This is a genomic window from Neorhizobium sp. SHOUNA12A (assembly GCF_023006505.1).
In the GTDB taxonomy this organism is placed as follows: domain Bacteria; phylum Pseudomonadota; class Alphaproteobacteria; order Rhizobiales; family Rhizobiaceae; genus Neorhizobium.
Genome location: NZ_JALBGV010000024.1, coordinates 1 through 54575, shown reverse-complemented (window position 1 = coordinate 54575; position 54575 = coordinate 1). Strand labels below are relative to the sequence as shown.

Annotated in this window: 58 protein-coding genes, 1 tRNA gene and 1 pseudogene (1 of these 60 running past the window's edge); 31 read left to right on the top strand and 29 right to left on the bottom strand. The window is 61.1% G+C overall.

The features are described from left to right. From MOV63_RS13400 to MOV63_RS13380, 5 genes are all read right to left on the bottom strand, one after another. Positions 1-1116 carry the 5' portion of a TolC family protein gene (locus MOV63_RS13400; protein WP_247034190.1) on the bottom strand. The gene continues 345 nt to the left of window position 1, outside the view, so the window shows 1116 of its 1461 coding nt (coding positions 1-1116); its start codon is at positions 1114-1116; its stop codon lies off the left edge, out of view. 5 nt (positions 1117-1121) lie between these two features. After that, a complete protein-coding gene (locus MOV63_RS13395; protein ID WP_247034171.1) occupies positions 1122-1340 on the bottom strand; it encodes a hypothetical protein in 219 nt (72 codons plus the stop codon). 88 nt (positions 1341-1428) lie between these two features. Further along, positions 1429-1815 (bottom strand): hypothetical protein, encoded by a 387-nt coding sequence (locus tag MOV63_RS13390; RefSeq protein ID WP_247034169.1) that lies wholly within the window; start codon positions 1813-1815, stop codon positions 1429-1431. A gap of 161 nt (positions 1816-1976) precedes the next feature. Then, the gene (locus MOV63_RS13385) at positions 1977-2225 is read right to left on the bottom strand and encodes a hypothetical protein (RefSeq protein ID WP_247034168.1); all 249 of its coding nucleotides are present in this window, start codon (positions 2223-2225) and stop codon (positions 1977-1979) included. Between the two features lie 140 nt (positions 2226-2365). After that, on the bottom strand, positions 2366-2638 hold the full coding sequence (locus MOV63_RS13380; protein WP_247034166.1) for a hypothetical protein: 273 nt from the start codon (positions 2636-2638) through the stop codon (positions 2366-2368). Positions 2639-2865: 227 nt separating this feature from the next. Here MOV63_RS13380 and MOV63_RS13375 point away from each other — a divergent pair, with 227 nt between their 5' ends. Together MOV63_RS13375 and MOV63_RS13370 are read left to right on the top strand one after the other, a co-directional pair. After that, positions 2866-3543 carry a response regulator transcription factor gene (locus MOV63_RS13375; protein WP_247034188.1) on the top strand — a complete coding sequence of 226 codons (678 nt, stop codon included), beginning with the start codon at positions 2866-2868 and terminating at the stop codon, positions 3541-3543. Positions 3544-3739: 196 nt separating this feature from the next. After that, positions 3740-4879 carry a HAMP domain-containing sensor histidine kinase gene (locus MOV63_RS13370; protein ID WP_247034164.1) on the top strand — a complete coding sequence of 380 codons (1140 nt, stop codon included), beginning with the start codon at positions 3740-3742 and terminating at the stop codon, positions 4877-4879. Positions 4880-4934: 55 nt separating this feature from the next. Here the strand turns inward: MOV63_RS13370 and MOV63_RS13365 are convergent, their stop codons facing one another. Beyond that, positions 4935-6836, bottom strand: a complete 1902-nt coding sequence (locus MOV63_RS13365) for a DUF4396 domain-containing protein (protein ID WP_247034163.1) — start codon at positions 6834-6836, stop codon at positions 4935-4937. A gap of 208 nt (positions 6837-7044) precedes the next feature. On the opposite strand from MOV63_RS13365, the gene MOV63_RS13360 reads away from it, so the two are divergent. The 6 genes from MOV63_RS13360 to MOV63_RS13335 all read left to right on the top strand — a co-directional run bounded on the left by MOV63_RS13360 (position 7045) and on the right by MOV63_RS13335 (position 13414). Continuing rightward, a complete protein-coding gene (locus MOV63_RS13360; RefSeq protein ID WP_247034162.1) occupies positions 7045-7938 on the top strand; it encodes an NAD(P)-dependent oxidoreductase in 894 nt (297 codons plus the stop codon). Between the two features lie 100 nt (positions 7939-8038). Beyond that, on the top strand, positions 8039-8833 hold the full coding sequence (locus MOV63_RS13355) for a thymidylate synthase (RefSeq protein WP_247034161.1): 795 nt from the start codon (positions 8039-8041) through the stop codon (positions 8831-8833). Then, positions 8830-9360, top strand: a complete 531-nt coding sequence (locus MOV63_RS13350; protein ID WP_247034160.1) for a dihydrofolate reductase — start codon at positions 8830-8832, stop codon at positions 9358-9360. The genes MOV63_RS13355 and MOV63_RS13350 overlap by 4 nt, the downstream gene beginning before the upstream one ends. A gap of 140 nt (positions 9361-9500) precedes the next feature. Then, positions 9501-10598 carry an FtsH protease activity modulator HflK gene (gene hflK / locus MOV63_RS13345; protein ID WP_038543442.1) on the top strand — a complete coding sequence of 366 codons (1098 nt, stop codon included), beginning with the start codon at positions 9501-9503 and terminating at the stop codon, positions 10596-10598. Continuing rightward, a complete protein-coding gene (gene hflC, locus MOV63_RS13340; RefSeq protein WP_038543440.1) occupies positions 10595-11545 on the top strand; it encodes a protease modulator HflC in 951 nt (316 codons plus the stop codon). Before hflK ends, hflC begins: the two co-directional genes overlap by 4 nt. Positions 11546-11767: 222 nt before the next feature. Next, entirely contained in the window at positions 11768-13414 is a 1647-nt protein-coding gene (locus MOV63_RS13335) for a Do family serine endopeptidase (RefSeq protein ID WP_247034159.1), read from the top strand. A gap of 17 nt (positions 13415-13431) precedes the next feature. Here MOV63_RS13335 and MOV63_RS13330 read toward each other — a convergent pair whose 3' ends face one another. From MOV63_RS13330 to serB, 4 genes are read right to left on the bottom strand one after another with little or no spacing between them, the layout of a single operon-like run. Next, positions 13432-14013 (bottom strand): GNAT family N-acetyltransferase, encoded by a 582-nt coding sequence (locus MOV63_RS13330; protein WP_247034158.1) that lies wholly within the window; start codon positions 14011-14013, stop codon positions 13432-13434. Positions 14014-14036: 23 nt separating this feature from the next. Continuing rightward, entirely contained in the window at positions 14037-14324 is a 288-nt protein-coding gene (locus MOV63_RS13325; protein ID WP_247034156.1) for a BrnA antitoxin family protein, read from the bottom strand. After that, positions 14305-14595 (bottom strand): BrnT family toxin, encoded by a 291-nt coding sequence (locus tag MOV63_RS13320; RefSeq protein ID WP_247034154.1) that lies wholly within the window; start codon positions 14593-14595, stop codon positions 14305-14307. The genes MOV63_RS13325 and MOV63_RS13320 overlap by 20 nt, the downstream gene beginning before the upstream one ends. A 50-nt stretch (positions 14596-14645) precedes the next feature. Then, positions 14646-15539 carry a phosphoserine phosphatase SerB gene (serB, locus tag MOV63_RS13315; RefSeq protein WP_247034152.1) on the bottom strand — a complete coding sequence of 298 codons (894 nt, stop codon included), beginning with the start codon at positions 15537-15539 and terminating at the stop codon, positions 14646-14648. Between serB and miaA the strand changes: the two genes are divergently transcribed. Beyond that, entirely contained in the window at positions 15540-16430 is an 891-nt protein-coding gene (gene miaA, locus MOV63_RS13310) for a tRNA (adenosine(37)-N6)-dimethylallyltransferase MiaA (RefSeq protein ID WP_247034150.1), read from the top strand. Between the two features lie 7 nt (positions 16431-16437). Here the strand turns inward: miaA and MOV63_RS13305 are convergent, their stop codons facing one another. Continuing rightward, positions 16438-18555, bottom strand: coding sequence for an ATP-binding protein (locus MOV63_RS13305; protein WP_247034148.1), 2118 nt, complete (start codon positions 18553-18555; stop codon positions 16438-16440). A gap of 420 nt (positions 18556-18975) precedes the next feature. Here MOV63_RS13305 and MOV63_RS13300 point away from each other — a divergent pair, with 420 nt between their 5' ends. Beyond that, the gene (locus tag MOV63_RS13300; RefSeq protein WP_258719185.1) at positions 18976-20763 is read left to right on the top strand and encodes an acetolactate synthase 3 large subunit; all 1788 of its coding nucleotides are present in this window, start codon (positions 18976-18978) and stop codon (positions 20761-20763) included. 50 nt (positions 20764-20813) lie between these two features. Beyond that, positions 20814-21386 (top strand): acetolactate synthase small subunit, encoded by a 573-nt coding sequence (gene ilvN / locus MOV63_RS13295; RefSeq protein WP_038543428.1) that lies wholly within the window; start codon positions 20814-20816, stop codon positions 21384-21386. Between the two features lie 73 nt (positions 21387-21459). On the opposite strand, the gene MOV63_RS13290 is transcribed toward ilvN, so the two are convergent. Further along, positions 21460-22302, bottom strand: coding sequence for an aldo/keto reductase (locus tag MOV63_RS13290; RefSeq protein WP_247034147.1), 843 nt, complete (start codon positions 22300-22302; stop codon positions 21460-21462). Positions 22303-22476: 174 nt separating this feature from the next. Between MOV63_RS13290 and MOV63_RS13285 the strand changes: the two genes are divergently transcribed. The 4 genes from MOV63_RS13285 to MOV63_RS13270 are packed head-to-tail and all read left to right on the top strand — an operon-like array spanning position 22477 to position 24745. After that, positions 22477-23070 carry a LysE family translocator gene (locus MOV63_RS13285; protein ID WP_247034146.1) on the top strand — a complete coding sequence of 198 codons (594 nt, stop codon included), beginning with the start codon at positions 22477-22479 and terminating at the stop codon, positions 23068-23070. A gap of 10 nt (positions 23071-23080) precedes the next feature. Further along, the gene (nthA, locus tag MOV63_RS13280; RefSeq protein ID WP_247034145.1) at positions 23081-23731 is read left to right on the top strand and encodes a nitrile hydratase subunit alpha; all 651 of its coding nucleotides are present in this window, start codon (positions 23081-23083) and stop codon (positions 23729-23731) included. Further along, positions 23728-24387, top strand: coding sequence for a nitrile hydratase subunit beta (nthB, locus tag MOV63_RS13275; protein ID WP_247034144.1), 660 nt, complete (start codon positions 23728-23730; stop codon positions 24385-24387). Before nthA ends, nthB begins: the two co-directional genes overlap by 4 nt. After that, complete coding sequence (locus MOV63_RS13270; RefSeq protein WP_247034143.1) at positions 24374-24745, top strand: nitrile hydratase accessory protein; 372 nt, start codon at positions 24374-24376, stop codon at positions 24743-24745. The genes nthB and MOV63_RS13270 overlap by 14 nt, the downstream gene beginning before the upstream one ends. Before the next feature lie 3 nt (positions 24746-24748). Here MOV63_RS13270 and MOV63_RS13265 read toward each other — a convergent pair whose 3' ends face one another. From MOV63_RS13265 to MOV63_RS13255, 3 genes are read right to left on the bottom strand one after another with little or no spacing between them, the layout of a single operon-like run. Beyond that, positions 24749-25534, bottom strand: coding sequence for an anti-sigma factor (locus MOV63_RS13265; RefSeq protein ID WP_247034142.1), 786 nt, complete (start codon positions 25532-25534; stop codon positions 24749-24751). Beyond that, complete coding sequence (locus MOV63_RS13260) at positions 25531-26091, bottom strand: RNA polymerase sigma factor (protein WP_247034141.1); 561 nt, start codon at positions 26089-26091, stop codon at positions 25531-25533. Before MOV63_RS13260 ends, MOV63_RS13265 begins: the two co-directional genes overlap by 4 nt. Next, positions 26075-26452: a hypothetical protein gene (locus MOV63_RS13255; RefSeq protein WP_247034140.1), complete on the bottom strand. Its 378-nt coding sequence runs from the start codon at positions 26450-26452 to the stop codon at positions 26075-26077. The genes MOV63_RS13260 and MOV63_RS13255 overlap by 17 nt, the downstream gene beginning before the upstream one ends. Positions 26453-26642: 190 nt before the next feature. Between MOV63_RS13255 and MOV63_RS13250 the strand changes: the two genes are divergently transcribed. Continuing rightward, positions 26643-27767, top strand: a complete 1125-nt coding sequence (locus MOV63_RS13250; protein ID WP_247034139.1) for an ATP-dependent RecD-like DNA helicase — start codon at positions 26643-26645, stop codon at positions 27765-27767. A 9-nt stretch (positions 27768-27776) separates the two neighbouring features. Here the strand turns inward: MOV63_RS13250 and MOV63_RS13245 are convergent, their stop codons facing one another. Beyond that, on the bottom strand, positions 27777-28466 hold the full coding sequence (locus MOV63_RS13245) for a MerR family transcriptional regulator (RefSeq protein WP_247034137.1): 690 nt from the start codon (positions 28464-28466) through the stop codon (positions 27777-27779). A gap of 340 nt (positions 28467-28806) precedes the next feature. On the opposite strand from MOV63_RS13245, the gene MOV63_RS13240 reads away from it, so the two are divergent. Further along, a complete protein-coding gene (locus MOV63_RS13240; protein WP_247034136.1) occupies positions 28807-29559 on the top strand; it encodes a pyridoxine 5'-phosphate synthase in 753 nt (250 codons plus the stop codon). On the opposite strand, the gene MOV63_RS13235 is transcribed toward MOV63_RS13240, so the two are convergent. The 3 genes from MOV63_RS13235 to MOV63_RS13225 all read right to left on the bottom strand — a co-directional run bounded on the left by MOV63_RS13235 (position 29556) and on the right by MOV63_RS13225 (position 32240). Beyond that, positions 29556-30500 carry a helix-turn-helix domain-containing GNAT family N-acetyltransferase gene (locus MOV63_RS13235; RefSeq protein ID WP_247034135.1) on the bottom strand — a complete coding sequence of 315 codons (945 nt, stop codon included), beginning with the start codon at positions 30498-30500 and terminating at the stop codon, positions 29556-29558. The two genes, MOV63_RS13240 and MOV63_RS13235, sit on opposite strands and share 4 nt — an antisense overlap. Positions 30501-30559: 59 nt before the next feature. Then, positions 30560-31276: an aspartate/glutamate racemase family protein gene (locus MOV63_RS13230; protein ID WP_247034134.1), complete on the bottom strand. Its 717-nt coding sequence runs from the start codon at positions 31274-31276 to the stop codon at positions 30560-30562. A gap of 79 nt (positions 31277-31355) precedes the next feature. After that, positions 31356-32240 carry an SDR family oxidoreductase gene (locus MOV63_RS13225; protein WP_247034133.1) on the bottom strand — a complete coding sequence of 295 codons (885 nt, stop codon included), beginning with the start codon at positions 32238-32240 and terminating at the stop codon, positions 31356-31358. A gap of 173 nt (positions 32241-32413) precedes the next feature. Here MOV63_RS13225 and MOV63_RS13220 point away from each other — a divergent pair, with 173 nt between their 5' ends. Together MOV63_RS13220 and MOV63_RS13215 are read left to right on the top strand one after the other, a co-directional pair. After that, positions 32414-32797, top strand: coding sequence for a winged helix-turn-helix transcriptional regulator (locus tag MOV63_RS13220; RefSeq protein ID WP_405029331.1), 384 nt, complete (start codon positions 32414-32416; stop codon positions 32795-32797). Between the two features lie 11 nt (positions 32798-32808). Next, positions 32809-33414, top strand: coding sequence for a hypothetical protein (locus tag MOV63_RS13215; RefSeq protein ID WP_247034132.1), 606 nt, complete (start codon positions 32809-32811; stop codon positions 33412-33414). A gap of 74 nt (positions 33415-33488) precedes the next feature. Here MOV63_RS13215 and MOV63_RS13210 read toward each other — a convergent pair whose 3' ends face one another. Next, positions 33489-34535, bottom strand: coding sequence for an NAD(P)-dependent alcohol dehydrogenase (locus MOV63_RS13210; RefSeq protein WP_247034130.1), 1047 nt, complete (start codon positions 34533-34535; stop codon positions 33489-33491). A gap of 186 nt (positions 34536-34721) precedes the next feature. Here MOV63_RS13210 and MOV63_RS13205 point away from each other — a divergent pair, with 186 nt between their 5' ends. The 3 genes from MOV63_RS13205 (at position 34722) to ilvC (ending at position 37485) form a co-directional block, all read left to right on the top strand. Continuing rightward, positions 34722-35624: an AraC family transcriptional regulator gene (locus MOV63_RS13205; RefSeq protein ID WP_247034128.1), complete on the top strand. Its 903-nt coding sequence runs from the start codon at positions 34722-34724 to the stop codon at positions 35622-35624. Positions 35625-35786: 162 nt separating this feature from the next. Next, positions 35787-36425: a TetR/AcrR family transcriptional regulator gene (locus MOV63_RS13200; RefSeq protein ID WP_038543383.1), complete on the top strand. Its 639-nt coding sequence runs from the start codon at positions 35787-35789 to the stop codon at positions 36423-36425. 40 nt (positions 36426-36465) lie between these two features. Beyond that, a complete protein-coding gene (gene ilvC / locus MOV63_RS13195) occupies positions 36466-37485 on the top strand; it encodes a ketol-acid reductoisomerase (protein WP_037082110.1) in 1020 nt (339 codons plus the stop codon). A gap of 21 nt (positions 37486-37506) precedes the next feature. Here ilvC and MOV63_RS13190 read toward each other — a convergent pair whose 3' ends face one another. Both MOV63_RS13190 and MOV63_RS13185 read right to left on the bottom strand, forming a co-directional pair. Further along, a complete protein-coding gene (locus MOV63_RS13190) occupies positions 37507-37893 on the bottom strand; it encodes a type II toxin-antitoxin system VapC family toxin (protein ID WP_247034126.1) in 387 nt (128 codons plus the stop codon). Further along, the gene (locus tag MOV63_RS13185) at positions 37893-38102 is read right to left on the bottom strand and encodes an AbrB/MazE/SpoVT family DNA-binding domain-containing protein (protein WP_038543378.1); all 210 of its coding nucleotides are present in this window, start codon (positions 38100-38102) and stop codon (positions 37893-37895) included. Before MOV63_RS13185 ends, MOV63_RS13190 begins: the two co-directional genes overlap by 1 nt. 164 nt (positions 38103-38266) lie before the next feature. On the opposite strand from MOV63_RS13185, the gene MOV63_RS13180 reads away from it, so the two are divergent. Next, positions 38267-39493 (top strand): PLP-dependent aminotransferase family protein, encoded by a 1227-nt coding sequence (locus tag MOV63_RS13180; protein ID WP_247034124.1) that lies wholly within the window; start codon positions 38267-38269, stop codon positions 39491-39493. Positions 39494-39577: 84 nt separating this feature from the next. On the opposite strand, the gene MOV63_RS13175 is transcribed toward MOV63_RS13180, so the two are convergent. Then, positions 39578-41479 (bottom strand): CASTOR/POLLUX-related putative ion channel, encoded by a 1902-nt coding sequence (locus MOV63_RS13175; RefSeq protein WP_247034122.1) that lies wholly within the window; start codon positions 41477-41479, stop codon positions 39578-39580. Positions 41480-41722: 243 nt separating this feature from the next. Between MOV63_RS13175 and MOV63_RS13170 the strand changes: the two genes are divergently transcribed. The 3 genes from MOV63_RS13170 to MOV63_RS13160 are packed head-to-tail and all read left to right on the top strand — an operon-like array spanning position 41723 to position 45429. Next, on the top strand, positions 41723-42706 hold the full coding sequence (locus tag MOV63_RS13170) for an ABC transporter substrate-binding protein (RefSeq protein WP_247034120.1): 984 nt from the start codon (positions 41723-41725) through the stop codon (positions 42704-42706). A 12-nt stretch (positions 42707-42718) separates the two neighbouring features. Continuing rightward, positions 42719-44413, top strand: a complete 1695-nt coding sequence (locus tag MOV63_RS13165; protein ID WP_247034118.1) for an iron ABC transporter permease — start codon at positions 42719-42721, stop codon at positions 44411-44413. Continuing rightward, complete coding sequence (locus MOV63_RS13160; RefSeq protein WP_038543370.1) at positions 44401-45429, top strand: ABC transporter ATP-binding protein; 1029 nt, start codon at positions 44401-44403, stop codon at positions 45427-45429. The genes MOV63_RS13165 and MOV63_RS13160 overlap by 13 nt, the downstream gene beginning before the upstream one ends. A gap of 10 nt (positions 45430-45439) precedes the next feature. On the opposite strand, the gene MOV63_RS13155 is transcribed toward MOV63_RS13160, so the two are convergent. After that, positions 45440-45802 (bottom strand): DUF4189 domain-containing protein, encoded by a 363-nt coding sequence (locus MOV63_RS13155; RefSeq protein ID WP_038543367.1) that lies wholly within the window; start codon positions 45800-45802, stop codon positions 45440-45442. Positions 45803-45991: 189 nt separating this feature from the next. On the opposite strand from MOV63_RS13155, the gene MOV63_RS13150 reads away from it, so the two are divergent. From MOV63_RS13150 to MOV63_RS13135, 4 genes are all read left to right on the top strand, one after another. Next, the gene (locus MOV63_RS13150) at positions 45992-47101 is read left to right on the top strand and encodes an endonuclease/exonuclease/phosphatase family protein (RefSeq protein WP_247034116.1); all 1110 of its coding nucleotides are present in this window, start codon (positions 45992-45994) and stop codon (positions 47099-47101) included. Beyond that, positions 47098-47832: an NUDIX domain-containing protein gene (locus MOV63_RS13145; RefSeq protein WP_247034114.1), complete on the top strand. Its 735-nt coding sequence runs from the start codon at positions 47098-47100 to the stop codon at positions 47830-47832. Before MOV63_RS13150 ends, MOV63_RS13145 begins: the two co-directional genes overlap by 4 nt. 64 nt (positions 47833-47896) lie before the next feature. Next, complete coding sequence (locus tag MOV63_RS13140; protein ID WP_247034112.1) at positions 47897-48817, top strand: PhzF family phenazine biosynthesis protein; 921 nt, start codon at positions 47897-47899, stop codon at positions 48815-48817. Between the two features lie 232 nt (positions 48818-49049). Then, positions 49050-49125: transfer RNA gene (locus MOV63_RS13135), tRNA-Lys, on the top strand. 431 nt (positions 49126-49556) lie between these two features. On the opposite strand, the gene MOV63_RS13130 is transcribed toward MOV63_RS13135, so the two are convergent. Then, entirely contained in the window at positions 49557-50135 is a 579-nt protein-coding gene (locus tag MOV63_RS13130; RefSeq protein ID WP_038543358.1) for a hypothetical protein, read from the bottom strand. Between the two features lie 55 nt (positions 50136-50190). Then, complete coding sequence (locus MOV63_RS13125; RefSeq protein ID WP_247034110.1) at positions 50191-51042, bottom strand: hypothetical protein; 852 nt, start codon at positions 51040-51042, stop codon at positions 50191-50193. A gap of 288 nt (positions 51043-51330) precedes the next feature. On the opposite strand from MOV63_RS13125, the gene MOV63_RS13120 reads away from it, so the two are divergent. Further along, positions 51331-52086 carry a BA14K family protein gene (locus tag MOV63_RS13120; RefSeq protein ID WP_247034109.1) on the top strand — a complete coding sequence of 252 codons (756 nt, stop codon included), beginning with the start codon at positions 51331-51333 and terminating at the stop codon, positions 52084-52086. 8 nt (positions 52087-52094) lie between these two features. Here the strand turns inward: MOV63_RS13120 and MOV63_RS13115 are convergent, their stop codons facing one another. The 3 genes and pseudogenes from MOV63_RS13115 to MOV63_RS13105 form a co-directional block, all read right to left on the bottom strand. Then, complete coding sequence (locus MOV63_RS13115) at positions 52095-53036, bottom strand: acetamidase/formamidase family protein (protein WP_038543356.1); 942 nt, start codon at positions 53034-53036, stop codon at positions 52095-52097. A 118-nt stretch (positions 53037-53154) separates the two neighbouring features. Next, entirely contained in the window at positions 53155-54360 is a 1206-nt protein-coding gene (locus MOV63_RS13110) for a CynX/NimT family MFS transporter (protein ID WP_247034108.1), read from the bottom strand. Between the two features lie 99 nt (positions 54361-54459). Next, a pseudogene (locus tag MOV63_RS13105) lies at positions 54460-54575 on the bottom strand (IS481 family transposase); the annotation flags it as partial.

The following is a 54575-nucleotide window of genomic DNA, read 5'->3' as shown; positions in this document are numbered from 1 at the left end:
CAGCTGATTGGCCGCCCGCATGTAGGCGAGCTCACCCTTTCGCAGACGAGCCTGGCCGGAATCGAAGATCGGGATCGTGAACTCCAGCGAAGCCGTCTTTGCGACGTCCGAAAGGATCTTGCCCTCGTCGCGCTCGCGTTCCTTTTCGTAAGTGCCGACGAGTTCGATGTCGGTGACGATGCGGGTGACGTCTTCGAGCTTGTAGGACTGAGCGGTCGCCTGAAGCTCCAGGCGTGCGACCTGCAGGTCCATGCGTTTGTGAATCGATTCAGCTTCGATGTCGTCGCGTTTGACCAGTGTCTTCGGCAGCGTTGGAAGACGGTTGGGGATTTGGAAGTCGATGTCGGAGCCGGAGAGGCCCATCAGCCTGATCAGTTCTTCCTTGGCGAGCTTCGCTTCGAGCCTTGCCTTGGCGGCCTCTCCCGTCAACTCGGCGTAAAATACGTGTTCCCGCGCTTGTTCCCCCTTCGGCATCGATCCGGCTTCGCCGATCTTCTTGGCGAGTTCGGACGCAGCGTCGGCGGCTTCCTTCGCCTGGTTGAGGTAGGCGACATTCTCCCATGCCGCTACGGCATTGATCCAGGCGCGACGCGTTTCGGCAGCCAAAGAAATCGTGGCTATGGCTGCGTTGAGCTGGGCCTGGCGGAACCGTGTATCGGCCAGCTTGATGTTCTTGTCGTAGGTTGCCAGTGCCAGGATATTGGCTGCGACAGCCCCTTCAAGAACACGATATGCCTCAAGCCCGGGAGTGCCTATTCCGGTCAGGCCGACGGAGAAGGTCGGCAAAACCGAAAGCTGCGTCTGCCATGCATCCGCAGCACTATCTCCGAGATCGGCGTAGGACGCCTGAAGGCCTTTGTTGTTCAGGAGAGCGACCTGAACGGCGGTCTCGACGTCGACGGTCTTCCTGGCCATCAGCGCCTTCACGCGGTCGCGGACTGCCTGAGCCTGCTGTCGGTCTTGCACCCAAACAGTTTGCTTGCCGGTTGCCTCGGCGCTTTTCGATGAGGCGTCGGCGAATCCGCCATCTTTGGCCGAATAGTCCGTCGTCACGCAACCAGCGGCGACGAGAGGGAGCACGACGGCGGACACGAGCTTGATGTGACGTGCAATCATCGCGCTCATCCTTTCTTCGGAGCCTGGGCGTCGTTGAGACCGCGCCAGGGCTTCGGATCGACGGGCATGCGATGGGTGTAGCCGCCGATGGGGCTTTGATAGCGGACCGGCCTGAGCGCGGATGGGTTGTCGGGGTGGTCTGTTGAAGCGACGACTTCAGGCAACGTGGATGCGCATCCGCTGGCAAACAGCGGCAAGGCAACCACCAGGAACAAATGTTTCATGGTGAAAATCCGAGAATAAGATCGCAATTGTGCCGATGCGCCGACTTGCGCACAGGCACAGCAAGACCCGCAGTGCGGGTGCTAGTTCTCAGATATTGGGTGGACGATGAAGGCTCGGCCTTTGACCGACGGTGTCCGTGTCGTCAATGAACTCGCGAATGGAGACCACGCGCGGATGGCTCAACGAGGAGCCGGAGCATGTGATGGCCGCAACGCCGCAATAATCCTTGCAGCAGGAGTTCTTGGACTTCTCCGGGCTGCCGTGATCTTGCTGGCCGCCGTGATGATCTGCATCCGCCATCGCAACAGCGTCGTCGTCATGGCGAGAGGAATGATCATCCTGGATCTGCGAGATTTGGGCGGAACTCTCAGGATGCATCGCGGCGTTGACAGCAGAAAAGCTGTACCCGGCCAGTGACGAGATCATCACCAGCCTGAATATCAGTGCCATCGCTTTAGAAGTGATTCGATACATCCCACTCATGCCTATGAGGATTGCCAGTGCCTTCGAGCTTGTCAATCGACGCCTTTTTCAACCACTGTTTCATGTCGTTCGTGTGGCATTGCAACAACGCAACGAAGGCACGAAGGGCGACCCGCCGCATCTGAGTTCAGCGGGCACCAATTGCAGTGGCTTTAATTGGGCCGGTCCGAACCACCGTAGTAGTCGCCGCTGTTGGTTGTCTTCGGGCTCGTGTCCCAACCGCTACGAAGCGCCGGATTGTTGATCGATCCGGTATATCCGTAGCTGACGTCCCGCGCTGCTGATGCTTCCAGCGGAGGGTTGCGGTCAGCCCCTTCGTAGTAATTACCTTCCTGGGCCAGGGCGGCGGCGCTCAGGAAAATTGCGGCCAAAAGCGTGGCAGCGGAAGCTGCTTTCATCATTGTGATATTCCTTCAGAATTGCCGATCACTGGAGTTAGCGACCATGGTCGACGAGTTGCCGATGTCTTGAATGTTGAGCCGGGAATGGCCGATCGACGGCAGTTGAAAACTCGTCTGCGCCGAATCGGACGGTGTCGAGGTCAGCGGTTGTCGCGGGATTTATGCAGTTCAGCACGCGGATTGGATACGGAGACGGTCCCGAACTGCTTGTTGGTGCGCTCAACGATGCCATTGTCGAGGACCCGGAATGTGACGTTGCTATTTGACTTGGCAACGGCGGTTTCTCCGGGTTTGCCGTGTCCTTGAACAATAGCATCCACATGGGAGGCTCCGGAGGCCAGGGGGCCGTTTGCCAGAGCGGGGACTGCAACGGCTGCGAAAGCAACCGATAGGATTAGGAATTTGGAATTCATGATCTTTTCCTCGTTCGACTGCTTAGTGCAGCGTGAGGAAGCTACATCGCGGCTTTGTCGGCCGCCTTTCGCCAAGTTTACAAATTTGTAAGGTGGAACAGCTTGCCGCCGCGGCTATCACGGGTTAGGCGGGGCTGAGATCCTGCCGCAACAAAAAACCTGAATTGTGCCGCTTGGAGCATCGCAGAGCGCCCGACCAAAATACCGCTCTACAAACCGGAAGCCCCATGAAAATCCTCCTCATAGAAGATGACGAGAAGACAGCCAGCTATATCGTCAAAGGTTTTACGTCGGCTGGACATGTCGTGGATTGGGTTGTCGATGGCAGGGATGGGTTGACGGCCGGACTCGATGCTTCCTATGACGTGATGGTCGTGGACCGGATGGTTCCATCTCTAGACGGACTGACGCTGGTAAAGAGCCTTCGGGCAGCCTCCGTCCGAACCCCGGTTCTTTTCCTCACGGCCATGAGCGGTGTCGATGATCGCGTCGAGGGTCTCGAAGCCGGGGGCGATGATTATCTCGTAAAACCTTTCGCCTTTTCGGAGCTGACGGCGAGGATCAACGCGTTGCTCAGACGTCCGCCAATGGCTGCGGAGAAGACGAAGTTGCGCGTGGGGGATCTTGAACTCGATCTGGTCAAGCGAACTGCCGAACGAGCTGGAGTGCTTCTTGAACTGCTGCCGAGAGAATTCACGCTGCTGGAGCTTCTGATGCGAAACGAGGGAAGGGTGCTCACCAAAACGATGCTTCTGGAGAGGATCTGGAACTTCAATTTCGATCCACAAAGCTCCGTGGTCGAAACCCATATCAGCCGGTTGCGGTCGAAGATCGATAAACCGTTCGATTTCCCGCTCCTGCACACCGTCCGCAACACCGGCTACAGCCTGCATGCGCGGCGGTAGCTTCTTCAAGAGCACGGCTGTCCGGCTTGCCTTCCTCTACATATCGCTGTTTGTCGTCTCCTACCTCGCAGCCAACGTCATCGCCTACCAGATGGTGCTGAACTTTCTCGACGACCGGCTCAACGCAAACGTTATGGAGCGATACAGGGAAATCGGGTCAGCCTACGAGGCTCGCGGTCTCCCGGGCGCAGTCAGCATGATCAACAGCCATGGTCCGGCGATCCGAGGCGAAGAGACGATCTACACCCTCCGGAATTCATCCGGAGCGCTGATTGCTGGAAACGCTGAACTGAAAGGCGTTGCGAAAGGGTTCTCCACCCTGAGGCCGAAAGATCAGCATCGAAGCGATGCCAACTACAAGCTGTTCCGGGGCCAGCTCGACGGGAACGACCTGACAGTTGGCATCAGCTACGGCGACACCGACGAACTGGCACGGATCGTGCTGATCAGCTTCGGGTGGGCCACCGCAATCGTATTCGCAGTTGGACTAGGCGGAGCCGTCGTGCTGAGATATCGTACCCGTCGGCGGATTTCGGAGCTGTCTCAAACCGCTCATGCCATCGGACGCGGCGAGCTTGCGAGGCGACTGCCGGTCTCGTCGAGGATGGACGAGATCGACATGTTATCGTCGGAGGTCAACGTTGCGCTGGAGCGTCTGGAGGCGAGCGTCGCCACCTTGCACCAGGTAACGACGGACGTTGCTCATGACCTGAAAACGCCCATCGGTCGCACGTTCCTGATCCTGGACGATGCTCTGCAAACAGAAACGACGGAAGAGGCCAAAAACGCGATAGAGGCCGCTCTCGCTGAACTGACCGCGATAGCAAACACGTTCGACGCACTTTTGAGGATTGCTCAGATTGAGGCCCGCAACAGGACTGCCCATTTCAAGTCAATCGATCTCACGGCGCTGGTCCGCGACATCTACGACATTTACGACGTGATTGCGGCGGAGGCCGGCTACGAGCTTCGTATACAAGAAGCCGGAGAGGAATGTCAGGTTCGCGCCGATCCCGACCTGATAAGGCAAATGTTGGCCAATCTGCTCGCCAACGCGCTCCGTCATACGCCGTCCGGCTCCACCATCACATTGGGCTTGACGCATCGTGGCGGCGCGATCTGCCTGAGCGTATCCGATGACGGCCCAGGCATTCCTGCGGAAGAGCGGGAGCGGGTATTCGATCGCTTCTATCGGCTGGAAAAAAGCAGAACCACCGTCGGATCGGGCCTTGGCCTCAGCCTCGTAAAGGCGATTGCAGAGCTTCATGGTGCGAAGGTCGAGTTGCTGGACAATGCGCCGGGATTGTCTGTGGTTATTCTGTTTCGCTGCCTCTGAAACTGCGGGGGCAGTGCTTCGCGTGCGATTTTCGGGCCGTCACCCTCGCGTTCGTTCACGGTTGCACATCGATCACCAGCATCAAGCCGCCACCGCCGTTGACCTCGACATTGTTGTTGGTCGTGTGGTGGGGGATATGGCAGTGGACGAGCCATTTGCCCGGCCGCCGGGCGGTCCATATGACGTCGTACCGTTGTCCGGGAGCAACGTTGACTGTGTCGGCCATGTAACGGGCTGTCGGCGGTAGTGTTTCGCCGTCACGCGCGGCGACCTCGAAGGGGCCTCCGTGAATGTGCATCGGATGGATGGCTGTCGTGTGTGAACCGACGAAGCGCACCTTCAATTTCTGCCCGACCTTCATCTTGATCGTATCCGTCGCGGGATAGGATTTCCCGTTGATCGTGAAGAAGTTGGGCAGCGCACCTTCCATCGGCATGGCGGGATATGTGAGCCACTCCCGCTTCACCCATTCCTGAAGTTGCATCGTATATTCGAGATCGGCGGGAATTTCGTTGGCCGCATCCTTAGGATCGATGATCAGTGCCCCGTAAAGGCCAAGGGACTGCTGCCGATCCACATGGTCGTGCGTGTGGTAGAAATACGTGCCGGACTGCCCGACCGTGTACTCGTAGGTGAAGGTCTGCCCCGGCTCTATCGGCTTCTGGGTGATCTGGGCGGGCCCGTGCATCTCGTTTGGCAGGATCAGGCCATGCCAATGAACGGTGGTGCTTTCGGGCAGCCGGTTCGTGACGTTGATCCGGACCTTGTCGCCCTGCACGACCCGCAAGGTCGGCCCCGGAACCTGATTGTTGTAGGCATAGGCCTCCACCGTTTCGCCGGGCAAGATCGACCATCGGATCACCGAGGCGGTCAGGTCGAAGACCTTGACGTGGCCGTCCATGCGCGGCTGAAGAACTTCGCCGCCGGTCGCCGTCTCCCGCGCCTGAAAACTCGTGAGGCGCGGATCGACCGCCGCCATGTCGCGCATCGCGTCGCCGGGCGTATCGAACGTCATGATCATCCCAGGGGCCATGATCGCACGACCGACGTCGTGGGCGCTCAGATGCATGTTCACCCTGGTGAACGGATAGGCGAAGCCGGCGACCAGCATGATCGACGTGAAACTGGCCATCACAGCGATCTGGACGCGGGTAGGGGCGAATGCGCGGTTTGCGTGATCTTGCCCCGACCCGTGATGCTGATGACTGCCGGCTTGCTCTTGTCGGTTCTCGTCTCCGTAGGCATGTGCGCCCTCCTGTCGGTGCTGCCCATGCATGTCGCCGGCCATTTGGCCTCTCTCCGTCATCAGCCCGTGCTTCAGCCCCTTGGCGACCAGCCAGACATTGAACGGGTAGGCGATCGCAAAACCGACCCCGATGCCGAGGGCCATCACGCCCCAGAAGAGCATTTCTTCCGGCCACATGGCCCTCATGTCGCGGCCCATCATCAGGATCGCCATGACGGGAGCCATGCCGGCCATCATCGCATTCATGCTGATGAATTCCGGCATGAAGGAGTTTCGGACATTCTGCCAGTAAGTGCCGCCCATCATGTTCTTCATGAACAGAGCCTGGAAGATGAACAGGCCGAGCGTGAAACCGGCAATGTATTCGATGATGATGTCGATCCACATCGGCAGGCCGAGAAGTGCGGTGATCGCGGCGGCGATGATGATGCCCGTGGCGTCACCGGCAACGCAGTGGATCGTGGAGCCGATCCCCTGCTTCCACAGCGGCTTGATGAATTCCTCATGCGTTCCGGGCACAGGTTCCTTGTCCGCCAGGATGTAGAGGAGCAGGCCGATCGGCCCGAGGTAGAGCGTGACAAGGATGAAGCCCCATTTCATCACCGCCGGTTCGGGATTGTTCCTGAACTGGTCCCAGGCAACGTAGAGCGTGCTGATGCCGGCCAGGATGAACCAGACGAAGAGAAGGTAATCGATTGGCTGGATGAACATGGCTTCCTCCACATCGCGAAGTCACGAGATGGAGCGGACGCTACAAGTTTCCAGCGTTGGAAGGTCAAACGCCGCCAGGCATGTTTCGACATTGACGAGCAGGCGGTGCCATGCTTCATCATCGACCCGGACAGGTCGTTTTCGACTGGCGTTGTCGGGCTCGCAAAGGGCAGGGCTGGGCCCGGATGGGATTTGAGGAGGCGCGGTCATGGGCAAGCGGATCGTATTCACCGGCGGCAGCGGCAAGGCCGGGCGGCATGTCGTGCCGTATCTTCTCGGGCAAGGGCATGAGGTCTTCAACCTCGACCTGGTGCCGCTCGATTGCCCTGGCGTCAACACTCTCATTACCGATCTCAGGGACGGCGGCGAGACTTTCAATGCGCTCTCCATGCATTTTGGCTTCAAGGGGCTGGAGAGCGGCAAGGGGCCGGCGCCCGTCGATGCGGTTGTGCATTTCGCCGCCGTGCCGCGCATCCTGATGCGGCCCGACAACGCGACATTTTCGGCCAACACGATCTCCACCTACAATGTGATCGAGGCGGCGATGAAGCTCGGCATCTCCAAGGTGATCATCGCGTCCAGCGAGACGACCTATGGCGTCTGCTTTGCCGAAGGCGACAAGGACTATCGTTCGTTTCCGCTTACCGAGGATTACGATGTCGATCCGATGGACAGCTACGGTCTCTCCAAGGTCGTCAACGAGAAGACGGCGCGGGCCTTCGCCATGCGTTTCGGCGCAGACATCTATGCGCTGCGGATCGGCAACGTGATCTCGCCGGAGGACTACAGCCGCTTCCCCGCCTTCCTGGCGGACCCGCCGTCGCGCAAGCGCAATGCCTGGAGCTACATTGATGCCCGCGATCTCGGCCAGATCGTGCATCTGTGCGTCGAAAAGGATGGGCTGGGCTTCCAGGTCTTCAATGCGGTCAACGACACGATCACGGCGCTTGAGCCGACCGGACCCTTCCTGGAGCGTTGGGCGCCCGGAACGCCCATCACCGGCGAGATCGGTGAATTCGAGGCGCCGATCAGCAACCGCAAGATCCGGGAGGTGTTGGGTTTTGCCGAAAGCCACAACTGGCGGAAATACGTCTCCAATTGATTAGCGCCGCTAAAACGGGGGAAAGCCATCAAACGAGATTGGTCGGGCCGAGCTGTGCTACTATATGATTCCATGACGATGGAATCGGCGGCCTGACCCCATGAAACAATATCTCGATCTTCTCCGGCATGTGATGGAAACCGGCACCGACCGGGGCGACCGGACCGGCAAGGGCACCCGCTCGGTGTTCGGCTACCAGATGCGCTTCGACCTCACGGAAGGTTTTCCGGTCCTCACGACCAAGAAGCTGCATTTGAGATCGATCATCCACGAGCTCCTGTGGTTCCTGAAGGGCGACACCAATATCGCCTACCTGAAAGAGAACGGCGTTTCGATCTGGGATGAATGGGCCGACGAGAAGGGCGAGCTTGGGCCGGTCTATGGCTACCAGTGGCGCTCCTGGCCCGCCCCCGACGGCCGCCATGTCGACCAGATCTCGCAGCTGATCGAGGGCCTCAAGGTCAATCCGAATTCGCGCCGGCATATCGTATCGGCCTGGAACGTCGGCCAGCTCGACGACATGGCGCTGCCGGCCTGCCACTGCCTGTTCCAGTTCTATGTCGCGGACGGCAAGCTCTCCTGCCAGCTCTACCAGCGTTCCGCCGACGTCTTCCTCGGCGTGCCGTTCAACATCGCGTCCTACGCCCTGCTGACGATGATGGTGGCGCAGGTCACCGGCCTGAAGCCCGGCGACTTCGTCCACACGCTCGGCGATACGCATATCTATTCGGATCATTTCGAGCAGGCGAAGCTGCAGCTGACCCGCACTCCGAAGGCGCTGCCGACGATGCGCATCAATCCCGCAGTGAAGGACATTTTCTCCTTCCGCTTCGAGGATTTTACGCTCGAAGGGTATGAGGCCGATCCGCATATCAAGGCGGCGGTGGCGGTGTGAGCAGGCCTCGCCTCGTCATCATCGCCGCGGTTTCGCAGGACGGCGTCATCGGCCGCGATGGCGACATGCCCTGGAGGCTTTCGACAGATCTCAAGCGCTTCAAGGCGCTGACCTTGGGCAAGCCGGTCATCGTCGGGCGCCGAACCTTCGATTCCTTCGGAGGACGGCCGCTTCCGGGTCGGCCGCATGTGATCGTCACCCGCAACCCGGATTTTCATTATGACGGCGTCGATGTGGCTGCATCGTTTGACGAAGCCGTCGAGATTGCCGGCCGCAGGGCGCAGGAAACCGGCTCGGACGAAATCTTTGTGCTGGGCGGTGGCGAGATTTACGCACAGGCGATCGGGATCGCCGACATGCTGCGCATTACCCATGTCGAAACCGGGATTTCCGACGGCGATACGCTCTTTCCGGCCATCGATCCGGATCTCTTCGACAAGGTGGAGGAGATAGCGGTTCCGGCCGGCGAGAAGGACAGCTATCCGACCCGTTTCACCACTTATGTCCGTCGAGCCGCGACAAACTGAAACATTTCGTTACCGTTGAACGGGAAGTTATTGAACCTGCGTTGAAAGCGGGCCTCCCCATCCCTATAACGGGCAATAGCCAGATCGATGCCGCACGGCAGGGTCGCGGCTTGGGAGCGAATACGAACAAAGAGGTTTTGATGCCCTGGAGCAATCAGAATGGTGGCGGCGGTGGCCCTTGGGGCGGCGGTGGCGGTAATAATCAGGGCCCCTGGGGACAGGGACCGAACCGCCCGCGCGGCGGCGGGGGAAGCGGCGGGCCGCCGGACCTCGAAGACATCATAAGGCGCAGTCAGGACAGGCTGCGCGGCATGATGCCCGGCGGCTTCAACGGCGGCGCCTTCACGATCGTGATCATCGTCATTTTCGCCTTCCTCGCCTTTCAGTCCATCTACACCGTTCAGCCGGACGAGCGTGGCGTCGAACTGCGTTTCGGGCGGCCGAAGGATGAAATCTCCATGCCGGGCCTGCATTTCCATTTCTGGCCGCTCGAAACCGTCGAGATCGTCAAGGTCACCGAACAGCAGCAGAATATCGGCGCGACGCGGGGCTCCAGCTCCAATGCCGGCTGGATGCTGACCGGCGACCAGAACATCGTCAACGTGCAGTTCTCGGTCCTGTTCACCGTCACCGATCCGAAGGCCTATCTCTTCAACCTCGAAGGCCCGGCCGCGACGCTGCAGCAGGTTTCCGAAAGCGCCATGCGCGAAGTCGTCGGCCGTCGCCCGGCGCAGGACATCTTCCGCGACAACCGCGAAGGCATCTCGACCGAAGTGCGTAATATCATCCAGGGCACGATGGATACCTACGGCTCCGGCCTTTCCATCAATGCCGTGCCGATCGAGGATGCAGCTCCGCCGCGTGAAGTGGCCGACGCGTTCGAAGAAGTACAGCGCGCCGAACAGGACGAGGATCGTTTCGTCGAAGAAGCGAACCAGTATTCCAACCAGAAGCTCGGCCAGGCGCGCGGTCAGTCAGCCCAGGTCCGTGAAGAGGCATCCGCCTACAAGGACAAGGTCGTCAACGAAGCGCAGGGCGAAGCGCAGCGCTTCGTTTCGATCTACAACGAATATGCGAACGCGCCTGAAGTGACGCGCCGGCGGATCTTCCTCGAAACCATGGAAACGGTCCTGAAGAATTCCCGCAAGATCATTCTGGACAACAAGGACGGCGTGGTTCCCTATCTGCCGCTCAACGAGATGATCAAGCCGCAGACGACCCAGGGGGGCACGCGATGAACTCCAATCGACTCCCCGCAATCCTGATCGGCCTCGCGGTTCTCCTCGTGCTGATCTATTCGTCGGTTTTCGTGGTCAACGAGCGCGAACAGGCAGTCGTCGTCCGCTTCGGTGAGATCCAGGACGTCAAACGCGCGCCTGGCATCTATTTCAAGCTGCCATTTGCCTTCATGGATGCCGATCGTGTCCAGTATGTCGAGGACCGGGCTTTGCGCTTCGATCTCGACAATATCCGCGTCCAGGTGCGCGGTGGTGCGTTTTATGAAGTCGACGCTTTCGTCGTCTATTCGATTGCCGATCCGCGCCTCTTCCGGGAAACGGTCTCGGGTGACCGCGATTCGGCCGAATCGCGGCTTCGCACCCGCCTCGATGCGGCGCTGCGCCGTGTCTACGGTCTGCGCAATTTCGATGCGGCGCTCTCCAACGAGCGCTCTTCGATGATGCAGGAGGTTCGCACCGACCTCACTGCTGCGGCGGAAACCCTGGGGCTTGCGATCCGCGACGTTCGTATCCGGCGCACCGACCTCACTCAGGAAGTCTCTCAGCAGACCTTCCAGCGCATGAAGGCCGAGCGTCTTGCCGAGGCCGAGCTGATCCGCGCCCGTGGTAACGAGCAAGGCCAGCGGCGTCGTGCCATTGCCGACCGTCAGGTCGTCGAACTGGTCTCCGAAGCGCAGCGGGATTCGGAAATCCTGCGCGGTCAGGGCGACGCCGAGCGCAACAAGATCTTCGGCGAGGCCTTCCAGCGCGATCCGGCCTTCTTCGAGTTCTACCGCACGATGCGCGCCTATGTGGCCGCACTTGCCGATAACGGCACGACGCTTGTGTTGTCGCCGGATTCGGAATTCTTCCGGTTCTTCAACTCGTCTGCAGGTCAGGCACTTGCGCCGGTGCCGGCACCTGCGCGGCCGGCGCCGCCTGCTGCACCCGCAGCGCCGGCGAACTGATCCCATAGGACTGGGGCGGCGCAATGCCGCCCCTTTCATAACAGGACCATCCACAGGCGTGACGGGTAGAGGACACAATCCTCACGAAAAGGTAATTTCCACCGTCGTCATTCCGCCTTATGCTCTGCCGAAACTCCGCCCGATTCAAAGGTTCCTATAACCTGCCCGGGTCGAGACCGCTCTTCCGGGGTGATGCGGACAATCCAACAGCGAGGACGCCAGATGGCCCATTCGGTTCGATCGACCTTCAAGCGCACCGTCACGCTTGCGGCAACTTTTGCCGTCCTGGCGGCACCCTTGCAGGCGATTGCCCAGACGCCGGTCCCTGCCGCTCCGGGGCAGAATGCAAATCCGCCGGCCGCCGGTTCTCCCGGCGTCATGCTGCCGGCCCCGCCGACACCGTCGCCGAGCATCAATCCGCCGCCGGCTCCAGCGCCGATGGCAGGCGGCGGCCCGGGTTCGATCGCTGATCTCGCCGAAGGTCTGCTCGATGCCGTCGTCAACATCTCGACATCGCAGAGCGTCAAGGACCAGGGGGCCGGCCCACAGCCACAGATCCAGGAGGGCTCGCCTTTCCAGGAGTTCTTCGAGGACTTCTTCGATGGCCAGGGCAAGCAGAACGGCAATCAGAAGGTTTCTTCCCTCGGCTCCGGCTTCGTGATCGACCCTTCCGGCTACGTGGTCACCAACAACCACGTCATCGAAGGTGCCGACGACATCGAGGTGATTTTTCCGAACGGCACGAAGCTCAAGGCCAGGCTGGTCGGCACCGACACCAAGACCGACCTTTCGGTGCTGAAGGTCGAGCCCAAGGCACCGCTGAAGGCAGTGCGTTTCGGCGATTCCCGCCGCATGAGGATCGGCGACTGGGTGATGGCGATCGGCAACCCGTTCGGCCTCGGCGGGTCCGTGACACTGGGCATCATCTCGGCGCGTGGGCGCAACATCAATGCCGGCCCCTATGACAACTTCATCCAGACGGATGCGGCGATCAACAAGGGCAATTCCGGTGGCCCGCTGTTCAACATGCGCGGCGAGGTGATCGGTATCAACACGGCGATCATTTCACCCTCCGGCGGTTCGATCGGCATCGGTTTCGCCGTGCCGACGGAACTCGCCGAAAATGTCGTGCACCAGCTGACCGAATTCGGCGAGACGCGTCGCGGCTGGCTCGGCGTGCGCATCCAGCCGGTGACCGACGACGTTGCGGCAAGCCTTGGTCTCGACCGGGCACGTGGCGCGCTGGTGTCGGGCGTCGTCAGCGGCGGGCCGATCAAGAACGGCGAGATCAAGGCCGGCGACGTGATCCTGAGCTTCGACGGCCAGGCGGTCAACGAGATGCGCGACCTGCCGCGCATCGTGGCGGAAAGCCCAGTCAGCAAGGAAGTCGACGTGGTGATCCTGCGCGACGGCAAGCAGCAGACCGTCAAGGTGACGCTCGGGCGCCTCGAAGACAGTGCCGAGTCGCAGGAGGAAGACGATCAGCCGGCCCTGCCGGAAGGCCAGGGCGAGAACAAGGCGCCCAACAACAATGCGCCCGGCGACCAGAAGGGCGAGCTCAGCCGGGACCCTGCCGCAGCCTTCGGCATGACGCTCGCCGTGCTCGACGAGGACCGCCGCAAGAGCTTCAGCATTGTCGAAAGCGTCGAGGGCGTGGTGATCACGGCCGTCGCGCCGAACTCGCCCGCCGCCCAGAAGGGGCTGAAGGTCGGCGAGGTCGTGGTCGAGGTGGCGCAGGATTTTGTCGAAAGCCCGGCCGACGTCGTCAAGCGGATCGCCGTGCTGAAGTCCGAAGGCCGCCGCAACGCGCATGTGATGGTTTCGGATCCTTCCGGCAACCTGCGCTTCGTGGCGCTGCCGCTGGAGTAAACTCAAGAGCAGAGCGGTCAGCGGGTGCGTTCCGCAGCCGCCTTCTGCCGTTGCCATTCGTCGCGCGTGACCGCATAGACCACATGCGGTTTCAGATGCGGGTGCGTATCCGGCACCCGCGGATGGTCGAAATCCATGCCGGTGATGCGGTGCAGGCCGAGCCGTTTCATCACCGCGGTCGATCGCCTGTTTTCGCCGACTGCAAAGGAGACGACTGCGTCGAGATGCTTTTCCCCGAAAGCGAAGTCGAGCAGGGCGCGTGCTGCCTCCGTGGCATAACCGTTGCCCCAGAACCGGGTCGCCAGCCGCCAGCCGATCTCCACCGTTTCCAGCGGAAAGATATCCGGCATGTTGGCGAGGGACAGGCCGCAGAAACCCATGGGCTCCTGTGTTTCCTTCAGTTCCAGCGCGTAGAAACCGAGCCCCGTCTCGGTGATCGTGTCGTTGAGCCTGGCGAGAAATGCATCCGCCTCTTCATGGGTGCGGCGGAACGGAAAAAATTCCATCACCTTCGGATCGGAATTGATCTCTCGAAAGAGATCACGGTCGCTGTCGATCCAGCTCCTGAGGCGCAGGCGTTCGGTTTCGAGGATGATCATGGGAGACATATCTTGGCGCAATTTCAGGCGGACTTCTTTTCCTGCTGCGCGACGTGTTGGCGAAGCACGCTGTTTATCTCGGTCTGGTAGCCGCTGCCTGTCGCATGCTCTTTAAACCATTCGATGACATCGGCATCCAGGCGAATCGTCACTGACTTCTTCAAAGGGCGATAGAGATCACCGCGCCTAGCCAATCGCCATTGCTCATCGGTGATTTCCGATATGTCGCTTGTGTCGATTTCATCGTCGGGGAGCTTTTCGAGGGCGTCGAGCTCTTTGCGGCGTCTATCGTCAAGACCTTTCGTGCTCATAACGTCTCCTCTCGTGAACAGTTGCTTTTCGGGCGCTTATGATACGGACGACTTCACCGAAATCGGTGTCGCGGTAGACATGAGCCGCGACCAACACTGTAACAGCACCGACCGATCCGATTGCCAACCACCGTTCCTCGCCATCGTAAACCGCATCAGGAATGATCATGTGAAACCGATCGTCCCAGATAAGCTCCGCGAGTTCGAAAGAGACGCCGTGTTTGGCCTTATTGATCCGAGCCTTTTGCAGATCCCATTCGAACCTTGGCATGACAATCCCTATTGTACATACAGATACGTAAATATCAATGGAAAGAGCTATCAGGTAGCCGCAACAAAATCCGTCCTGCGATAACCCTGGATATAGAGCAGGGCGGTTAAGTCGCCGTGGTCGATGCGCATCTTGGCCTGGGCGGCAACGGTGGGCTTGGCGTGCAGCGCGACGCCGGAACCGGCGATGTCGAGCATGCCGAGATCGTTGGCGCCGTCGCCGACGGCGATCGTGTCGTCCGGCAAAATCCCGAGTTTTTCGGTGATGGCGAGAAGCGCGTCGATCTTGGCCTGCTTGCCGAGGATGGGTTCGGCAACCTCACCGGTGAGAATGCCGTCGTTTTCGAGGAGGATGTTGGCGCGGTTCTCGTCGAAGCCGAGGGTCGCGGCGATGCGGCTGGTAAAGACGGTAAAGCCGCCCGACACGAGGGCGGCGTAATTGCCTTTGGCCTTCATGGTGGCGATCAGTTCAGGCCCGCCTGATGTCAGTGTAATGCGCTTTGCGATGACGTCGTCGACCACGGAGATAGACAGGCCCTTCAGAAGTGCGACGCGCTCGCGAAGCGCGGGTTCGAAAGCGATCTCGCCGTTCATGGCGCGGGCGGTGATCGTCGCGACCTTGTCCTTCAGCCCCACGACGTCGGCAAGCTCGTCGATGCATTCCTGGCCGATCATGGTCGAATCCATGTCGGCGATCAGGAATTTCTTGCGACGCGTATCCGCAGCCTGGATAACGAGATCGATGGGTGCGCTGCCAATGAGAGCCCTCAGATCGGCCTCGGCTATCTGCGGGTCGGTTCCGTCGCGCAGCGCGATATCGCAGGCGATACCATCCGCCAGCCAGTAGAGGCCCGAGGCTTTCACTGCCTCCGCCGCTTGTTCTCCGAGCTTTTGCGTGAGAACTGGGTTTGACGGATGGGCAATGAGCGTGGCAACGAAAGCCATATGAGCGACCTTATCGACAATTTTGATGCGATCCTGATAACCGGGCCGACGGCCAGCGGCAAGTCGGCGCTTGCATTGCGCCTGGCGCGCGAGAAAAACGGCGTGGTGATCAATGCCGACAGCATGCAGGTCTACGACACGCTGCGGATCCTGACGGCGCGACCGGCGGAGGACGAGATGGAGGGCGTGCCGCACCTGCTCTACGGGCATGTGCCGGCGACGAGGGCTTATTCCACCGGCGAGTGGCTGCGGGACGTGACGGCGCTCCTGCCGGAATTGAAGCGTGACGGCCGGCTGCCGGTCTTCGTCGGCGGCACCGGGCTTTATTTCAAGGCGCTGACCGGCGGGCTGTCCGACATGCCGGAAATCTCGCAGGATATTCGCTGCGAGGTGCGCCTGCGCCTGAAGGAGGAAGGCCCCGAGGCGCTGCATGCGGAGCTTCTGGTGCGTGACCCGCCCTTAGCCGCGAGCCTGGAGGCCAGGGACGGGCAGCGGATCGTAAGGGCGTTGGAGGTTCTGACCGAGACCGGTCGCTCCATCACCGAATTTCAGGGCAGGCAGGGGCCGATGGTGATCGACCCTTCGAGGGCGAAGAAGCTTGTCGTCCTGCCAGACAGAAAGCTGCTGCACGAACGGATCAACCGCCGTTTCGAGACAATGCTGGAGACCGGGGCCGTGGATGAGGTGAGGGCGCTGCTGGCGCTCGGTCCCGCACCCGACCTGCCTGTCATGAAGGCGATCGGCGTTGCACAGATCGCCGAGATGCTGGAAGGCCGCATCGGCCGGGAAGAGGTTATCGAACGCAGCTCTGCACTGACCCGCCAATATGCCAAGCGGCAGATGACCTGGTTTCGCAACCAGATGGACGAAAGCTGGGAGCGATTGGCCTGAGACCGGCTCAGTCCTTGTCGTAAAGGCTGCTCAGCGGTTTCTTCAGCAGGCTTTCGCGCAGCGATCCTTCGCGCCGGAGCAGCGGGTTCGGGCGCGGCGCGCCTTCGGGTGCCGGCGGACGCTGGAATGTCGGAGGTGCGGGCTGGTAGGGCGGCGGCTCAGGCGGACGGTCGCGGCGCAGTTCTGCGAAACGGTCAGGTCGGGGCGCTAAGGGTTGTTCGGGTGCCGCCGCGCGCGGCAGCATTTCCGGCCGATAGGGTTCCAGCTGCGGGTTGGTCGCCATGGGCGGTGTGGGGTTGATCGTCACATGGCCGGTTGAGCGGATCTCCCGGTTCCAGCGATCGAGTTCGGCATCGCCCGCCGGCGGGAAATCGTCATCGGCGTCCTCCTCCGAGTCGGAAGCGCCTTCCGGGAAGGGCGCCGTCGCCGTGGCGTAGCTTTGCTGGAAGGCGGAAATATCCGGGCCGCTGACGGCGCGCATGCGGGCGATCACGGTGCGCAGGTCGACCGTATCCGGCGTGTCCTCCGTACCCTTGTCGGCGACGCCATTGGCCTTGGGCAGGTATTTCTTCTCGACGCGAGAAAACCGCATGCGCATCGGCACGGAGATCGCCTCGCCGAAAGCGATCGCCTCGCCATTGCCGATCGACGACAGAAAACTGGTCGTCGAAATCGACGAATTCGGGATTGCCGACTTGATGATTTCCTGGTCGCGGTCGTTGGACAGTCGCATCGCGAACACGGTCGAGCACTGCGACAGGATCGTCTGGTCGAGTTCGCCGGGGCGCTGGGTGATGACGCCGAGCGAGACGCCGTATTTGCGGCCTTCCTTGGCGATGCGCGAGATGGCCTGCCTTGTCGGGAAGAAACCCAGTTCACGGTCGGCCGGCACATAACGGTGGGCTTCTTCGCAAACGACGAGCATGTGGATGGCGCCATTGCTCCAGAGCGCCAGTTCAAACGCCATGCGGCAGAGGACCGAGGCGATAGAATTGACGACTTCAGAGGGAATGCCGGCGAGCTGGAAGGTCGAGATTGGCCGATCGTCGCCTGGAATGCGGAAGATATAGGCGATCGTCTCCATGATCGTGTCGTTGATCGTATTGTTGGAGAACATGAAGTGATAGCGCGGGTCGTTGATCGCCGACAGGATGCGCATCTTCAACGACCGCAGGAAGGGTTTTTCGCCGCGGCCTTCGAGGCGGCCGATCCGTTCGTCGATCAGGGCCAATAGGTCCGCCATACGGTAGGGAACCGGCGTGTCGGCGGTGACCGAGCTTTTTTCGGTCGAGCGGCGCATCAGCGACGTTTCGTTGCCGCGAAAGGCGCGTTTCGCCTCCGGAATGAGGTCGCGCAGGATGTCCAGTTCTTCCGCCACGGCCGGACGACCGCGAAAAACCACTTCGGAAAACTCTTCGAGCCGCATCAGCCAGAAGGGCAGGTCGAGCGTTTCGGTATCGATGACGACCGCGTGATCGGGAAAGGCTGCGGCAAATTCGTTGTGCGGATCGAGAATGAGGACGCGCAGCTTCGGGTCGGTCTCGATCGCCTTGTGGAGGAGCAGGGAGACGGCGGTCGACTTGCCGACGCCGGTCGAGCCGACGATGGCGAAATGTTTCGACAGCATCGAGGGGATATGGATCGTTGCGTCGATCGTGTCGTCCTGCGTCAGCTTGCCGACCACGCAGGTTTCGTTCTTGCCGGTATCATAAATGCGGGAAAGGTCGGCGGCGCGAATGCGGTGCGCGACCGCGCCGAGATAGGGATAACACGAGATGCCGCCCGTGAACTCGTCGCGGCCATCGGGTCCCTTGCGCACCTCGCCGAGCAGCTCGGCCTCGATGTGGAAACTGGTGTTGCCGTTTTCGCTCCACTCTTTGCCGCCGGTCTGCATTGCATAGGCAAGTGCCACGACACGGTTTTCGCCGACACTGATGGAGATCAGCCGGCCGACGGACCACAGTTCTGTAAGATCGGTCTCGCCGTGTTCGGCAACGGCGGAAATGGTGGCGTGCGAGCCGGTGCAAGCGACGACGCGGCCAAGCATGCGGTTGCCGGGTCTCTGGATGTCGCGACGATCCTGCTCTCCTGCGGATGCGGAACGTTGCAGATCGTTGTTCAACAAACTCGGGCCCCTATTATTGGGGGTGGCGGATCAGCTCGGGGCTCGTCCGTCGGGTCGCTACCCTCCAAACAGGAGGAGTATATTGTGCCGGCCTTAACAACTCGTATAGGAAAGCGCGCGGCCGAATGCGTGGAAACGGAGCAGCAAAATCAAACTGATGACGATTTTTGGCGCATGCCCACGTTGACGAACGACATTTATCTGGCTAACACTTCGCGCCATGAAGATCTCGATCGCTCTTATTGTGGTGGGAACGCGCATGGGCAGGACGGTGTAACCGTCCGGCGACAGCCACCCATGCGCGGAAAGACAGGCTCCTCCAAGGGGCCTTTTTTTATGCCTTCAATCCGGCTCGGAGGAGCCGCCGGTAAAAAATCCAGCAGCGAATGGACCAAGACAATGACGGATACGAACAATCAGATGCCAGATAATCAGACGCCAGATAACCGGATGACTGGTGCGGAGATCGTCCTGAGGGCTCTGAAGGACAATGGCGTCGAACATATCTTCGGATATCCGGGCGGCGCCGTCCTGCCGATCTATGACGAGATCTTCCAGCAGGACGACATTCAGCACATTCTCGTTCGCCACGAGCAGGGCGCCGGCCATGCGGCCGAAGGTTATGCCCGCTCAACCGGCAAGGTCGGGGTCATGCTGGTGACGTCCGGTCCAGGCGCCACCAATGCCGTCACCCCGCTGCAGGACGCGCTGATGGATTCGGTGCCGCTGGTCTGCCTGTCGGGCCAGGTCCCGACGACGCTGATCGGCTCGGACGCCTTCCAGGAATGCGACACCGTCGGCATCACCCGGCCCTGCACCAAACACAACTGGCTGGTCAAGGACGTCAACGACCTGGCCGGCGTCATCCACGAGGCCTTCCGCATCGCCCAGACCGGGCGGCCGGGCCCGGTCGTCGTCGATATCCCGAAGGACGTCCAGTTTGCGACCGGCACCTATACGCCGAAGCCGGAGATTGCCCAAAACACCAGTTATCAGCCGCGCACCCAGGGCGACATCAATGCCATCCAGGCGGCCATCGAGCTGATGGCCTCGGCACGCCGGCCGATTCTCTATACCGGCGGCGGCGTCGTCAATTCCGGCCCGGAAGCCTCGCGGCTGCTGCGCGAGCTGGTCGAGCTCAGCGATTTCCCGATCACTTCGACGCTGATGGGGCTCGGTACCTATCCGGCTTCCGGAAAGAACTGGCTCGGCATGCTCGGCATGCACGGCTCCTACGAGGCGAACATGGCGATGCATGACTGCGACGTCATGGTCTGCATCGGCGCCCGTTTCGACGACCGTATTACCGGCCGCCTCAACGCGTTCTCGCCGAATTCGCGCAAGGTCCATATCGATATCGATCCGTCCTCGATCAACAAGAACGTGCATGTCGACATTCCGATCCTCGGCGATGTCGGCAGCGTTCTCGCAGACATGATACGCCTGTGGCGCGCCCTGCCGAAGAAGCCGGCCAAGGCGCAGACCGAGGAATGGTGGAGCCAGATCGACCGCTGGCGGGCTCGCAAGAGCTTTTCCTACAAGCATTCCAACGATGTCATCATGCCGCAATATGCGCTGCAGCGCCTTTTCGAGGCGACCAGGGGGCATGACACCTACATCACCACGGAAGTCGGCCAGCACCAGATGTGGGCGGCGCAGTTCCTCGAGTTCGAGGAGCCGAACCGCTGGATGACCTCGGGCGGCCTCGGCACCATGGGTTATGGCCTGCCCGCGGCGATCGGCGTTCAGGTGGCGCATCCGGACGCCCTCGTCATCGACGTTGCCGGCGACGCATCGATCCAGATGTGCATCCAGGAAATGTCCTGCGCCATCCAGCATAACCTGCCGGTCAAGATCTTTATTCTGAACAACCAATACATGGGCATGGTCCGTCAGTGGCAGCAGCTGCTGCACGGCAACCGCTTGTCGAACTCCTATACGGAAGCGATGCCGGACTTCGTCAAGCTCGCGGAAGCCTATGGCGCCGTCGGCATCTACTGCGACGATCCGAAGGAGCTCGACGACAAGATCGGGGAGATGATCGCCGTCAAGAAGCCGGTGATATTCGATTGCCGCGTCGCCAATCTCGCCAACTGCTTCCCGATGATCCCCTCGGGCAAGGCACATAACGAGATGCTGCTGCCGGACGAAGCCACCGACGAAGCGGTTGCCAATGCCATCGATGCCAAGGGTCGCCAGCTCGTCTGAGACGGGCGGCACATCCTTCAACAAATTTCTGAGGAAATGGACCTAAGATAATGAATGCGCATCAGCAACCGACCGGCTCCGCCTACTTCATCGCCCCCGAGACCGCGAAGGCCGAGAGCCACACGCTTTCGGTTCTCGTCGCCAACGAACCCGGTGTTCTCGCACGGGTGATCGGCCTGTTTTCCGGCCGCGGCTACAATATCGAGAGCCTGACGGTTTCGGAAACGGAACATGAAGCTCACCTATCCCGCATTACGATCGTCACGCGCGGCACGCCGACGGTGCTCGAACAGATCAAGGCGCAGCTCGAACGCATCGTGCCGGTGCACCGGGTCGTCGACCTGACGGTTCGTGCCTATGCACTCGGCCAGGAACGGCCAATCGAGCGCGAGGTGGCGCTGGTCAAGGTTGTCGGCCAGGGTGACCACCGCGCCGAGACGCTGCGGCTCGCGGATGCCTTCCACGCCAAGGTCGTTGACGCGACGGTCGAGCATTTCATCCTGGAAATCACCGGCAAATCCTCGAAGATCGACCAGTTCGTGGCGATCATGAAGCCGCTTGGCCTGGTTGAAGTCTGCCGCACCGGGATCGCGGCGATGAACCGCGGTCCGCAGGGGATGTAACGGGTCGGGCGGAGAGCGATGTCTTGCGGGCGTTCGACACTCTGATGGCGAAACGTCGAACGCCTGATCTCGACTAGATCATCGCCAATGGCGCCTTGCGCGACGGTGGCGGGAAGGCGGCGTCGAGGGCCGTCCAGTCCGCCTCGCTGAGATCCAGGTCGACCGCCTCGGCGTTTTCCGCGACGCGGTCCGGATTGGCGGATTTGGGGATGGCGATGACGCCGTCGCGTTCCAAGAGGAAGGCGAGCGCCACCTGTGCCGGCGTCGCCTGATAGGCCTTGGCGATGCGGATCAGTTCGCCGCTTCTGGCAAGCCGGCCCTGTTCGATCGGCGAATAGGCCATGACCGGGATGCCGCGTTCCTGGCACCAGGGCAGAAGATCGTATTCGATGCCGCGGCGGGAGAGATTGTAGAGCACCTGGTTTGCGGCGCAGTTTCCGCCATCCGGCACCTCCATCAGTTCCTGCATGTCATCGAGATCGAAATTGGAGACGCCCCAGGCGCCGATCTTGCCGGCCCGGCGCAGCTCCTCGAAGCCGGCGACGGTTTCGGTCAGCGGATGTTCGCCGCGCCAATGCAGGAGATAGAGGTCGAGCCGGTCGGTCTTCAGCCGGTCGAGGCTGCGTTCGCAGGCCTCTACGACACCCTTGCGGCTGGCATTCCAGGGATAGACCTTGCTGACCAGAAACACCTGGTCCCGCCGGCCGGCGATCGCTTGTGCCGTAATCTTCTCGGCGCCGCCCTCGCCATACATTTCTGCCGTGTCGATCAGTGTGAGGCCGAGGTCGAGGCCTCGCTTCAGGCTCTCAATCTCTGCCTCGGCCTTGCGGCTGTCCTCGCCCATCTGCCATGTGCCGAGGCCGAGCGCCGGGACCGAAATGCCGGAGGGCAGGGTGACTGTCGGGATGTCGGACATGAAAGGCCTCGGTCAGTTGCTTCTGGAGATGGGTATCTTATCGAAATATGGCGTCGATTGAAGTTGCCAAGTTCCGCTTGAAGATCGCCGCCAACGATCCTATCACCGGAAGGCAGGCCATCCGGGAAACGAGATGGTCGAGATAACCGGGGCGGATTGGCGCTAGGAGAAAATATGTCGCTGGAAACCTTTCTGGCCCTCGTCCTGTTCGCCTTCACGACTTCGATCACGCCGGGGCCGAACAACATGATGCTCTTCGCGTCGGGCGTGAACTTCGGCTTTACGCGGACAATTCCCCATATGCTCGGCATCGGTGCCGGTTTTCTGTCGCTGCTGATCGCGGTCGGCCTTGGCCTCGGCGCGCTGCTGCATTCGGTGCCGGTCGTCTACGCAGGACTGAAATTCGCCGGCGGCGCCTATCTGCTCTGGGTCGCCTGGAAGATCGGCACGTCGCGCAGCCTGTCGGACGGCAAGACCGGTGCGCAGCCGATGACATTTATTGGCGCGGCGGCCTTCCAATGGGTCAATCCGAAGGCCTGGGTCATGGCGGTCACGGCCATGGCAACCTATACGAACCCGGAATATTACCTGCCGACCGTGATGCTCGTGGGGCTGGCGTTCGCCGCCGTCAACGTGCCGAGCGTTTCGACCTGGGCCGGTTTCGGTTCGGCGCTGCGCGAATGGCTGTCGGTGCCGGCGCGGCTGAAATGGTTCAACATCACCATGGCACTCTTGCTTGTCGCCAGTCTCTGGCCAATGCTGAAGTAAGGAGACAACCATGTCCGCAGATCATCACGAGCACGAGCACGATCACGATCACCATCATGGGCATGACCACCAGCACGACAACCGCTACAGCGACATGCAGGCGCGGGTGAAAGCACTGGAAAGCGTGCTGACCGAAAAGGGGCTGATCGATCCGAAGGCGATCGATGTGATCGTCGAGACCTATGAGACGAAGATCGGCCCGCGCAACGGCGCCCGAGTGGTCGCCAAGGCCTGGAGCGATCCGGATTTCGCCGAATGGCTGAGAACGGACGCGACGGCGGCGATCGCCAGCCTCGGTTATACCGGCCGGCAGGGCGAACACATGCGGGCGGTGTTCAATACGCCTGATACCCATAACCTCGTCGTCTGCACGCTGTGCTCCTGTTACCCGTGGGCGGTACTCGGACTGCCGCCGGTCTGGTACAAGGCGCCGGCCTATCGCTCGCGCGCGGTCATCGATCCGCGCGGCGTGCTTGCGGAATTTGGGCTGACGCTGCCGGAGGACAAGAAGATCCGCGTCTGGGATTCCACGGCGGAACTGCGGTATCTGGTGATCCCCGAACGGCCGGAAGGCACAGAGGATCTCGGCGAGGAGGCGCTTGCCGATCTCGTCAGCCGCGATGCGATGATCGGCACCGCGATTGCGGGGCCGCGTCCATGAATGGGCCTCACGATCTCGGCGGACAGATGGGTTTCGGGCCGGTGGCGCCGGAAAAGGACGAGCCCTATTTCCATACCGAGTGGGAAAAGCGGGCGCTGGGGCTGACACTGTCCGGCGGTGCTCTCGGTGGCTGGACGATCGACGAAAGCCGGCATGCGCGCGAAAATATTCCGCCGGCGGCGTATCTGGGCGCGAGCTATTACGAGATCTGGATACGGGCGCTGGAAGTGCTGCTCGAACGCCATGGCTTCGCGACCAGGGCGGAAATCGATGCGGGCCAAAAGCAGATGGAGCCCGCCACGCCAAAACGCATCCTGAAGGCGGATATGGTGGCGGGCGTGCTTGCCAAGGGCGGACCTTGCGACCGGCCGGTCGAGACCAAGCCATCATTCCAGCCGGGCGATCGGGTGCGGACACGCAATTTCAATCCCGAGACACATACGCGGCTGCCGCGTTATGCCCGCGCCAAAACCGGTTTCGTCGAGGCCGTGCAGGGTTCCTTTGTGTTTCCGGACGACAATGCGCATGGCAAGGGCGAGAACCCGCAATGGGTCTATACGGTCGTGTTCGACGGGCCAGAAATCTGGGGCGAGGGTGCAGACCCGACATTGACGGTCTCGATCGATGCCTGGGAGAGCTATCTTGAGCGCGTGTGAAATCCCATCGGCGTTGGCGCAGTCGCCCGGATTGCCGAAGTCACCGGAGGGTGATCCGGTGTTTCCGGAGCCTTGGGCCGCGGAAGCTTTCGCGATGACGGTGCATCTGCACGAGCGCGGCCTATTCAGTTGGAGCGAATGGGCCGAAGCGCTTTCAGGCGAGGTCCACAAGCCCGGCCGGGCCGAGGATGGCAGCGACTATTTCGACTGCTGGGTGGCGGCACTCTCCGGGCTGCTGGTTGGCAAGGGCGTCGCGGACAGCGAAACGATCCTCAGCCTGCAGCAGAGCTGGCAGCGGGCCGCCGAGGCGACGCCGCATGGCCGGCCGATCGAGCTTGCCAACGATCCGCTGCGCTGAAGATCAGCTCGGAAACTGGCGGTAACATTCCTCGGCGACCCGGCGCAGCATATCGCGGGAGATTTCGCCGGTGACGGCGTATCCGAGCTCGCCGTCGATCCAGTAGAAGGTCTCGACCGTGCTGGCGGAGGCGAAGCGAAAACTGGTGGAGCGGTTTTCCTTGTTGCGGCCGACGAGCACGGTCAGGCGCTGGCCCGTCTGGTCCTCGTACATGAACAGCGCGCCCGGCTTGCCGCCGACCGGCAGCAGGCGGCCGCCGACCAGCTTGAAGCCCATCGGTTGAAGGTTCGGAACCTTGAGATTGGCAATCGACAGCCGCTTGCCGAGCCAGTTCGCAAGATGCGTCTCCTCGTTGGCAAACACCTCCACCGGGTGGCGCACTTCGCTTGCATAAACGAGGAAGGCGTTGCGGGCCTCGCGGGGTAGGATTTCGGCCTCGGCAAGCTGGATATCCGGGCGTTCGAACAGAAGCGGGCCATAATGGCCGCCGAGCGCGCCGGCTGCGAAGATCAGAACTGCGGCGGCTGCCAGAGCCAAGCGGCGGGACGGCCAGATACCGGTGCGCGCCAGGCCACCGGTGAGAAGCTGGATATCGGTCGGTTTCGATCGTTCGTGACCGGCGAAGACGGCGCGCAATTCGTCGTTCTGCTCCTGCCAGTCGGCCACCATCTGCGCGGCGTCCGGGTTTTCGGCCAGAAAATTCTGCACACGGGCACGGTCAGCCTCGTCGAGGAAGCCGTCGGCATAGGCGTGCAGTTCCGCTTCGGATACGGATCCGGCTTCGGTCATCGTGGTCTCCGCAATGGTATGACGTTTTCCTCCCGCATTTTTTCCCGCAAAGCCTGGCGCGCCCGCGACAGGCGCGACATGACGGTGCCGACCGGAATTTCGAGCATGTCGGCGACTTCTTGATAGGCATAACCTTCGACGACCACCAGCATCAGCACCGCGCGCGCATCCTTCGGCAGCGTCTCCAGTGCCTGGACGAGGCGGTTCTTTTCCAAGGGATCGTCGGCGCTCGTGCTCGCAGCCAAGCTCTCGGCCTCCTCGATGCCGACGGACGGACGCCGCGCGATCGACCGTCGCGCGTTGAGGTGAAGATTGGTCATGATCCTGTAGGTCCAGGATTTGAAATTCGCGCCGCGCCATTGGCCGCGGCTGACCAGCGCCTTCTCGACGCAATCCTGTAGCAGGTCCTCGCTCTCTGTGTCCGAGCGCGTCAGGCTGCGCGAATAGCGCCTGAGCGAGGGCAGGAGGGCTAGGATCTGCGTCTCGAAGGAAAGCGGCGCGGGAGCCTGTGCCTCACGCGCCGTTCCGGAAGTGGATTGATCAGGGCTTTGCGACATCCCAAACGCCGTTCACGCCGTCACCGGTGGTGTCGCCTTCCTTGGTATCCTTGACCCAGTAATAAAGCGGCATACCGTCCTTCGCCCACTGCTTGGCCCCGTCCTTGCGGGTCACGATGGAGTATGCACCATCAGCCTTCGCATCGGAAGCGGCCATGACCGGCGGCCAGTTGGTGGCGCATTTGTCGTAGCAGTTGGAGGTGCCTGGCTTGTCGTTCTTGAAGGTGTAGAGCGTCATGCCCTTTTCACCGGCAACGACATCGCCCTTGGTCGAGGTCTTGACGGTCTTGAACGGGCCGGCGGCAAAGGCCACCGAGGTCAGCGCGGCGAGCGCGAAAGGCACGAGAATGAAGGTCTTCATGGATCGTCTCCCTGGTTTTGAATGGCGGCCTCACATCGGCCACCGAAGTCAAGACACCGGCAGGCGTGGATTTATTCCGTCGAGGACCAAAGATTTTTTCGGAGATGATCGAACCGCTCATCCCGGCCTTTGATTCATCTTTCGTTCTTTTTCGGTTGCGCTTGGACGCAGAATCCTGCCAAGTCCCGCCATGCAATTTGCACCGCAACAGGACGAGGCCCTCAAGGCCGTTTCACAATGGCTGAAAGAGGGGCGCAGCCAGGTCTTTCGGCTGTTCGGTTATGCGGGCACCGGCAAGACCACGCTTGCCAAACATTTCGCCGAAAATGTCGATGGCGAGGTGCTGTTCGCGGCCTTCACCGGCAAGGCGGCGCAGGTTCTACGCTCGCGCGGGGCGCGGAACGCGAAAACCATCCACTCTCTGATCTACAGGCCGCGCGGCGAGGAGGCGGTCGAGGACGATGCCGGCAAGACCTCAATCTCGCCGATGTTCTCGATCAACCGGCAGAGCCCGGTCGCCAAGGCGGCGCTTATTATCATCGACGAATGCTCGATGGTGGACGAGGCGCTCGGCAAGGACCTGATGAGTTTCGGCACGCCGATCCTGGTGCTCGGCGATCCCGGCCAGCTGCCGCCGGTTTCCGGCGGCGGGTTCTTCACCGAACAGGATCCAGACTATCTGCTGACGGATATCCACCGCCAGGCGCGCGACAACCCGATCATCCAGCTGGCGATGGACGTGCGCGAAGGTAAGGAGATCATGTATGGCGACTACGGTACCGCCAAGGTGATCTCCCGCAATGAGGTGACGCAGCCGCTGGTGATGGAGGCGGACCAGGTTCTGGTCGGCACCAACAAGACCCGCAAGCGCTACAATCAGCGGCTCCGGGAACTGAAAGGTTTTACCGCCGACTATCCGCAATCCGGCGACAAGCTGGTCTGCCTCAGGAACGACCCGGCCAAGGGCCTGCTCAACGGCTCGCTCTGGCAGGTGATGAGCTCGTCGCGCGAGACCGTGAAGCCCGGCATCAACCTGATGATCCGGCCGGAAGACGACGACATGGATCGCGGTGCGGCCAAGATCAAGCTTCTGAAACAGGCGTTCGAAGAGCAGGAAGGGGAAATCCCCTGGACGACCCGCAAGCGTTACGACGAGTTCGATTACGGTTACGCGCTGACAGTTCACAAGGCGCAGGGCTCGCAGTGGAACAACGTCGTTCTGTTCGATGAAAGCTGGGCGTTTCGCGACAGCCGGGAGCGCTGGCTTTATACCGCGATCACGCGCGCGGCCGAAACTCTGACGATCGTCCGCTAAAGAAGCCGATCAGTTCGGCACGAAACCCAGCAGCATCGCCTTGGCGACGGCCTGAAAACGGTTGGTCGCCTGGAATTTCTGGATGATGTCATCCTCCATCCGGCGCAGGTCCTCGAATTCGAGGTTGAGCGCGCGGGCGAGCCGTGGTGCCGAATAACCCTCGGCCATCAGCCCCAGGCACCGTTTCTCGATGTCGCTCAGAACCAGGGACATCGGCTTGGGGCCGGCGAGCGCCTGCTCTTCTTCCTCGGCCACCAGCAGGTTTTCGATCTGCTGCATCTGCCGGCGGATATTGGAAATGTCGGAGGTGAGCTCCCGCTTGCGCCGGGCCAGCATGTTGTGGAACATCTCGTTGGCTTCCGTCTCCGACGTTGCGCTGGCAAGCTCTTCCATCAGTTCCTGGATGACCGCCACAGGAATGCCGATTTCGCGGCAGGCATTGATGACCGCCATGCGATGGATCTGGACCCTGTCATAGACCCGCATGCTGCCGGAGCGGCGGGCGGTGATCAGGCCCTTTTCCTCATAGAAGTGAAGGGTGCGGTGGGTGACGCCGAAGAGATCCGCCATTTCGGCGATCGCCACAGGCTGGCTCGGCATTTCAAACGGAAGGGAGACCTGGGGAAGAGGAGGAAAATAATGGGCTGCTCGCGCCGGCGGCGCATTTTCGGTCATGGCCTGCATGGTATCGCTTCGCATCGAGTCCCCTTGCGCCTGAAGTCGGCGGCGTGGTCGAATATGCATCTGAAGGTTGCGACATTGCGTCGGACCTCTCGGATGGAACCTCGGTACTGAAAATGCGGACCCGATTGAAATGAGTGGCAGAATTCGCTGTTCAAACCGTATTCCGCCGCCTTTTGGCCTGCCCGGCGAACTCTGTTAGATATAGATTAGCTAAAACTTTAAGAAATGGTAGCCCCTGTTGCCTCGTGAATTCTCGTCCATCAAAACTCTTTATAAGTGCATTTTTCTAAACCCGGTGGCATTGCGAAGGCGCATGGCCTAAAAGCGGATCGACCTTTCAAAACCGGGTATTGCCATGCCGACCAAGCTTTCCGTGAACCTCAATGCCATCGCCATGCTGCGCAACCGTCGCGATCTTCCATGGCCAAGCGTCGAAGCGCTGGGGCGCATCGCGCTGCAGGCGGGTGCGGCCGGCCTGACGGTGCATCCGCGCCCCGACCAGCGCCATATCCGCTTCACCGATCTGCCGGTTCTTCGGGCGCTGATCGACGACGAGTTCCCGAATGCCGAGTTCAATATCGAAGGATATCCGAGCGAGGATTTCCTGGCGCTATGCGAGGCGACCCAGCCGGAGCAGGTAACCCTGGTGCCGGACGATCCGACCCAGGCGACCTCCGACCACGGATTCGATTTCCGTGCCACGAGCGAGATGCTGAAGCCGATCGTGGCGCGGCTCAAGAAGGGCGGCATGCGGGTGTCGCTGTTTGCCGATGGCGACGGCGACGTCGAGGCGATGAAGCTCGCCGGGGGGACGGGCACTGATCGTATCGAACTCTATACCGGGCCCTATGGCGGCTGTTTCGACAATCCGGAGCGCGGCGCCGAAATCCTTGAAAAACTCGGGCGGACGGCGGATGCGGCATTTGCCGAAGGGCTTGGCGTCAATGGCGGTCACGACCTGACGGTCGCAAACCTGCCGGCACTGGTGAAGCGTATTCCGAAGATGGCGGAAGTCTCGATCGGCCATGGCCTGACGGCGGATGCGCTCGAATACGGCATGGCGGAAACCGTGCGCCGCTTCTGCCGCGCCTGCGGCCAGGTCGTCTAATTCGACGACAGTTTTGCCTCGCAGAGCTCGAGCTCCCAGGTCTGGCCGTTGCATTCCGGGCCGAACAGGTTGTGCTTTTCCTCCGCGACGAGCTTGAAACCGGCCGTTTGATAGATGCGGATTGCCGCACTCAGGCAATCATTGGTCCAGAGCGACAGCTTTTTGTAACCGGCGAGCGTCGAGAATTTGATACATTGTTCGACGAGCGTCCGGCCGAGGCCAAGGCCGCGGGCGGCGGGATCGAGGTAGAGAAGGCGCAGCTTGGCTGTGTCGCCGCCATCCGCCACGACCACCGAGCCGACACGTTTGCCGTCGCGTTCGGCGATCCAGCAGCGTTCGCGCTCAGGGTTGAAGTTGGCGATGAACTTGCCGGCGACCTCGGCGACCAACCCTTCGAACTTGTCGTTCCAGCCGTATTCCCGCGCATAAGCGACCGCCTGGGCTTCGACCAGCCAGCCCATGTCACCGACACGATGCGGACGGATGACGACCGGCGGTGTCGGCGCGGCCGATTGCGGATCGAGAATGGTGCGGATCACCTGCATCGAGCCGATCAGTCTTTCGTGGCCGAACGTGTCCACTTCCCTCAAATCCCTGGCGATCTGCTGGCGGGAGCGTTCACCGAGCGTCTCGTATTCGGCCTGTCCCTTGTCGGTGACAATGAGGATCTGGCTGCGTTTGTCGTCGGGGTCCGGCTCGCTGGCGAGGAAGCCCGCCTCGCGGAATTTCTTCAGCAGCCGGCTGAGATAGGCGGGATCGAGGCCGAGATCGCGGTTAAGCTCGGTCGCGGACACCCGTTTGCGGGCGCCCATCTCGTACAAGATGCGCGCTTCGGTCAGCGTGTAATCGGTGTCGAGATAGCCCTTGGCGAGAACGCCGAGCTTGTTGGTGTAGAAACGATTGAAGGCCCGGACGGCATCGAGAACGGCAGGATCGGTCATCGGTAGAGTCTCCTTTAGGGAGACTCTGTCAGATATTTGTTGGACTGAGTCAAATAAATTTACGCTGCGGCCTGTTTTGCCGCCGGCTGGCCAAGCGCGAAATCGACGGCTGCCTTGGCATGGATGGCGGTGGAATCGATGCCGGGCACGGGGAGGCCTGCCGAATCGAGCAGGAGGCAGATTTCCGTACAGCCGAGGATGATGCTGTCGGCGCCTTCAGCCTTCGCCTTTTCGATCATCGCGATGGCCCGGGTGCGGGAGGTATCGAGAACAATCCCGGCGCAGAGTTCGTTGAAGATGATGTTATGGATATCGGTACGATCGTCCGCATCCGGCACCATGACGTCGATACCGAGCCCCTTCATGTGATCGGTATAGAAACCGTGTTCCATCGTGTAGCGTGTGGCGAGCAGGAGCGGCCGCTTCAGGCCTTGCGATTTCAACGTCTTGGCGGTCTCGTCGATGATATGGATGAGGGGTATGTCGATCGCGGTCTGTACTTGCGGGGCGACGAGATGCATGGTGTTGGTGCAGATCAGCGCGCATTCCGCGCCGGCCGCCTTCAGCCTGCGCGCGCTGCCCGCAAGATGCTCGGCCGCCAGATCCCAGCGGCCGGCCTTCTGCATGTCGACGATCTCGGCAAAATTGACGGAATGGAGCAGGAGATCGGCCGACGCAAAATCACCGAGGCGGTCGCGCACCATCTCGTTGATCAGCCGATAATACACGGCAGTGCTTTCGAAACTCATTCCGCCAATCAAGCCGATCCTGCGCATTTTTTTCTCCAAACGAGATGGAATTGGCAACTCCATCTCATTTATCGCGAAATTCGGAGAGCCGCAATCCGGCAAGATGCTAAGCGGCGAGCGCGGCCTTCTGGGTCTCGAAATAGGCAGCGAGCGTCTGCGGCTTCTGGCCGGTCAGCGTCTCATAGTCGCTCGTCACCTGTTCGAAATTGCCGGCGCGGATATTGGCATCCGCCGAGACCAGCATAGTCGCGACGAAGGCGGGCAGGCCGGCGCCAGTAAGGCCCTGGGTCAGCTGCTCGTCGGTGACATCAACGACCTCAAGCGGCTTGCCGGTGGCAGTTGATGCGCGGGCGGCGATTTCGTTGGCCGTCAGGGATTCCGAACCGGTGAGGGTGAGGGTGTGGCTGCCGGCCGGCGGATTGGCAAGGGCACCGGCTGCGGCACGGGCGCAGTCGTCGCGGCTGATCGTGGTGATCTTGCCCGCACCCACGGACGTGTACCATTTGCCGACCTGAAGATTGTGCGGCATGCCCATCAGATAATTGTCGTGGTACCAGGAATTGCGCAGGATCGTGTAGGCGACACCGCTCGCCTTGATGGCCTCTTCGGTGCCGAGATGATCCGGCGCGAACGTGACTAGCGACTTGTCGGGGTTGGGCATGGACGTATAGACGATGTGCTTCACGCCGGCCTTCTTGGCGGCGGAAACGGCGTTCCTGTGCTGCGTGATGCGCTTGCCGGGCGTTGCCAGTTCGTCGGTGGAAATGATCAGCACGCGGTCGACACCGGTGAATGCCTTCACGAGCCCGGCTTCGTCGTCGAAATCGGCTGCGCGGGTTTCCAGGCCGCTGGCGGCAAGGTCGGCGAGCTTGTTCGGATCACGGCTGGCAGCGACGATGTCGGCGGCAGCGACCTTGGATGTCTCCAGCAGGTGACGCAGCACTGCGCGGCCCAGATGGCCGGCGGCGCCGGTGACGAGAAGTTTGGTCATGCGGTTTCTTTCCTGGCAATGGCCGGCCTGTCGGCGCGGCGAATATTGTTGGTCTCAAAAAGAGACTAGCACTAGAATAGGAATTGACTTCGATCTGTAAAGGAGGCAGTTTCCAGGGAGATCGTTACTTCAAGGGAACCACCTCCATGGCCCTCAATGCAAGCCGTAAGCCGATGCTGGACGGCAAGGAATGCGATACGTCCGGATGGAACATGGATAATTGTCCGGTCCGGGACGTTATCGACCGGATTGCCGGCAAATGGTCGACGCTGCTTCTCGGGGCCCTGGCGCGCCAGCCCTATCGCTTCGGCGAGCTTCGCCGGCTGGTGCCGGATATCTCTCAGCGAATGCTGACCCAGACGCTGCGCGACCTGCAGCGCGACGGTTATATCGAACGCGAAGTGTTTCCGACCAAACCACCGAGCGTCGAATACCGGATGACTGATCTCGGACGCTCGCTCTTCGAGCCGCTTTCCAAGGTGCTGCAATGGGCGGAAGCCAATCATCCGTCGGTGAAGGCCGCGCGGGTGAAATACGACGAGAGCGAACTCGCCTGATCGAGCCCGCTATGGATCAAGGCTTGTCAGGCATATTGATCGCTGGAAGCTCGCATGTCGGCAAAACGACGCTGGCAAAACGTCTGGCCGAGACTCTCAACTTGAACATGGTATCGACCGATAGTCTCGGGCGGCATCCAGGGCGGCCGTGGCCGAGCGTCCGTCCACCTGTGGCCGAGTATTATAGGCGCCTTTCGCCGGAGACGATCTACTGGTTCCTGAGGGTGCATCACGAAAACATGTGGCCCGGCCTGAAGCGAATGATCGACGGCGAGATAGAAGCTCGAAAACCATTTGTGCTGGAAGGATCGGCACTGCGGCCTGAATTCATCGCGCCGCTCGTTTCGGAGACGCTTGTCGGGATATGTCTCCATGCCGATACAGATTTCCTGCGGGAGAGAATGCGAGCCGAGGCGGGATATCTGCAGGCCGGGGAGGGCGATCGAGCTATGTTCGACGCGTTTATTGAGCGTTCCGTTCACGACAATGCGGAAATGCACAAAGCGGCTCGGGAAAACGGGCTGAGGATCGTTGATGCGGCCGATCCGCATGCCGTCAATAATCTTTTCGACGAATTGGTGCGGCGCGGACCGTCTTTGAGTTCGGCCGGAGGTTAGTCTTTGCGGTCAGTACATCGCAGGCTGGCAGGGCGGCCCGGAAGCCGCCCTGTAGTTTATTGGCGCGGTGGTGGTCAAGCCGCCAGCGAGGCGATGTCGATGACGAAGCGGTAGCGCACGTCGCTCTTGATGACGCGTTCATAGGCTTCGTTGATATCCTGGATATTGATCTTCTCGATCTCGGACGTGATGCCGTGCTCGCCGCAGAAATCCAGCATTTCCTGGGTTTCCTTGATAGAGCCGATCATCGAGCCGGAGAGGCTCTTGCGGCCGCCGATGACCGAGAAGGCATGGACCGGAACCGCATGTTCCGGGACGCCGACCAACACCATGGAGCCGTCGAACTTCAGGAGGCCGAGATAGGCGTTCCAGTCGATCGTCGTGCCGACCGTGCAGATGATCAGGTCGAATGTTCCGGCGAGCTTGGCGAAAGTCTCGGCGTCGCTGGTGGCGTAATACTCCTTGGCGCCGAGCCTCAGGCCATCTTCCTTTTTCGACAGCGTCTGGCTGAGCGCGGTGATATCGGCCCCCATGGCCGCACCGAGCTTGACGCCCATATGGCCAAGGCCGCCCATGCCGACGATCGCGACCTTCATGCCGGGACCGGCCTTCCAGTGGCGCAGCGGCGAGTAGAGCGTGATCCCGGCGCAAAGCAGCGGGGCGCCGGCGTCGAGCGGAATATTGTCCGGGAAGGAGAGGACATAACCTTCCTTGACGACGATCTGGTCCGAATAACCGCCATAGGTCGGCGTCGTGCCGTCGGCCTCGACGTCGTTATAGGTCTGGGTGAGGCCCGGCAGGAAATGTTCGTAGTCGAGATCACGGGTGGCGCAGCCAATGCAGGAATTCACGAAGCACCCGACACCGACACGGTCGCCGACTTTGAACTTGGTCACACCAGCGCCGACGGCCGAAACGACGCCGGCCACTTCATGGCCCGGCACCATCGGAAAGCGGGAGTTGCCCCATTCGTTGCGGGCCTGGTGGATGTCCGAATGGCAGACGCCGCAATACTGCACCGAGATGACGACGTCGTCGTCATTGGGTTCGCGGCGCTCGAAGGTGAAAGGCGTCAGTGGTTTCGACGCGTCGGTCGCGGCATAGCCTTTTGCAATAGCCATGGGAGCTCCATTCATCTGTTGGTTGGGAGGGAATTGGACGCGCGGACTATGCCTCCGGACCTCGCAACGGCGTTAGAGCGATCCTGCGAGCTTTTTGCACGATCCTGCAAAAGTGATCGCCCGCCTGTTGGTTTCATCGGCAAGTCGGCATAGGAAAAGCGCTCATCTGCTCATCCCGGAGGCTCCATGACACTGCCCTTCAATCCCTATCACGAGGCGGCCTCGATTGCCGCGCGGCACGTTCAGAAGGATGGGGAAGTGTTCACGGCCGTTGGAAATCTGATGCTCAGCCGGCGGACGGTCCCAACCGCACCGCTCTATATGGATTACCGGCCCTGCATCGGTTTGGTCCTGCAAGGCACCAAGAGCGTCAAGCTGGGGGACGAGGTGATTGCCTACGGCGTCGGCGATTATCTTCTCACCTCGATCGAATTGCCGGTGACCTCGCGCGTCACGGTCGCAAGCCCGGAGGTGCCGCACTTATGTTTCGCGCTTGCCATCGATACGGACCGCCTGTCCGCGCTGCTGGAGCGGGTAGACGTTCCCCGGCTTGGTTCCGACACCGATGCCATGCGCGGCATCGTCTCCAATGTCGCGCCACCGGAACTTCTCGATGCCGCGACAAGGCTGCTTCGGCTCCTCGATCGGCCCGCGGATATTCCCGCCATGGCGCCGCTGATCGAGCAGGAAATTCTCTATCGTGTCCTCTCCGGGCCGGATGGCCCACGGCTCATTCATATCGCGACCGCCGAAAGCCGCAGCAACCGGATCGCCCGCGCCGTCGCCTGGCTGCGCGCCAATTTCCACCGGCCGCTGCGGATCGAGGACCTGGCGGACCATGTGGGCATGAGTCCATCTTCGCTGCACCACCATTTCAAGTCGGTGACCGCGATGACGCCGGTGCAGTTCCAGAAGAAGCTGCGCCTGCATGAGGCGCGGCGGCTGATGCTGCTGGAAGGGCTGGATGTTGGCAGCGCCGGCCACCGGGTCGGCTACCAGAGCCCGTCGCAGTTCAGCCGCGAATACAGCCGGCTCTACGGTGTGTCACCGCTGCGTGACGTGGGTGCTATCCTGGCTGCCGCGGAATAGCGAGGCTTAAACCCTCGTGGATCAGCCGGGAAACCTCAGCGCCTTGTCGTTGCGGCAGCTCGAAGAACGGACTTGACGGCTGCGGCGGATGCTTTATACGAGCAGAACCGTACCGTACGGTACGCAAAAGGATTTGAGAACGTGAGAGCCGACGCCACCGACATGCCCGAATTTTCGCCGCGCCAGAACGCCGTTCTGGAACAGGCGCTTCGGCTGCTCGTGGAAGGCGGCGAGAAGGCGCTGACGACCTCCGGTCTTGCCCGCGCCGCCAATTGCTCCAAGGAAAGCCTCTACAAGTGGTTTGGCGATCGCGAAGGCCTGCTGGCGGCGATGATCGCCCATCAGGCGAGCAAGGTGCGCACCTTTGAGCGTTCCGGCGAGCGGCTGACCGCTGATCTCCTGCGCGACCACCTCGAACTTTTTGCCCGCGATCTGCTGGAGGTTCTGGCCGGCGACGTTTCGCTGGCGCTGAACCGGCTGGCGATCGGCCAGGCGACCCGGGAAGGATCGAAGCTCGGCAAGCTTCTGCTCGAACACGGCCGCCGGCAGATTGATCGCCGTGCCATGGCGCTGATCGACCAGGGAAAGAGGGCAGGGCTGCTGCGCTTCGACAACGCGGATGCCGCCTATCACACGCTTTACGGCCTGATCGTTTCCGACCTGCATGTGCGCATGCTGCTCGGCGAACCCGGCCTCAAGGACAATGCGCGCCAGGCAGAGAGGGCGGTCGCTTCGTTCCTCACGCTGCACGGCACGCAGAAACAATCGGCAGACGTGCTCGGCGTCTCCGCTGGACGATAACAATCATCAACAGACCTCACGCATAGGGAAGGAAAAAACGATGCGCGTTTATTATGATCGGGATGCCGATATCAACCTCATCAAGTCCAAGAACGTTGCCATCATCGGCTACGGTAGCCAGGGTCGCGCACACGCGCTGAACCTCAAGGACTCGGGCGCCAAGAACGTCGTGATCGCGCTGAAGGCCGGTTCCGGGACCATCAAGAAGGCCGAAGCCGACGGCTTCAAGGTGATGACCGTTGCCGAGGCCGCCAAGTGGGCCGACCTGATGATGATGGCGACCCCGGACGAACTCCAGGCCGACATCTACAAGGCCGAAATTGCCGGCAACATCCGCGACGGCGCGGCAATCGCCTTCGCACACGGCCTCAACATCCATTTCGGCCTCATCGAGCCGAAGACCTCGGTCGACGTCGTCATGATCGCGCCGAAGGGCCCGGGCCACACGGTTCGCGGCGAATACCAGAAGGGCGGCGGCGTTCCCTGCCTCGTTGCCGTTCACCAGAACGCTTCCGGCAACGCGCTTGAACTCGCTCTCTCCTACGCCTGCGGCGTCGGCGGCGGTCGTTCGGGCATCATCGAAACCAACTTCCGCGAAGAATGCGAAACCGATCTCTTCGGCGAACAGGTCGTTCTCTGCGGCGGTCTCGTGGAGCTGATCCGCGCTGGTTTCGAAACCCTGACCGAAGCCGGTTACGCGCCGGAAATGGCCTATTTCGAGTGCCTGCACGAAGTGAAGCTGATCGTCGACCTGATCTATGAAGGCGGTATCGCCAACATGAACTACTCGATCTCCAACACGGCCGAGTGGGGCGAATACGTCACCGGTCCGCGCATCATCACCGAAGAAACCAAGGCCGAGATGAAGCGGGTCCTGAAGGACATTCAGACCGGCAAGTTCACTTCGGACTGGATGCAGGAATACCGTGCGGGCGGCTCGCGCTTCAAGGGCATCCGCCGCATGAACGACAGCCACCAGATCGAGGAAGTCGGCGCCAAGCTGCGCGGCATGATGCCCTGGATCGGCAAGAACAAGCTGGTCGACAAGAGCGTCAACTAAGACGAATGAGCCGGGGCGGAATCAGGTTTCCGCCCCGGATTTTGGAATATAAGTGACATGCGGCAGGTTTTCGAAATGCCGGTCGCAGGTCACCAGATCGGCGTCAAGGAGCCTTGCTGTCGCGTAGATGATGGCGTCTGCGGTCGGGAGCTTGAAACGGAGGGAAGCTTCGGCGGCATCCCAGGCTATCTCGGTGCCTAATTCAACGACGATACATTCGGTGGTATAGGACATGAAGCGTTCGGCGGATTCCTCGCCCCTCTCCCTTATCAACCATTTGCACATTTCCATTTGAACGATCGTCGGGACGATCAATTCGTGCGGTTCAGGTATCTCGTCCGCCAGGCGTGAAGCCAGGGGACTGTCGACCAGCCACTCGATCCACGCCGAACTGTCGATGACGCGCATCAGTAACGATCGTCCCTGTCCCGATAATTGCTCGTGTCAGCGCCTTTTGCTATTCCTCTCAGCTCGTCTCGCGTCGGTACCGGAACGAGAACGACGCTCTTGCCCTTAGGGATGAAGGCAAATTGCTGCCCAGCTTGCCAATTATGCTTTTCGCGGATTTCTTTGGGTATCGAGATCTGGAATTTGGAGGACAAGGTCGCCGTCGTCATGATCTTACCTTCTGCGGATCGATAGACTATGCGTAAGATAGTGCCGTTGCAGGCAAAATCAAAGGCGAAAAAAATCGCAGCTACCCCGATAGGTCAGTCTTGCTGACCTATCGGTCTTTGTGTAAAGATTGGGCATAGAAAATTGAAATAAGAGGAAACATCCCGTGCTTGATTGGGAACAAATCTTTGCGACGCGCTCCAGCCGCATGCGCGCCTCTGAAATCCGCGAGCTGCTGAAGCTGCTCGACCAGCCCGATATCATCTCTTTCGCAGGCGGCATTCCGGATCCGGCGCTGTTTCCGGACGTGGCCTTCAAGGAAGCCTATTCGGATATTTTTTCCAGTGCCCAGGTCGGGTCGGCGCTGCAGTATTCCGTCAGCGAAGGCTATAAGCCGTTGCGCGAATGGATCGCCCGCGACGTCGCCAAGATCGGTATCGACTGCACGCCCGACAACGTGTTCATCACGTCGGGATCGCAGCAGGCGCTCGATTATCTCGGCAAGCTGTTCCTGTCGCCGAACGACACGGCCCTCGTGACCTGGCCGACTTATCTCGGCGCACTTTCGGCCTTCAATGCCTATGAGCCGAATTACGACCAGCTCTCGCTGAACGGCAACCGCACGCCGGAAGCCTATCGCGACACCGCGGCCAAGACCGGCGGCGCCGTCAAGTTCGCCTATCTGTCTGCCGATTTTTCCAATCCGACCGGCGAGACGATCGACCTGGCGGCCCGCGAAAGGCTGCTGGCGCTTGCCGACGAACTTGATATTGCGATCCTCGAGGACGCCGCCTATCAGCACCTGCGGTATGATGGCGAGGCCATTCCGCCGATCATGGCGCTCGACATCGCCCGCCGGGGCGGTATCGAAAACACCCGCACCATCTACAGCGGCAGCTTCTCGAAGACGCTGGCGCCGGGCCTGCGCGTCGGTTTCGTCGTCGCGGCGATGCCGGTTATTCGCAAGCTGGTGCTGATGAAGCAGGCGGCCGACCTGCATTCTTCGACGATCAACCAGATTGCCATCGAGCACGTCGCCTCGCGCGGTTTCGACGCCCAGGTCGCCAAGATCAGGTCCGTTTACAGCAAGCGGCGCGATGCGATGCTGGCGGCTCTCGACAAATACATGCCGAAGACCGCCACCTGGACGCGTCCGGAAGGCGGCATGTTCGTGTGGGTAACCTTGCCGGAAGGCATGGACGGCGCCGAGTTGCTGGCAAAATCGATCGCCACGGAAAAGGTCGCCTTCGTTCCGGGCAAGGCGTTCTACGCGGACAGCAGCAATGCCAATACGCTGCGCATGAGCTTCTCCTGCGCCGACGAGGCGATGATCGACGAGGGTATCAAGCGGCTCGGCCGCCTGGTCTCCAACGCAATCCGGACGGCCGCCTGAGCCTAGGAAACATTTGGGTATGAAAAAGCCTGCCGCGGATAAACGGCAGGCTTTTTTGTTGGTCGACCTTCTTCGACTGTCCTGTTAGTCGGCGGCGAGGACGATGAGCATGTCGCTGTCCGCATAGGAGGTCATTTCGGCGCGGGGCGGATTGACGACCACGCCGCCGAGATTCCTGACATCGGCGGCGCCCGGCCGCTGGCGGCGGTGGCCGATGGCGATTTCGCCGCGGCGAAGGGCTGCCAGCGCTATAGTGAAGAAGTTTACGGGTTTCGAAATATCGACATAATCACTCATCGGCCGCATGTAGATCTCGGAGCCGGCCTCATCCAGAAGCTCTTCGAAGATCGCCGCCATGGATTCGTTTTCGGAGGCTTGAGCGAGCATCAGGCTGACCAGCTTGTTGCTGACGACGAAATCCTCGGCGCGGGTGACTTCCGCGAGCTCGCGGTTGCGCACGTCGATCATCTCGCTGACGACGCTGACATGCTTGCCGGCCGTCTCGCCGATCTTGCGGAGCTGCAAAAGAGTGATCAGCGTGCGGGTATCGGCCGATTGGGCCATCATGCTGTCGCTGTAGCCGAGAACCAGGACGTGGTCGTAGGAGGGGATGTCGAGCGCGTCGAGCGCCGGGCGGCTGCTGGTGTCGATCACCCGGTGATCGACGGCAAGCACGGACCTGTCGAGGTTCAGTGAGGCGACTTCCCCTTCGAATTCCGGCGTGTCGGCGGCGATCGTCAGCCGCGAGCCGGGCGCCACATAGCGGGCAAGTTCGGTCGCGATGATCGGGCCGCGGCGATTCCAGCCGAGGATCAGCGTGCGCTCCGCGGTCTTGGCTCGCTTGACGATCGCCTTGATGGCATTCTTGTCGATGCCCATGTCGCCGGACCAGGTTTTGATCGAGTCGTCATCTTCGGCGATGATGACCGCGCGATCACCGGCGGCGATCACCTGGTTGGGATTGGGGTTGAGATGAATGGCGCCGTCCTTGTCGCAGAGACCGATCAGGGTGCTCTTGTCGTAGGCCAGCACCGCATTGCCGAAGGATTTTCCGACGAGGTCGGGCTGTTCGAGCGTGTAGATTTCGCAGCCGTCGAAATCGAGCAGTTCGGAATAGACGGCACTCAGGCCCGCCTGGCGGCTGGTATGGACGACGATGCGGGCGATCAGGTCGTCGGCGAGCACCAGCTGCATTTCGCTACCGCCGACGATCCTTGCGACTTCGGCGTTGTCGGCGTCGCGGATTTCGGCGGCAATCATGTATTTTTCTGTCCGCCGGTTGGGATCGTTCACCAGCGCAAGCACCGTCTTGATCACCTGCGGGTCCGCGTCCTCACCTTCCGGTGACAGCACGATGATCGATCGCGAGGTTTGCGGATTGACGATGCCGAGATCGTAGAGGTCGGTCGGGTCGCCGCTGCGGCAGATGATCTTGGTGTTCTTGCGATCGACGACTTTGGTGGCGATCTCGTCTTCCATCTCCACCTTGTCCTTGTTCGCCATGATGACGATGCGAGGGTTGCGGCGGCTCTGGTTGGCGATGACGAGTTCCGAGATGACGTCGAAGATCGAGGGCGACCAGTTGAGGATGATCGTATGCTCGGTTTCGAGCACCCGCGAACGGCCCTTGCGCAGGTCGTCGAGCTTGTCTTCCAGGCCTGATGAGATGACGCCGATGAGTGCCGAGAAGACGAAGATGCCGGCGATTGTGACCAGTAGCATGATGATGCGGAAGCTCCAACCCTGGTCGGCACCCATGGTGCCGGCATCGAAGGTCCGCATCAGCGATTCCCACGTGCCTTCGACGAAGCCCAGCGGCTCTGCACCCTCCGGCGCGATGCCGGTTACGGCGAGAATAGCGCCGGCGATCATGATCACTACCAGCGATATCAGCGCCAGCCAGCCGATCAGCGCGATTGCGCCGCCCGCCATGCTCTTGTCGAACCCATAGCGCAGCTGCGCGCCCCAGTTTGCCCGGCTTTTCATCTTGTGTCCCCGAAATATACCCTATGGCACGAGATGGCAGGATTTGGTTGCGAAACAATTGAAGCGGCCGGGTTCGACAGTGCTGTCGGGCCGGAATGATTGGAGCACAGTAAATTTAGTCTTCGAATCCCGGCAGTCGCTGGTAAAAGGCGCCGTAAGGCGACGTCGCTCCACAGCCTGTCACATGGCTGTCAATCAGGAATGCTTATCGTCCGCACCTTATGTTCGAACAGGGACGCTCCGATGAAGAACCTTCTTTCCGCTTTCACCGCCCTCGTGGCTTTTGGCATGATTGCCGGCGCCGCCGAGGCCGCCGATCTCGTGCTTTATACCAGCCAGCCGAATGAGGACGCGCAGGCGACCGTCGATGGTTTCAAGGCTGCCAATCCGGGCCTCGACGTACAGTGGGTGCGCGACGGGACGCCGCAGATCATGGCCAAGCTCAATGCCGAGATTCAGGCCGGCAATCCGGCGGCCGACGTTCTCCTGATCGCCGACACGGTGACGCTGGAGCGGATGAAGCAGGCCGGCCAGCTGATGGCCTACAAGTCGCCGGAAGCCGCCAATTACGACAAGGCGCTCTATGACGCCGACGGCTTCTATTATTCGACCAAGCTGATCACCACCGGCATCATCTACAACACCCAAGCCGCGATGAAACCGACCAGCTGGGCGGACCTTGCCAAGCCGGAAGCCAAGGGCCTCGTGACGATGCCGAGCCCGCTCGCTTCGGGTGCCGCCCTCATCCACGCGCAGACGCTTGCCGGCGTATCCGGCCTCGGCTGGGACTATTACAAGAACCTCAAGGCAAACGGCGCGATTGCCGCCGGTGGTAACGGCGCGATCCTGAAATCCGTCGCCTCGGGCGAGAAGGCTTACGGTTTCGTGGTCGATTACCTGCCGATCCGCGAAAAGGCGAAGGGCGCTCCCGTCGAGTTCGTGTTCCCGAAGGAAGGCGTGTCTGCCGTCACCGAGCCCGCCGCGATCCTTGCCTCCACCAAGCATGCGGACAATGCCAAGAAGTTCATCGATTACGTGCTCTCGCAGAAGGGCCAGGAAGGTTTCCTGAAGCTCGGCTACATCCCGGCCCGCAACGGCATGGCCGTACCGGCCGGCTTCCCGGCGCGCGAGACGATCAAGGTCCTGCCGATCAATGCTCCCGAGGCGCTCAAGAACTCCGAGAAGGACGTCAAGGGTTTCGCGGATATCTTCGGCATCAAAGGCTGATATAAGCGCCATATGACGCGACCTCAAAAACAGGGAAACAGCCAGCCACGCTGGCTGTTTCCTTTTGTCGTAACCGTGATCTTCTGCCTGAGCGTGCTGCCGCTCGGCCGACTTGCCGCGACCGGAATCATGTCCGCCTTTCGGGGCGGGGCGAGCGAACTTCTGTCCGACCCGAGCCTGTGGCGGTCTGTCTATGACACGTTGTCGACCTCCTTCTTCGGCATGATCGCGGCCGTGGTCCTGGGCGGCGGTTTCGCGCTGCTGCTGACGCTGTTCGACATCCGCGGCAAGGCTCTCCTCGGTTTCCTGTTCATGCTGCCGACGATGATCCCGCCGCAGGTGACGGCGCTGTCCTGGATCGGCATGACCGGGCCTTCGAGCGCCCTCCTGAAGGCGCTGGGGCTTGCGCCGCCGCTCGGCTCGCCGCAGCCGCTCTATTCGGTGGGCGGCATCGCGCTGCTCTACGGCGTGCAGAATGCGGCACTCGTCTACCTGTCGCTACGGGCCGGGCTTCTGGCGCTGCCGCGCGACGGTGTAGAGGCGGCAAGGCTTTCCGGCGCGTCGTCCTTTCAGGTCCTGAAGGACGTCATCCTGCCGCTGTCTCTGCCCGGTTTTGCGGCGGGGGCGGCGATCGCTTTCGTATCCTGCGTCGGCAATTTCGGGATTCCGGCGATCCTCGGCATTCCTGCCGGGATCTACACGTTGCCGACCCTGATCTATTCAAAATTTGCCGCTTTCGGTCCTCGCACGTTCGCGGATATCTCCGTCCTGTCCGCCTTGATCGCCATACTGTCGGTCGTCGGGCTGATGGTCGAGGCACGGGTGCTGCGCGGCCGCGACTATCGCGTCATCGGCCTGTCGGGACAGGTCGCGGTGTTCCGGCTTGGCGCCTGGCGATGGCTTGCCGAACTGCTGCTCTGGCTGACGATCTTCCTGATCCTCTTCATGCCGCTCATTGCCCTCGTCGCAAGTTCGCTGGCGCCTGCCTATGGCGTGCCGCTCAGCACGGCGACCGCGACTACGAAAGCCTATGAGGAAATCCTCTTCCGCCAGGCGGCGACGCGCATCGCGTTCACGAATTCCCTCTCGCTGTCGCTTGCCACCGCCTTCGGTCTCCTGGTGGTGACGGTGCTGACCGGCTATTTTCTGGTGCGCAGCAAGAGCCGCTTCGTGGGCGTCATCTCGGCGCTGGCGGAAATTCCCTATGCGCTGCCGGGCATCGTGCTGGCAGTCGCCTTCATCCTGCTGTTCGCGGCGCCCATTCCGGTGATCGGCATCTCCATCTACGGGACGATCTGGATCATCCTGATCGCCTATTTCTCCAGCTTCTTCGCCGTCAGCCTGAAACCGGTGGTCAGCGCGTTCCGCCAGCTCGATCCCTCCCTTGAAGAGGCCGCGCGGCTTTCCGGCGCAGGTTTTGCCCGCCGTCTCGCCGATATTCTCGTGCCCCTGGTAGCACCAGCCGCGGGCGCTTCGGTGATCCTCGTGTTCCTGATCGCCTGCAACGAACTGACCGTCTCGGCGCTCCTCTGGTCGGCCGGCACCCAGACGCTCGGCGTGCTGATCTACAATCTCGATGACAGCGGCAGTTTCAACATCGCCGCCGCACTTTCCGTCCTCGTCGTCGTCATGGTGATCGCGATGATGATCGTGCTGGAACTGATGGCGAAACGTCTGCCGAAAGGTGTGGTCCCGTGGCGAAGCTGATCCTCAACCGTCTCTCCAAGACATTCGATCTGGGAGGCCGGGCGGCCGTCAACGACGTATCGCTGACGGTGCGGGAAGGGGGCTTCCTGGCCCTGCTGGGGCCTTCCGGCTGCGGTAAGACGACGGTGCTCCGGATGATCGCCGGCTTCGAACAGCCGAGTGACGGCTCGATCCTGCTCGGCGAGCGAGTTCTGGCAGATGCTGGCGAGATGGTGCCGCCCGAACATCGCAACATGGCGATGGTCTTCCAGTCCTATGCGCTCTGGCCGCATATGAGCGTCGCGGAGAATGTCGGTTATCCGCTGAAGGTCCGGGGCATTTCGGGCGAGAAGCGCGACCGTAAGGTCAAGGAGGCGCTTGCCGCCGTCCACCTCGAAACCTATGCCGACCGGCGCCCCGCCGATCTTTCCGGCGGACAGCGGCAGCGCGTGGCGCTTGCCCGCTGCCTCGTCACCGAACCGGATGTCGTGCTGCTCGACGAGCCGCTTGCCAATCTCGACCGGCACCTGCGCCAGGAAATGGAAGAGACGTTTCGCGAGTTTCATGCCCGGTCGGGCGCAACGATGATCTATGTCACCCATGACCAGGCGGAAGCGATGGCGCTAGCGACCGACGTCGCGGTCATGTCCGAGGGCCGGCTGCTGCAGGTGGCGACGCCCGAGGAGATCTATGCGCGGCCTGAGGGCCGGCTGGTCGGCGGTCTCGTGGGGCAGGGATCGATCCTATCATTGCCGTCACCCGTCGGTGACGGGCGGCTTCTCGAATGGCCGGCCATGCAGGACATTCTGGCGGATCGCACGGAACGGACTTGCGCCGACATTCTCGTGCGCCCGCAGGATGTCGAGATCGCCGCCGGGGGTGCCGCGGTGACGGTGCTGTCGGTTCTGTTCGAAGGCGAGCGTTATGCCTTGCGCCTTGCCTTGCCGGATGGGCAGACACTGCGCGCCTTCAGCCGCCATCCGGTAAAGTCCGGGGACAGGCTCGCCGTCGTCATCCGCTCGGCCTGGCGTCTTTAAACCGCCGGCCTTATCGGGCTCCGGAACATTGCCACCGGATGACCCTGCAGCCGCGGCTGTTCTGGCGGCAGGAGCCGATCGCCTGGTTTTCGGCCTCCCTGCGGTTGTAACCCCAGCCCGAGCCCCAGCCGTCAGGACCCTTGGCGACGGCGCCGCAAGCCTGATCGAACCAGATTGCGATCCGGCAGTCGCTGGCGTCGCAATTGGACTGTGCGGTCCGTTCGGCGCTTCGGCGGGTTGCATGATCGTAGGACCAGCCGAGCGCACCCGTGCGCGGCGAATAGGCGATGGCGCCAAATCCGTCCGCCATCGACTGGCCGGCACCGGCGAACAGAGCACAGAAGGACAGAGATGCCAGAATTATGCGTTTCATGTACAAGAACCCCCGACGGCAGATCGTACCCCGATCACAATAGTGCCGCTGGCCTGAAGGTCGCATCGGTACCGAATTTCTGCAACCGACTTTGTGGGTTGCCGATAATGACGACTTAAATTTCTCGATTCATTCGTTTTTATTACGAGCACCGGCGGTTAAGGTGAAGGCTGCAGCAGGATGGATTCGATGTCTCTACGTCTCGGCACCTTCAACATTGAAAACCTGATGACGCGTTTCGATTTTTCCGGCTGGCGCAACCAGCTTCGGCAGGACCGGGTGCTGCGGCTCTACGATGTGCAGGACAAGGCGGTCTACCAGCAGCTCGAACAGGCCCGCATGATCGCCGAGACTGACGACACCCGGCAGCTTTCAGCGCTGGCGATCGCCGACGCGGATGCCGACATCCTCTGCCTTCAGGAGGTCGACAGCATGCCGGCCCTGCAGGCCTTCGAATATGGCTATCTCTACCGCATGGTCGGCAACGGCTATCGCCAGAAATATCTGGTCGAGGGCAATGATTCGCGCGGCATCGACGTTGCCGTGCTGATGCGCGAGGAGACCCGCAGCGGCGAGAAAATCGAGGTGCAGGACGTGCGCAGTCACGCGATGCTGACCTATCAGGATCTCGGCCTCTTCAACGACGAACTGGCGCTCAGCAACCAGGCGCATGACAAGATCTTCAAGCGCGACTGCCTGGAATTGGAGCTGACGATCGGGGGCAAGCCGTTCTCGCTGTTCGTCGTGCACTTCAAATCCATGGGCAATGCCCGCGACGGCCAGGACGGCCGCACGGGCACGATGGCGATCCGCATCGCTGAGGCGAAAGCGGTGCGCCAGATCGTCGAACGCCGTTTCGGTAAGAGCCGAACGGCGGACAAGAACTTCGCCATCTGCGGCGACATGAACGATTATCAGGAAAAGGTGCAGGTGATCGGCACCCGCCGCGAAGGATACCGGTTCGAACCGCGGCGCGAAGAGGCAAGTGCGCTGAACGTCTTCACCGACGACGACTTCGTGGTGAACCCGACTACGCGCCGCGACGTGATGGATCGCTGGACGCTTTATCATGCACGCGGTCCGGAGGAGCAGCATCTCTGCCAGCTCGATTATATCTGGCTGTCGCCGGCGCTCGCCGAGCACAACCCCGACAGCGTTCCGGAGATCATCCGCGGCGGCCAGCCTTATCGCACGGTCTTTCCGCCGGGGCAGGAAGTGGAACGGTTTCCGCGCATCGGATGGGACCGGCCGAAGGCATCGGACCATTGCCCCGTCGTGATGTCTCTGGAGCTTCGATGACCATCCAGACGATCAGCGGCTGGCCGCCTGAAAATACCGTCTTCGAGGTCGAGGCTTTCGATCTTTCGGTCCTGCCCGGAGCACATCCCATCTACGTCGCGCACCGGGACGATATCGAGGAGAACTGGGGGCGGGAAGCGGCGGCCAATCCGCATCTCTTCAACGGCCAGATGGTGCTGCAGAACAGGCTTTCGTTCCGGGACGGCGTGATCATCGGCGAGGCGCATGTCATCCCCTATTCGACGCTCTTGTGGTGGCGGAAACAGCCCGATCCGGCCGGCGCCTTCCATCTCTTCGGCTTCGCCGTGCCCGTCTCGTCCGATGGGGCAATCATCGCCGTCCGGATGAGCGAAAGGACCGCCAATCCGGGCCAGGTCTATTGCGCCGCCGGTTCACTCGATCTTCTGGACATCGTCGACGGCAAGCTCGATCTCGAGGCCAATATGCGCCGCGAAGTGCGGGAGGAAACCGGCCTCGATCTCGCCGACGCGAAGGCGGACCGGCAGCTCTTCGCCAGCTACAGCGGGCACCGGGTCGTCGGTTTCCGCTTCCATCGCTTCGATCTTACGGCGCGGGAGATGCTGGCACGCATCGCCGAACATATGGTGCACGACGAGGAAAAGGAGATTGCCGGTGCGGTGGCGATCCGCTCGGCCGATCGCGGCGCTCATCCCTACAGCCCGTTGATGTTCCCGATTCTCGACCTGTTTTTCGGCCATTCGATGCGCTGAACAGGGGTTGCTTTGAACCGACCGGTCGGGCAGTTTGGCGCCATCGAAACACGAGGAGGTGTGGTTGGCCCGTCGCTACAGCATCTATGATGTCTTCACCGATAGACGACTTGCCGGCAATCCGCTGGCGGTGATTGTCGACGGAGACGACCTTGCCGACGACAAAATGCAGGCGATCGCCAGGGAGATGAATCTCTCCGAGACGGTGTTCGTTCAGTCTTCCGCGAATGCCGCTTATGCAGCCCGTCTGCGCATCTTCACGCCGGGCCGCGAACTGCCTTTCGCCGGGCATCCGACCGTTGGAACGGCAGTGGCGCTTGCCGAACTCAATCATGGGTCTGGTGGGCAGCTCGACATGGACCTTGTCTGCGTGCTGGAGGAAAATGTCGGCCCGGTGCGCTGCGCCGTGCGGTTTCGTGCCGGCGAGGCGGGGTTTGCCGAATTCGACCTGCCGCGAAAGCCGGTGCGGATCGAGCTGCCGCTCGACCGGCAGGGGCTCGCCGATGCGCTTAGCGTCAAATCGACGGATATCGGTTTCGAGAACCATGTCGCCTCCATCTGGAGCGCCGGTGTGCCCTTCCTGATGATCCCGCTGCACAATCTGGCAACGGTGCAGAATCTCGAATTCGACACGGCCTTGTGGGAAAAAGCGGCGCCGTTCGTCGAGGGCGCTCTGGCATCGGCATACGTCTATTGCCGCAGCGGCGTGAACCATCAGGCAAAGTTCCATGCCCGGATGTTCTCGCCCGACATGGGGATTTCCGAGGATCCGGCCACGGGCGCTGCCGTTGCCGCACTCTCCGGCGCAATCCGGCATTTCGATGCGCTGCCGGACGGCCATCACCCGGTGCTGGTGGAGCAGGGGGTGGAGATGGGGCGTCCGTCCCTGATCCATCTGCATATCGATGTGAAGGAGGGAGAGATCGCCAGGGCCCGCATCGGCGGCCAGGCGATCAAGGTCGCGGAAGGCACGCTCTATCTTTGAATTTCGCCGCTTGTCGATGATTGCGATATTGTGACGCATTAAGACTTTGAAACTTTTCGTTTTTGCGTCGCTTATCGAGCTGCGGAGAGGTTTCCGTCAGGCGCAAAATCCGACCTCATGGATTTTTTGCCCGGTCGGGCGAATAATTTTCACCGAGCCGCTGGACAAGCCGAACGATCCCCTTTATACGCCCTCACACCGCTGGCGAGCACGCCTCGCACAGATGGTTCTTGGGTGATTAGCTCAGTTGGTAGAGCAGCTGACTCTTAATCAGCGGGTCGTAGGTTCGAGCCCTACATCACCCACCATTTCTTCAACGATATCAATTCGTTGTGCGCCAACATTAAAGATCATATTTAAATCTAAGGATGACGCTGCGATCACAAGAGGCTCCTCTGAGAGATCGCATGCAGAAGCGTCTACACGCGCAGATTTGGCCTCCCGAATTTCTATGGATAACACCTTTGAGACACCCCATCGGTGAAGCTAAGGGTCTTCGGTGCAAAGTCGAGAGCGGCCGACGACCTTGGTGACGTTGGCGAGAAATGCTCGCAGTAGGCGACATCGTCAGCGGCTGGAGAACAGTGATCGAAGTTTCCCAGGGAAGTTGGTGCCTTGTCGCCGGGAGGCCCCAGCGGCAAGGCTTTGGATCCAACGGTCATCTACGGCAACGTGTATCGACTGCAAACCGCCGGCAGTGCGATTCCTGGGTCCGGAGCAAACCCCCGACAGGATCGTCCTACGAATATACGGTCGTAGTGCTGTCGATGTACCCCATTTCAACGAATCTGGATTTAATGACGTCGGAGATCTTCTGGAAGCGGATAAGTTGACGCCACGACAAAGCTGACACGATCAACGCAAGTGCCGGAAGGACCAGGACAATCAACCACCAGCCGGCCATGAAAATGTAGACGCATAAGAGTGCAAGCAACACGGTTGCAATCTTCGAGAACAGCAGCAGTCCTGCGGAAACTCCGCGCTCAATCCCGTAGGTGTTTTCACTGGCATAGCCAAGAACAAGGTTCTTGAAGTGGTGACCTGTAGACTTGCCGCCGAGGATGACCGGCTTGTCAAGCATCTGCCCCTTTTCATGCACGAAAGCAATTGTAGCGATCGGGGGCTTGGCGAGGTTCAGAGCGACTGCACTCGTCAAGAGCTTCGGAGTGACCATCAACGAGACTGCGACATCGTCCAGCCGGACTTTTGAGCCATCGGCACGCTGCAATTCGATGTGTGTGTAGAACCGGCTATTTCCATATGAGCGGTTTTCACCGACTTCAATAATCTCACCGGTCTCGAAGATAACGTTCTTCATCCGAGAATTCCTTCAGATTTGATAGCTGTATAATGTTGAAATTTACTGCAATCCGTCACTCGGACAGATCGAAAACGAGCCTGGCATTCGGACCTTTGTCGCTATATCCGATGACGTTGCAGCCTTCCCTGACAGGCGCCCTGCCCAAAAGCGTCAGATTTCCGCCTTGGTAATGGCCGCTGACGAGGTACGGCGCCGGAGCGCAGCCTTTCTTATAGGTGTAGGCGATCCCCGAGAACCACTCGTTCGGAACCTCCCAGCCACGGACAAGCACGGTGTCTTCCGTGACCGTTCCGGCCAGAGACTGTTTGGGCTCTGCATAGACGATGATGTGCTGGCGCTGGTGATTGAACATCGCCGACTTGTTGTGGCCGATGTGTTCTCCATACTTTTCGTCGTTGGGGCCCAGCTTAAACGTCTGGTCGACCGGAACGGTTTTGTAAGGCCATCCCATCGGACATAGCGTAAGCCACAGGCCACCGAACTCACGGCCTCGATCGGCATCCGACATACCGAGACGCTTGCCTGTCGCAGCGTCTTTGACGCCGACATACCCCTGAAAGTTCTGGTTCTTGGTCTCGGGGCCGTCGAAGAGGTAATGCTTGCCATCAGTCCAGAGATCGCCCGTCTCGCAATTGGCGGTGGCTTCGTAGACATGATCAGCGGACGATTCAAGCGCGTCGGATACGCAGTTCTTCTTTCCAGGATACCAGTTCCCACACCACGATTTCGCCGACTCCGGTGTGACCTTCGCCTTCATCGTGGACTTTGTCCCGCCGTAATCGGTGGCCTCGGTGATGATCGCAGTGGTCGTCTGCTTAAACAAAGGGTACTCGTCGCCGATCGGTGCGGGCGGCATTGAAGGGATGGTCGCGGATAAGAAAATGGCTGCGGACAAAAGTGGCATAGCAATGTTTTCCGGATTGAAGATGGTCGTCGATGGGGGTGACCATAGACCGGAAAAGCTGCGGAAGAATTTCGCGTATACGTAGAAAACTTTGCCGACGATTATCAGCGCATCAACCTTTCCGAACTCATTGTTACGTTTCCGCCAAAACGCAACAACGGCCGCACTTGTTGCTGCTCTCCGCCGGCAGGGCTACTTTCATCCCCAATCCCGTTTCTTTTGCTCCCTCGACGGGAACTCCGGCGCCTGATCGGCATTTGGTCTGCAAGACGAAATGGGAGCGCGGTCATGAAGCCAATCCTCTTGCTTTTGGGCAGCCTTGTCCTGCTCGTTCTGGTGTTCCTGAGCGGCGTGATCATTACCGCGAACGTGATCGCCGTGCCCGAACCCCATAAGTTCGCCAATATGGATACGCCGGACCTGTGGACCTCCAAACCGAAGGCCGTCGACACCGCCGGCCAGGATTATCAGCGCCCGCCCGCTGCGACGCCTCCGGCTTCGGTTGCAGCTGATACGCGGGAAACGCCCGCTGTCCAGCAGACCGCCACGGGGGTAGCCGTCGACAATACAGTGACCGGGTCCATCAATCCGCAGCAGCCGGCTACAGTGCCGCAGTCGCAGGACGAGAGGAAAGCCATGCTCGATCCCGCCCAGGCCGACTGGTGCTCCGCGCGATACAAATCCTATCGAGCCGAAGACAACAGTTACCAGCCTTTCAGCGGCGGCTCCCGCCGGCAGTGCCGGGCACCGGGCGCTGCCGCGACCGGGACCGTTGCCGCGGCACCGATGCGTGATCAGCCGCAAGCTCTGCAGATGCAGGATGAATTGCAGCCGCTTCCAGAAAGACCGGCTACCCGCGCCAATCAACGGGCGAATGACGGAGCGGTAGGCTACGCACAGTCGCGGGCGATCGAGGCCGACGCTCCAGCCGGATCCCATGAGGAATGGTGTTTTGCCCGTTACCGGTCCTACCAGGCCGAGGACAACAGCTATCAGCCCTTCGCCGGCGGCCCGCGCCGCCAATGCCAATCGCCTTTCGGCTGATCACCAGCTCAGGCGGCGCGTTGGACGAGGTTCTTCGCCATCATCATATGCACGCCCTTGCAGCCGTTGACGGTCTGGGTGATGCGCAGGTCGCCGGCAAGGCTGCAGAGCGTATAGGCATCTTCCCGCGACAGGCCGCCTTTTTCGCCGAGCAGCACGATCATGTCACGCAGCGCCATGACGGCGCATTGGTCGAGATCCGGATCCATGCCCATGGTAATGTAATGCGTCGGCGTTTCAGCCCGTGGATAGACGAAATCAAGATCGTCGCGCACGGTAAGCCGGAAGGTGCCGCGCAGCGCCGTCTCGATGGCGGTAATGCAGACCTCGCCGTCGCCCTGCGCACCATGGCCGTCTCCGCAGGAAAACAGCGCGCCCTCGTTGAAGATCGGCAGATAAAGCGTGGTGCCGGCGACCAGTTCCTTGTTGTCGATATTGCCGGCGTGCGAACGCGGCATGATCGAGGTGATGCGGCCCCAGTTCGGCGGCGGAGCGACGCCCATGACCCCGAAGAAGGGCGCCAGCGGCAGGTCGAGACCCCAGGGCAGGCGGCCGACATTCCCCTGCTTGTCGAGCGGGATGGTGATCATCCGCGGCCTTTCGAAATCATAGGGGAGCGTGCCGGCAAGCGGGCGGATGACGTTATAGCCCCAGTCCTGGCGCAGCTCGACATCGAGGATCTTCACCTCCAGCACCTGGCCGGGCCTGGCTCCGCGCACGGCGACCGGGCCGGTCAGGATATGGCCCTGCATGATCGGCCGGCAGTTTTCGTGAATTTCGAGATGTTCGGGAAGGATGGTGAACCCTTCCTTCGGCAGAACTTCCGCAGGGCCGGAGACCGTGTCGATCACCACCGTGTCGCCGCTGTCGATCGTCAGCACCGGCTCGCGGGCGGCGTCGAAATAACCCCAGGCGCAGGTTTTGGAAGAGGCGGAGACGTGATGTTGCATGGCCGGGCTCGCTTATCTGATCCGGGGAGAGACTAGCCGATTTTACTTTGCACGCCAGTCCGCAAATCCAGCCCAGTTCGCGACGATTGATTTGCTAGTTGGGCCGTTGCCGCAAGTCTTAGGCCGTTCCGGCGGCCTCCGGTCTCGTGGTTGCCATGCGGCGTTCGGTCTGGCGCAGGCAGAGCGCCAGGACCAGGCCGAGCCCTGTTGCGGCGGCGATGTAGAACGGTGCGCCCTGCCAGCCGGATGCTGCAACGATCGACGCGAGCAGCATTGGTCCGAAGACCTGGCCGATATTGGAGCCCTGCATGACGAAGCCGCTGAACGTTCCGACGAGGTCTCGGCGCGGTGCATAGACGGGCAACGAGCCCATGATGGTCGCCGGCAGGACGCCGCCCGACACCGCGTAAAGCACCGAGGCACCGTAGCGCATCCAGAGCGGAAAGCTGTGGCCGAAGACGACGAAGGCGGTCAGCGTCAGCATCACGCAGGGACCGGCAATCAGCACCCAGCGCGGGGCACCCCAACGCGCGAAGACGCCGCCGAATATGTTGCCGACGCCGTTCGCGAGCACTGCCAGCGCGGTCATGATGGACGCAGCCGCGAGGCCGGTTCCCATTTCCTCGATCAGCAGCGTCGGCAGGAAACCGAAGACGGACATGAAGCTGGCGCTGTAGGCGGCGAAAATACCGGAGAGTATCCAGGACATCGGCCGGGACGCGGTGAGCTTGACGGCCGTCAGCAGCGACGTCGTCGGATGTCCGGCAGTTTGTGGTTTTGGAAGGCGCATCGCCAGCAGGGCTACCATCGGAATGACGCTGAGCATGGCGGCGAAAATCCAGGAACCCTGCCAGCCGAAGCTCGGCAGCAGGAAGGGCGAGATCATCATCATCACCGCAATGCCGACCGGCATCCAGATACCCCAGAGCGCGAAGGCAAGGCCGGTGTCGCGCGGCTCGACCGAGGCCGCAATCAGGCCGGGGGCTGCGACCGAGACCATGATGAGGCCGACGCTTTCGAGCACGCGACTGGCGAAGATCACCATTTGCGAATGGGTGAGGGCGCCGATCAGGCTGCCGGCGATCAGCAACGCGAGGCCGAGGATCATCGCGCGCCGATGGGTCAGGTAATCGGTGAACCGGCCGATCAGGATGCCGCAGGCGGCGCCGAGAGCGCTTGCCAAGCCCATTAGCCAGCCGGCAGCCACGAGATCGATGCCGAGTTCGGAGCGCAGCATGGGGATAGCTGGCGGTACCTTGCCGACGTGCAGGGCCGCAGCGATGCCGCCCAGAACGGCGATTGTGACATGTCCCCAACGCGTCATGCTGACTCTATTCCAATCATCGAACAAACATCCGACCGCTTTATCACCCCCGTACGAACCGAGGCATAAATTCCGTCGCGGACGGCATGATTTCTTAGCCTAGGTGTTTAGTCCCGGCATTTGATGGATTGGATCGATGATGAATCGATCCGGCTCCAAAGTCCACCGTTTGCATATGAACTCGTAGGGCGTGAGGCCCTTTAGCGTCTTGAGCC

What these genes read in the sequence shown, in the direction of transcription:
- MOV63_RS13385 (WP_247034168.1), bottom strand. Translation starts at nt 2,225, where the DNA reads ATGATGAAAGCAGCTTCCGCTGCCACGCTTTTGGCCGCAATTTTCCTG.
- MOV63_RS13320 (WP_247034154.1), bottom strand. Translation starts at nt 14,595, where the DNA reads ATGCCAAGGTTCGAATGGGATCTGCAAAAGGCTCGGATCAATAAGGCC.
- hflC (WP_038543440.1), top strand. Translation starts at nt 10,595, where the DNA reads ATGAACTCCAATCGACTCCCCGCAATCCTGATCGGCCTCGCGGTTCTC.
- serB (WP_247034152.1), bottom strand. Translation starts at nt 15,539, where the DNA reads ATGGCTTTCGTTGCCACGCTCATTGCCCATCCGTCAAACCCAGTTCTC.
- MOV63_RS13330 (WP_247034158.1), bottom strand. Translation starts at nt 14,013, where the DNA reads ATGATCATCCTCGAAACCGAACGCCTGCGCCTCAGGAGCTGGATCGAC.
- MOV63_RS13395 (WP_247034171.1), bottom strand. Translation starts at nt 1,340, where the DNA reads ATGAAACATTTGTTCCTGGTGGTTGCCTTGCCGCTGTTTGCCAGCGGA.
- MOV63_RS13290 (WP_247034147.1), bottom strand. Translation starts at nt 22,302, where the DNA reads ATGTCCGACATCCCGACAGTCACCCTGCCCTCCGGCATTTCGGTCCCG.
- MOV63_RS13175 (WP_247034122.1), bottom strand. Translation starts at nt 41,479, where the DNA reads ATGAAAAGCCGGGCAAACTGGGGCGCGCAGCTGCGCTATGGGTTCGAC.
- hflK (WP_038543442.1), top strand. Translation starts at nt 9,501, where the DNA reads ATGCCCTGGAGCAATCAGAATGGTGGCGGCGGTGGCCCTTGGGGCGGC.
- MOV63_RS13230 (WP_247034134.1), bottom strand. Translation starts at nt 31,276, where the DNA reads ATGCGCAGGATCGGCTTGATTGGCGGAATGAGTTTCGAAAGCACTGCC.
- MOV63_RS13355 (WP_247034161.1), top strand. Translation starts at nt 8,039, where the DNA reads ATGAAACAATATCTCGATCTTCTCCGGCATGTGATGGAAACCGGCACC.
- MOV63_RS13260 (WP_247034141.1), bottom strand. Translation starts at nt 26,091, where the DNA reads ATGTCGCAAAGCCCTGATCAATCCACTTCCGGAACGGCGCGTGAGGCA.
- MOV63_RS13375 (WP_247034188.1), top strand. Translation starts at nt 2,866, where the DNA reads ATGAAAATCCTCCTCATAGAAGATGACGAGAAGACAGCCAGCTATATC.
- MOV63_RS13285 (WP_247034146.1), top strand. Translation starts at nt 22,477, where the DNA reads ATGTCGCTGGAAACCTTTCTGGCCCTCGTCCTGTTCGCCTTCACGACT.
- MOV63_RS13155 (WP_038543367.1), bottom strand. Translation starts at nt 45,802, where the DNA reads ATGAAACGCATAATTCTGGCATCTCTGTCCTTCTGTGCTCTGTTCGCC.
- MOV63_RS13110 (WP_247034108.1), bottom strand. Translation starts at nt 54,360, where the DNA reads ATGACGCGTTGGGGACATGTCACAATCGCCGTTCTGGGCGGCATCGCT.
- MOV63_RS13200 (WP_038543383.1), top strand. Translation starts at nt 35,787, where the DNA reads ATGCCCGAATTTTCGCCGCGCCAGAACGCCGTTCTGGAACAGGCGCTT.
- nthB (WP_247034144.1), top strand. Translation starts at nt 23,728, where the DNA reads ATGAATGGGCCTCACGATCTCGGCGGACAGATGGGTTTCGGGCCGGTG.
- MOV63_RS13360 (WP_247034162.1), top strand. Translation starts at nt 7,045, where the DNA reads ATGGGCAAGCGGATCGTATTCACCGGCGGCAGCGGCAAGGCCGGGCGG.
- MOV63_RS13225 (WP_247034133.1), bottom strand. Translation starts at nt 32,240, where the DNA reads ATGACCAAACTTCTCGTCACCGGCGCCGCCGGCCATCTGGGCCGCGCA.
- MOV63_RS13245 (WP_247034137.1), bottom strand. Translation starts at nt 28,466, where the DNA reads ATGCGAAGCGATACCATGCAGGCCATGACCGAAAATGCGCCGCCGGCG.
- MOV63_RS13115 (WP_038543356.1), bottom strand. Translation starts at nt 53,036, where the DNA reads ATGCAACATCACGTCTCCGCCTCTTCCAAAACCTGCGCCTGGGGTTAT.
- MOV63_RS13130 (WP_038543358.1), bottom strand. Translation starts at nt 50,135, where the DNA reads ATGAAGAACGTTATCTTCGAGACCGGTGAGATTATTGAAGTCGGTGAA.
- MOV63_RS13250 (WP_247034139.1), top strand. Translation starts at nt 26,643, where the DNA reads ATGCAATTTGCACCGCAACAGGACGAGGCCCTCAAGGCCGTTTCACAA.
- MOV63_RS13265 (WP_247034142.1), bottom strand. Translation starts at nt 25,534, where the DNA reads ATGACCGAAGCCGGATCCGTATCCGAAGCGGAACTGCACGCCTATGCC.
- MOV63_RS13145 (WP_247034114.1), top strand. Translation starts at nt 47,098, where the DNA reads ATGACCATCCAGACGATCAGCGGCTGGCCGCCTGAAAATACCGTCTTC.
- MOV63_RS13335 (WP_247034159.1), top strand. Translation starts at nt 11,768, where the DNA reads ATGGCCCATTCGGTTCGATCGACCTTCAAGCGCACCGTCACGCTTGCG.
- nthA (WP_247034145.1), top strand. Translation starts at nt 23,081, where the DNA reads ATGTCCGCAGATCATCACGAGCACGAGCACGATCACGATCACCATCAT.
- MOV63_RS13190 (WP_247034126.1), bottom strand. Translation starts at nt 37,893, where the DNA reads ATGCGCGTCATCGACAGTTCGGCGTGGATCGAGTGGCTGGTCGACAGT.
- MOV63_RS13170 (WP_247034120.1), top strand. Translation starts at nt 41,723, where the DNA reads ATGAAGAACCTTCTTTCCGCTTTCACCGCCCTCGTGGCTTTTGGCATG.
- MOV63_RS13215 (WP_247034132.1), top strand. Translation starts at nt 32,809, where the DNA reads ATGGATCAAGGCTTGTCAGGCATATTGATCGCTGGAAGCTCGCATGTC.
- MOV63_RS13150 (WP_247034116.1), top strand. Translation starts at nt 45,992, where the DNA reads ATGTCTCTACGTCTCGGCACCTTCAACATTGAAAACCTGATGACGCGT.
- ilvN (WP_038543428.1), top strand. Translation starts at nt 20,814, where the DNA reads ATGAATGCGCATCAGCAACCGACCGGCTCCGCCTACTTCATCGCCCCC.
- MOV63_RS13185 (WP_038543378.1), bottom strand. Translation starts at nt 38,102, where the DNA reads ATGACGACGGCGACCTTGTCCTCCAAATTCCAGATCTCGATACCCAAA.
- MOV63_RS13125 (WP_247034110.1), bottom strand. Translation starts at nt 51,042, where the DNA reads ATGCCACTTTTGTCCGCAGCCATTTTCTTATCCGCGACCATCCCTTCA.
- MOV63_RS13370 (WP_247034164.1), top strand. Translation starts at nt 3,740, where the DNA reads ATGATCAACAGCCATGGTCCGGCGATCCGAGGCGAAGAGACGATCTAC.
- MOV63_RS13390 (WP_247034169.1), bottom strand. Translation starts at nt 1,815, where the DNA reads ATGTATCGAATCACTTCTAAAGCGATGGCACTGATATTCAGGCTGGTG.
- MOV63_RS13240 (WP_247034136.1), top strand. Translation starts at nt 28,807, where the DNA reads ATGCCGACCAAGCTTTCCGTGAACCTCAATGCCATCGCCATGCTGCGC.
- MOV63_RS13255 (WP_247034140.1), bottom strand. Translation starts at nt 26,452, where the DNA reads ATGAAGACCTTCATTCTCGTGCCTTTCGCGCTCGCCGCGCTGACCTCG.
- MOV63_RS13120 (WP_247034109.1), top strand. Translation starts at nt 51,331, where the DNA reads ATGAAGCCAATCCTCTTGCTTTTGGGCAGCCTTGTCCTGCTCGTTCTG.
- ilvC (WP_037082110.1), top strand. Translation starts at nt 36,466, where the DNA reads ATGCGCGTTTATTATGATCGGGATGCCGATATCAACCTCATCAAGTCC.
- MOV63_RS13365 (WP_247034163.1), bottom strand. Translation starts at nt 6,836, where the DNA reads ATGTTCATCCAGCCAATCGATTACCTTCTCTTCGTCTGGTTCATCCTG.
- MOV63_RS13165 (WP_247034118.1), top strand. Translation starts at nt 42,719, where the DNA reads ATGACGCGACCTCAAAAACAGGGAAACAGCCAGCCACGCTGGCTGTTT.
- MOV63_RS13210 (WP_247034130.1), bottom strand. Translation starts at nt 34,535, where the DNA reads ATGGCTATTGCAAAAGGCTATGCCGCGACCGACGCGTCGAAACCACTG.
- MOV63_RS13235 (WP_247034135.1), bottom strand. Translation starts at nt 30,500, where the DNA reads ATGACCGATCCTGCCGTTCTCGATGCCGTCCGGGCCTTCAATCGTTTC.
- MOV63_RS13325 (WP_247034156.1), bottom strand. Translation starts at nt 14,324, where the DNA reads ATGAGCACGAAAGGTCTTGACGATAGACGCCGCAAAGAGCTCGACGCC.
- miaA (WP_247034150.1), top strand. Translation starts at nt 15,540, where the DNA reads ATGAGCGACCTTATCGACAATTTTGATGCGATCCTGATAACCGGGCCG.
- MOV63_RS13205 (WP_247034128.1), top strand. Translation starts at nt 34,722, where the DNA reads ATGACACTGCCCTTCAATCCCTATCACGAGGCGGCCTCGATTGCCGCG.
- MOV63_RS13300 (WP_258719185.1), top strand. Translation starts at nt 18,976, where the DNA reads ATGCCAGATAATCAGACGCCAGATAACCGGATGACTGGTGCGGAGATC.
- MOV63_RS13380 (WP_247034166.1), bottom strand. Translation starts at nt 2,638, where the DNA reads ATGAATTCCAAATTCCTAATCCTATCGGTTGCTTTCGCAGCCGTTGCA.
- MOV63_RS13220 (WP_405029331.1), top strand. Translation starts at nt 32,414, where the DNA reads ATGCTGGACGGCAAGGAATGCGATACGTCCGGATGGAACATGGATAAT.